The organism is Xylophilus rhododendri (assembly GCF_009906855.1).
GTDB lineage: Bacteria > Pseudomonadota > Gammaproteobacteria > Burkholderiales > Burkholderiaceae_C > Xylophilus > Xylophilus rhododendri.
The window spans coordinates 3,821,374-3,876,649 of record NZ_CP047650.1; the positions used below are offsets into that span (position 1 = coordinate 3,821,374).

54 protein-coding genes and 1 tRNA gene (2 of these 55 running past the window's edge) are annotated in these 55,276 nt (G+C 68.9%); 26 read left to right on the plus strand and 29 right to left on the minus strand.

Going from position 1 to position 55,276, the window contains the following annotated elements; genetic code table 11:
• The 4 genes in view from GT347_RS17665 to GT347_RS17680 are tightly spaced (at most 19 nt apart) and all read left to right on the plus strand, a layout consistent with a single transcriptional unit that may run on beyond the window.
• Positions 1-367, plus strand: partial view of a transporter substrate-binding domain-containing protein gene (locus tag GT347_RS17665; protein WP_160553453.1) — the final stretch only. It extends 476 nt beyond the left edge of the window; 367 of the gene's 843 nt are visible here — the last part of the coding sequence; its start codon lies off the left edge, out of view; it ends in the stop codon at positions 365-367.
• A gap of 19 nt (positions 368-386) precedes the next feature.
• Positions 387-1,067 (plus strand): amino acid ABC transporter permease, encoded by a 681-nt coding sequence (locus GT347_RS17670; RefSeq protein WP_160553454.1) that lies wholly within the window; start codon positions 387-389, stop codon positions 1,065-1,067.
• A gap of 2 nt (positions 1,068-1,069) precedes the next feature.
• Positions 1,070-1,735 carry an amino acid ABC transporter permease gene (locus GT347_RS17675; protein ID WP_160553455.1) on the plus strand — a complete coding sequence of 222 codons (666 nt, stop codon included), beginning with the start codon at positions 1,070-1,072 and terminating at the stop codon, positions 1,733-1,735.
• Between the two features lie 14 nt (positions 1,736-1,749).
• Positions 1,750-2,457, plus strand: a complete 708-nt coding sequence (locus GT347_RS17680; RefSeq protein WP_160553456.1) for a GntR family transcriptional regulator — start codon at positions 1,750-1,752, stop codon at positions 2,455-2,457.
• Here GT347_RS17680 and GT347_RS17685 read toward each other — a convergent pair.
• A complete protein-coding gene (locus tag GT347_RS17685) occupies positions 2,454-4,631 on the minus strand; it encodes a TonB-dependent receptor (protein WP_160553457.1) in 2,178 nt (725 codons plus the stop codon). The two genes, GT347_RS17680 and GT347_RS17685, sit on opposite strands and share 4 nt — an antisense overlap.
• Before the next feature lie 199 nt (positions 4,632-4,830).
• Here GT347_RS17685 and GT347_RS17690 point away from each other — a divergent pair, with 199 nt between their 5' ends.
• From GT347_RS17690 to GT347_RS17715, 6 genes are all read left to right on the plus strand, one after another.
• Entirely contained in the window at positions 4,831-6,627 is a 1,797-nt protein-coding gene (locus GT347_RS17690) for a peptidoglycan D,D-transpeptidase FtsI family protein (RefSeq protein WP_160553458.1), read from the plus strand.
• 92 nt (positions 6,628-6,719) lie between these two features.
• Entirely contained in the window at positions 6,720-7,544 is an 825-nt protein-coding gene (locus GT347_RS17695) for a GntR family transcriptional regulator (RefSeq protein WP_160553459.1), read from the plus strand.
• Between the two features lie 23 nt (positions 7,545-7,567).
• Positions 7,568-8,437: an isocitrate lyase/PEP mutase family protein gene (locus tag GT347_RS17700; RefSeq protein WP_160553460.1), complete on the plus strand. Its 870-nt coding sequence runs from the start codon at positions 7,568-7,570 to the stop codon at positions 8,435-8,437.
• Positions 8,434-8,931 carry a LeuD/DmdB family oxidoreductase small subunit gene (locus GT347_RS17705; RefSeq protein ID WP_160553461.1) on the plus strand — a complete coding sequence of 166 codons (498 nt, stop codon included), beginning with the start codon at positions 8,434-8,436 and terminating at the stop codon, positions 8,929-8,931. The genes GT347_RS17700 and GT347_RS17705 overlap by 4 nt, the downstream gene beginning before the upstream one ends.
• Positions 8,928-10,202, plus strand: coding sequence for an aconitase/3-isopropylmalate dehydratase large subunit family protein (locus tag GT347_RS17710; RefSeq protein WP_160553462.1), 1,275 nt, complete (start codon positions 8,928-8,930; stop codon positions 10,200-10,202). Before GT347_RS17705 ends, GT347_RS17710 begins: the two co-directional genes overlap by 4 nt.
• Before the next feature lie 29 nt (positions 10,203-10,231).
• Positions 10,232-11,713: a M81 family metallopeptidase gene (locus GT347_RS17715; protein ID WP_160553463.1), complete on the plus strand. Its 1,482-nt coding sequence runs from the start codon at positions 10,232-10,234 to the stop codon at positions 11,711-11,713.
• A 17-nt stretch (positions 11,714-11,730) separates the two neighbouring features.
• Here GT347_RS17715 and GT347_RS17720 read toward each other — a convergent pair whose 3' ends face one another.
• The 8 genes from GT347_RS17720 to GT347_RS17755 form a co-directional block, all read right to left on the minus strand.
• A complete protein-coding gene (locus GT347_RS17720; RefSeq protein ID WP_160553464.1) occupies positions 11,731-12,279 on the minus strand; it encodes a hypothetical protein in 549 nt (182 codons plus the stop codon).
• Between the two features lie 4 nt (positions 12,280-12,283).
• Positions 12,284-13,354, minus strand: coding sequence for an AAA family ATPase (locus GT347_RS17725; protein WP_160553465.1), 1,071 nt, complete (start codon positions 13,352-13,354; stop codon positions 12,284-12,286).
• Between the two features lie 92 nt (positions 13,355-13,446).
• Positions 13,447-14,424, minus strand: a complete 978-nt coding sequence (locus GT347_RS17730) for an ABC transporter ATP-binding protein (protein ID WP_160553466.1) — start codon at positions 14,422-14,424, stop codon at positions 13,447-13,449.
• The gene (locus GT347_RS17735; protein ID WP_160553467.1) at positions 14,421-15,416 is read right to left on the minus strand and encodes an ABC transporter ATP-binding protein; all 996 of its coding nucleotides are present in this window, start codon (positions 15,414-15,416) and stop codon (positions 14,421-14,423) included. The genes GT347_RS17730 and GT347_RS17735 overlap by 4 nt, the downstream gene beginning before the upstream one ends.
• Positions 15,417-15,423: 7 nt before the next feature.
• Positions 15,424-16,326, minus strand: coding sequence for an ABC transporter permease (locus tag GT347_RS17740; protein ID WP_160553468.1), 903 nt, complete (start codon positions 16,324-16,326; stop codon positions 15,424-15,426).
• A 1-nt stretch (position 16,327) separates the two neighbouring features.
• Positions 16,328-17,269: an ABC transporter permease gene (locus GT347_RS17745; RefSeq protein ID WP_160553469.1), complete on the minus strand. Its 942-nt coding sequence runs from the start codon at positions 17,267-17,269 to the stop codon at positions 16,328-16,330.
• A gap of 13 nt (positions 17,270-17,282) precedes the next feature.
• The gene (locus GT347_RS17750; RefSeq protein ID WP_229722360.1) at positions 17,283-18,875 is read right to left on the minus strand and encodes an ABC transporter substrate-binding protein; all 1,593 of its coding nucleotides are present in this window, start codon (positions 18,873-18,875) and stop codon (positions 17,283-17,285) included.
• 155 nt (positions 18,876-19,030) lie between these two features.
• A complete protein-coding gene (locus GT347_RS17755) occupies positions 19,031-19,879 on the minus strand; it encodes a PA4780 family RIO1-like protein kinase (RefSeq protein ID WP_160553470.1) in 849 nt (282 codons plus the stop codon).
• A gap of 143 nt (positions 19,880-20,022) precedes the next feature.
• On the opposite strand from GT347_RS17755, the gene GT347_RS17760 reads away from it, so the two are divergent.
• The 3 genes from GT347_RS17760 to GT347_RS17770 all read left to right on the plus strand — a co-directional run bounded on the left by GT347_RS17760 (position 20,023) and on the right by GT347_RS17770 (position 22,259).
• Positions 20,023-21,024: an SLAC1 anion channel family protein gene (locus tag GT347_RS17760; protein WP_160553471.1), complete on the plus strand. Its 1,002-nt coding sequence runs from the start codon at positions 20,023-20,025 to the stop codon at positions 21,022-21,024.
• A gap of 19 nt (positions 21,025-21,043) precedes the next feature.
• A complete protein-coding gene (locus GT347_RS17765) occupies positions 21,044-21,388 on the plus strand; it encodes a DUF1622 domain-containing protein (RefSeq protein ID WP_160553472.1) in 345 nt (114 codons plus the stop codon).
• A 283-nt stretch (positions 21,389-21,671) separates the two neighbouring features.
• Entirely contained in the window at positions 21,672-22,259 is a 588-nt protein-coding gene (locus tag GT347_RS17770; RefSeq protein WP_160555416.1) for a nitroreductase family protein, read from the plus strand.
• Positions 22,260-22,269: 10 nt separating this feature from the next.
• Here the strand turns inward: GT347_RS17770 and GT347_RS17775 are convergent, their stop codons facing one another.
• The gene (locus tag GT347_RS17775; protein ID WP_160553473.1) at positions 22,270-22,872 is read right to left on the minus strand and encodes a CHAP domain-containing protein; all 603 of its coding nucleotides are present in this window, start codon (positions 22,870-22,872) and stop codon (positions 22,270-22,272) included.
• 129 nt (positions 22,873-23,001) lie between these two features.
• Here GT347_RS17775 and GT347_RS17780 point away from each other — a divergent pair, with 129 nt between their 5' ends.
• From GT347_RS17780 to GT347_RS17790, 3 genes are all read left to right on the plus strand, one after another.
• The gene (locus tag GT347_RS17780) at positions 23,002-23,676 is read left to right on the plus strand and encodes a response regulator (protein ID WP_160553474.1); all 675 of its coding nucleotides are present in this window, start codon (positions 23,002-23,004) and stop codon (positions 23,674-23,676) included.
• A 38-nt stretch (positions 23,677-23,714) separates the two neighbouring features.
• Positions 23,715-25,643: a sensor histidine kinase gene (locus tag GT347_RS17785; protein ID WP_160553475.1), complete on the plus strand. Its 1,929-nt coding sequence runs from the start codon at positions 23,715-23,717 to the stop codon at positions 25,641-25,643.
• 166 nt (positions 25,644-25,809) lie between these two features.
• The gene (locus tag GT347_RS17790; protein WP_160553476.1) at positions 25,810-26,163 is read left to right on the plus strand and encodes a hypothetical protein; all 354 of its coding nucleotides are present in this window, start codon (positions 25,810-25,812) and stop codon (positions 26,161-26,163) included.
• 57 nt (positions 26,164-26,220) lie between these two features.
• Here GT347_RS17790 and GT347_RS17795 read toward each other — a convergent pair.
• From GT347_RS17795 to GT347_RS17820, 6 genes are all read right to left on the minus strand, one after another.
• Positions 26,221-26,326 (minus strand) — tRNA-OTHER (locus tag GT347_RS17795).
• A gap of 8 nt (positions 26,327-26,334) precedes the next feature.
• On the minus strand, positions 26,335-26,625 hold the full coding sequence (locus GT347_RS17800) for a hypothetical protein (RefSeq protein WP_160553477.1): 291 nt from the start codon (positions 26,623-26,625) through the stop codon (positions 26,335-26,337).
• Between the two features lie 55 nt (positions 26,626-26,680).
• Complete coding sequence (locus GT347_RS17805) at positions 26,681-28,021, minus strand: type II toxin-antitoxin system HipA family toxin (protein ID WP_160553478.1); 1,341 nt, start codon at positions 28,019-28,021, stop codon at positions 26,681-26,683.
• A gap of 4 nt (positions 28,022-28,025) precedes the next feature.
• Positions 28,026-28,295 carry a helix-turn-helix transcriptional regulator gene (locus GT347_RS17810; protein WP_160553479.1) on the minus strand — a complete coding sequence of 90 codons (270 nt, stop codon included), beginning with the start codon at positions 28,293-28,295 and terminating at the stop codon, positions 28,026-28,028.
• 118 nt (positions 28,296-28,413) lie between these two features.
• Entirely contained in the window at positions 28,414-29,334 is a 921-nt protein-coding gene (locus GT347_RS17815) for a hydroxyacid dehydrogenase (RefSeq protein WP_160553480.1), read from the minus strand.
• A 10-nt stretch (positions 29,335-29,344) separates the two neighbouring features.
• Positions 29,345-30,331: a tripartite tricarboxylate transporter substrate binding protein gene (locus GT347_RS17820; RefSeq protein ID WP_229722361.1), complete on the minus strand. Its 987-nt coding sequence runs from the start codon at positions 30,329-30,331 to the stop codon at positions 29,345-29,347.
• A 101-nt stretch (positions 30,332-30,432) separates the two neighbouring features.
• On the opposite strand from GT347_RS17820, the gene GT347_RS17825 reads away from it, so the two are divergent.
• The gene (locus GT347_RS17825) at positions 30,433-31,224 is read left to right on the plus strand and encodes an IclR family transcriptional regulator (RefSeq protein ID WP_160553481.1); all 792 of its coding nucleotides are present in this window, start codon (positions 30,433-30,435) and stop codon (positions 31,222-31,224) included.
• Between the two features lie 4 nt (positions 31,225-31,228).
• On the opposite strand, the gene GT347_RS17830 is transcribed toward GT347_RS17825, so the two are convergent.
• Positions 31,229-32,152, minus strand: a complete 924-nt coding sequence (locus GT347_RS17830) for a LysR substrate-binding domain-containing protein (protein WP_160553482.1) — start codon at positions 32,150-32,152, stop codon at positions 31,229-31,231.
• 120 nt (positions 32,153-32,272) lie between these two features.
• Here GT347_RS17830 and GT347_RS17835 point away from each other — a divergent pair, with 120 nt between their 5' ends.
• The 5 genes from GT347_RS17835 to GT347_RS17855 all read left to right on the plus strand — a co-directional run bounded on the left by GT347_RS17835 (position 32,273) and on the right by GT347_RS17855 (position 37,690).
• On the plus strand, positions 32,273-32,665 hold the full coding sequence (locus GT347_RS17835; protein ID WP_160553483.1) for a carboxymuconolactone decarboxylase family protein: 393 nt from the start codon (positions 32,273-32,275) through the stop codon (positions 32,663-32,665).
• 9 nt (positions 32,666-32,674) lie between these two features.
• Positions 32,675-34,162 (plus strand): aldehyde dehydrogenase family protein, encoded by a 1,488-nt coding sequence (locus GT347_RS17840; protein WP_160553484.1) that lies wholly within the window; start codon positions 32,675-32,677, stop codon positions 34,160-34,162.
• 22 nt (positions 34,163-34,184) lie between these two features.
• On the plus strand, positions 34,185-35,075 hold the full coding sequence (locus tag GT347_RS17845; RefSeq protein ID WP_160553485.1) for an NAD(P)-dependent oxidoreductase: 891 nt from the start codon (positions 34,185-34,187) through the stop codon (positions 35,073-35,075).
• Between the two features lie 214 nt (positions 35,076-35,289).
• Entirely contained in the window at positions 35,290-36,273 is a 984-nt protein-coding gene (locus GT347_RS17850; protein ID WP_160553486.1) for a Bug family tripartite tricarboxylate transporter substrate binding protein, read from the plus strand.
• Positions 36,274-36,289: 16 nt separating this feature from the next.
• On the plus strand, positions 36,290-37,690 hold the full coding sequence (locus GT347_RS17855) for a M20 family metallopeptidase (RefSeq protein WP_160553487.1): 1,401 nt from the start codon (positions 36,290-36,292) through the stop codon (positions 37,688-37,690).
• A gap of 10 nt (positions 37,691-37,700) precedes the next feature.
• Here GT347_RS17855 and GT347_RS17860 read toward each other — a convergent pair whose 3' ends face one another.
• From GT347_RS17860 to GT347_RS17870, 3 genes are read right to left on the minus strand one after another with little or no spacing between them, the layout of a single operon-like run.
• Positions 37,701-38,213 carry a GAF domain-containing protein gene (locus GT347_RS17860; protein ID WP_229722362.1) on the minus strand — a complete coding sequence of 171 codons (513 nt, stop codon included), beginning with the start codon at positions 38,211-38,213 and terminating at the stop codon, positions 37,701-37,703.
• Positions 38,188-39,162: a Bug family tripartite tricarboxylate transporter substrate binding protein gene (locus GT347_RS17865; protein ID WP_160553488.1), complete on the minus strand. Its 975-nt coding sequence runs from the start codon at positions 39,160-39,162 to the stop codon at positions 38,188-38,190. Before GT347_RS17865 ends, GT347_RS17860 begins: the two co-directional genes overlap by 26 nt.
• A gap of 41 nt (positions 39,163-39,203) precedes the next feature.
• Entirely contained in the window at positions 39,204-41,042 is a 1,839-nt protein-coding gene (locus GT347_RS17870) for a gamma-glutamyltransferase family protein (RefSeq protein WP_160553489.1), read from the minus strand.
• A 108-nt stretch (positions 41,043-41,150) separates the two neighbouring features.
• Between GT347_RS17870 and GT347_RS17875 the strand changes: the two genes are divergently transcribed.
• Entirely contained in the window at positions 41,151-42,101 is a 951-nt protein-coding gene (locus GT347_RS17875; protein ID WP_160553490.1) for a LysR family transcriptional regulator, read from the plus strand.
• Positions 42,102-42,113: 12 nt separating this feature from the next.
• On the opposite strand, the gene GT347_RS17880 is transcribed toward GT347_RS17875, so the two are convergent.
• The 9 genes from GT347_RS17880 to GT347_RS17920 all read right to left on the minus strand — a co-directional run bounded on the left by GT347_RS17880 (position 42,114) and on the right by GT347_RS17920 (position 52,384).
• Positions 42,114-42,875, minus strand: coding sequence for an ABC transporter permease (locus tag GT347_RS17880; protein ID WP_160553491.1), 762 nt, complete (start codon positions 42,873-42,875; stop codon positions 42,114-42,116).
• A complete protein-coding gene (locus GT347_RS17885) occupies positions 42,872-43,678 on the minus strand; it encodes an ABC transporter ATP-binding protein (protein WP_160553492.1) in 807 nt (268 codons plus the stop codon). Before GT347_RS17885 ends, GT347_RS17880 begins: the two co-directional genes overlap by 4 nt.
• The gene (locus GT347_RS17890; RefSeq protein WP_160553493.1) at positions 43,675-44,679 is read right to left on the minus strand and encodes an ABC transporter substrate-binding protein; all 1,005 of its coding nucleotides are present in this window, start codon (positions 44,677-44,679) and stop codon (positions 43,675-43,677) included. Before GT347_RS17890 ends, GT347_RS17885 begins: the two co-directional genes overlap by 4 nt.
• Positions 44,680-44,714: 35 nt before the next feature.
• Positions 44,715-45,908, minus strand: a complete 1,194-nt coding sequence (locus GT347_RS17895; RefSeq protein WP_160553494.1) for a xanthine dehydrogenase family Fe-S subunit — start codon at positions 45,906-45,908, stop codon at positions 44,715-44,717.
• Positions 45,905-46,747, minus strand: coding sequence for an FAD binding domain-containing protein (locus tag GT347_RS17900; RefSeq protein ID WP_160553495.1), 843 nt, complete (start codon positions 46,745-46,747; stop codon positions 45,905-45,907). The genes GT347_RS17895 and GT347_RS17900 overlap by 4 nt, the downstream gene beginning before the upstream one ends.
• Positions 46,748-46,757: 10 nt before the next feature.
• Positions 46,758-49,148, minus strand: a complete 2,391-nt coding sequence (locus GT347_RS17905; protein ID WP_160553496.1) for a xanthine dehydrogenase family protein molybdopterin-binding subunit — start codon at positions 49,146-49,148, stop codon at positions 46,758-46,760.
• Between the two features lie 14 nt (positions 49,149-49,162).
• The gene (locus GT347_RS17910) at positions 49,163-50,671 is read right to left on the minus strand and encodes a TRAP transporter large permease (RefSeq protein WP_160553497.1); all 1,509 of its coding nucleotides are present in this window, start codon (positions 50,669-50,671) and stop codon (positions 49,163-49,165) included.
• Complete coding sequence (locus GT347_RS17915; protein WP_160553498.1) at positions 50,668-51,228, minus strand: TRAP transporter small permease subunit; 561 nt, start codon at positions 51,226-51,228, stop codon at positions 50,668-50,670. Before GT347_RS17915 ends, GT347_RS17910 begins: the two co-directional genes overlap by 4 nt.
• A 64-nt stretch (positions 51,229-51,292) precedes the next feature.
• Complete coding sequence (locus GT347_RS17920) at positions 51,293-52,384, minus strand: TRAP transporter substrate-binding protein (protein WP_160553499.1); 1,092 nt, start codon at positions 52,382-52,384, stop codon at positions 51,293-51,295.
• Between the two features lie 301 nt (positions 52,385-52,685).
• On the opposite strand from GT347_RS17920, the gene GT347_RS17925 reads away from it, so the two are divergent.
• The 3 genes in view from GT347_RS17925 to GT347_RS17935 are tightly spaced (at most 15 nt apart) and all read left to right on the plus strand, a layout consistent with a single transcriptional unit that may run on beyond the window.
• Positions 52,686-52,991: a non-heme iron oxygenase ferredoxin subunit gene (locus GT347_RS17925; protein WP_160553500.1), complete on the plus strand. Its 306-nt coding sequence runs from the start codon at positions 52,686-52,688 to the stop codon at positions 52,989-52,991.
• Entirely contained in the window at positions 52,991-54,283 is a 1,293-nt protein-coding gene (locus GT347_RS17930) for an NAD(P)/FAD-dependent oxidoreductase (protein WP_160553501.1), read from the plus strand. Before GT347_RS17925 ends, GT347_RS17930 begins: the two co-directional genes overlap by 1 nt.
• A gap of 15 nt (positions 54,284-54,298) precedes the next feature.
• Positions 54,299-55,276 carry the 5' portion of an aromatic ring-hydroxylating dioxygenase subunit alpha gene (locus tag GT347_RS17935; protein WP_160553502.1) on the plus strand. The gene runs 312 nt beyond the window's last position, so only the first 978 of its 1,290 coding nucleotides appear in the window; its start codon is at positions 54,299-54,301; the stop codon falls past the right edge of the window.

Consider the following 55,276-nt stretch of genomic DNA (forward strand, 5'->3'; position numbering starts at 1 on the left):
CGACCGCGACCTGACCAAACGCCTGCCGCAGGCGAAGATCGAGCGCTTCACCAATACCGACGAGACCATCGCCGCCTTCATGTCCGGCCGCGTGGACGGCATCGCCTTCTACCACCCGGCCCTGGTCATCGCGTATTCCAAGATCCACAAGGGCAAGGTGCAGATCCCGCAGCCGGTGGTGGCCCTGCCGACCAGCGCTGGCATCCGCCGCGAATCCGATCCGGCCTTCCGCACCTTCCTGGATGGCGAGTTCGACAGGCTCTACAAGTCCGGCAAGACGCAGGAGCTGTACGCGCAGTACCTGAAGACCAAGGGCCTGGACGCCGCGCAACTGCCCGGCGTGACCAAAGAACTGCTCGAACGCTAAGCCAAGGGGCGCCGGCACGATGAACTACGAATGGGACTTCGGCGCGGTGTGGGAGCACCGCGACATGCTGCTGGCCGGTGTGCTCGGCACCCTGAAGATCGCCGCCGTGGCCATCGTGCTGGGCGTGCTGATCGGCGCGTTGCTGGCGGCCAAGCGTTTGTCGGGCCGCGCGTGGCTGGCCCGTCCTGCCCTGTGGTTCACCGAGTTCTATCGCAACACGCCGCCGCTGGTGCATTTCTTCTGGGCCTTCTACGGGCTGCCGGTGCTGCTGGGCATCAGCCTGGATCCCTATGCGGCGGCGATCATCGCCCTGTCCACGCAATCGGGCGCCTTCTATGCGGAGGTGATACGCGGCGGCGTGGTCTCCATCGACCGGGGCCAGTGGGAGGGCGCACGCGCCATCGGCATGACGCCCTGGCAGGTGGTGCGGCGGGTGGTCCTGCCGCAGGCCACGGTGCGTATGCTGCCTCCCTTCCTGGAGCGTTCCTTCGAGCTGATCAAGACCACGGCGCTGGCCTCCACCCTGGCCTATTCCGACCTGATGTACCAGGCCATGCAGGTCAACTCCATCACCTTCCGGCCGCTGGAGGTCTATACCTCGGTGGCCCTCATCTTCTTCCTGACCCTCCTGACGCTGAGCCTGCTGGCCCATCTGCTGGAGGCCCGGCTCTCGCGCTCCATCCTCCAGGCGGCGGGCTGACCATGGAATTCACCTGGGACTTCACGCCGGTGCTGCAGAACTGGCCGGCGCTCCTCAAGGGCGTGGGCATGACGGCGCTGCTGTGGGCCATCGCCTTTCCCTGCTCCATGGCCTGGGGCTTCGTGCTGTCGCTGGGCTCGCGTTCGCGGCATGCAGCGGTGAAGGCCATCACCCGCTGCTACGTGGAGGTGTTCCGCAACACGCCGGTCATCATCCAGCTGATCTGGTTCTTCTACGCCTTCCCCATCCTCACCGGCTGGCAGCTGAGCCCGATGACCGCCGCGCTGGCCGGCCTGATCCTGAACGCCTCGGCCTACTGCTCGGAGATCTTCCGCGGCGGGCTGGCATCCATCCACCAGGGCCAGTGGGAAGGCGCCCGGGCCATCGGCATGCTGCCCGCGCAGATCCTGCGCCGGGTGGTGGTGCCCCAGGTGCTGGCGCGTATGCTGCCGGCCTTCACCAACCGGGCGATCGAGCTGGCCAAGAACACTTCGATCGCCTCGGTGATCACGGTGCAGGAGCTGATGTACCAGGGCCGCGCCATCAGTTCCACCTCCTACCGGCCGCTGGAAGTGCTGACGGCGGTGGCGGTGATCTACTTCGTGCTGATCTGGCCGGGCGCCTATCTTGCATCCCGGCTGGAGAAACGCTTCTCCCTGCGCAGCTGAACCCGACTGGAGCCATGTCCGGACTTCCCACCTTCGAACCGGTGCCCGCCGTCACGCGGCGCGACCATGTCGTCCTGGCGCTCAGGCGCTCCATCCTGGCCGGGCAGATTCCGCCGGGCACGCAGCTGGTGGAGAGCGGCCTGGCCTCGCAGTTCGGCGTCAGCCGCGGGCTGCTGCGCGAGGCCATCCGCGAGCTGATCGAATCCGGCCTGGTGGTGAACCGGCCCTACGCCGGCGCCTTCGTCACCGAGATGAACGAGGCCCTGATCCGCGACGTCTACCAGGTGCGCCGGGTGCTGGAGCGCGAGGCCTACACCCGCATCTGGGACCGGCGCGACGCCGCCTTCCGCGCCGAGATGCAGTCGCGCTTCGACCTGATGATGGAGGCGGTGCACCGCGACGACCTGCCGGCCGAGATCCGCGCCGAGGCCCATTTCCACGGCCTGGTCTACGAGCGCTGCGGCAACCACATGATGCCGGCCATCTGGCAGCAGATGACGCAGAAGATCCAGCTGGGCTTCGCCGTCTGCCAGATCTCGCACGGGCCGAAGGTGGACTTCGAGGAGAACCACGCGAGGTTCCTGCAGCTCGCCCTGGGCGATGACCTCGAAGCGATGCTGGCCGAACTCGACATCCACCTGCGGCGCGGCCTGGACACCATCCAGCGCGCCGCCGAGACCGAGCCCGAGGCCCTGTCCTCGGCCGCCCTGCTGGCCTCCTAGAAGGTATAGCGCGCCGACACCTCGATGGTGCGCGGCGCCGCCGGCAGGATGCCCACGTCGTTGTTGGCCGACAGGTAGTAGTGCTTGTCGAAGGCGTTCTTCAGGTTGACCGAGGCGCTCCAGCCCTTGGGCGTGGGACGCCAGTAGGCGGCCAGGTCCACCGTGGCGAAGCCGGGCATGACGACGGCGTTGTCCACGTTGGCATAGCTGGAGCTGCGGGTGATCAGGCCCGCGCCCACCTGCACGCCGTGCACCCAGGAGTCGACCGACTTCAGCGTCCACAGGCTGAAGGTCTGCTTGGGCGCCAGGGCCAGCACCTTGCCCTGCAGCGGCGTGGGCACGGCCGAGCTGAAGGGCGCGGTGATGGTGCCCACGCCCTTGGTCACTTCGGCATCCAGGTAGGAGTAGCCGGCGATGACCTGCCAGCCCGGACGCACCTGGCCCGACAGCGTCAGCTCCACGCCGCGCGAGCGCTGCTCGCCCACGTTGACCAGCTTGTTCAGGATGGGGTCGGTGTACTTCACGTCGCTGCGCGTCAATTGGTAGAGCGCGGCGGTGAAGGAGGCGGCGCCGTCGAACAGGTCGGTCTTGGAGCCGATCTCCAGGTTCACCGTCTGCTCGGGTTTCAGGTCGGCGTTGTTGGTGGCCAGCGGGCCGGCCTCGCCCGAGGGCTGGTAGGACTTGGTGACCGAGGCGTAGTAGCTCTGCACCGCGTTCGGCTGCCACACGATGCCCACGCGCGGCGAGAAGTTGCGGTCGGTGCGCGACAGGTCGGCATTGGCCGGCAGACGGTCGTCGTACTTCTGGCCGAAGCTGTCGTAGCGCAGGCCGACCATGGTCTTGATCGTCGGGCTCCAGGTAGTGAGCGACTGGGCGTAGAGGCTGCGGGTGGGGTTGCTGGTCATGCCGGCCGTGGGGCCGCTGGCGTTGGCCAGCGGCACGGCGTTGGGCAAATCGCGCGGCACCGGGGCGAACAGCGGCGTGCTGAAGGCATAACCGGCGTTGATGGCGGCGGTGTTGGTGGCGGCGTTGTTGATCTCCTGGTAGCGCTTCTGCTCGCCGACCTCGATACCGACCAGCAGCTTGTTCTCCAGGCCGCCGATGGTGACGTCCTTGGTGATCTCGCTCTGGTTGAACCAGCCGTGCTCGAAGCGCTGCACCGAGCCGCGCGAGACCAGCGCCATCGGCACCGCGCCGCTGTCGTTGACCGAGCCGACGCGGGTGTGGCGGCGGTCCAGCGTGTATTCGTAGTAGCGCAGGGTGTCGGTGAAGGCCCAGCCGTCGCCGAAGCGGTTCTTGTACTGGGCGGTGCTGCTCTCGACGCGCGAGTTGGCATGGTCCAGCGGGAAGGCGTGCAGCGAGCCGTAGTAGGCGTTGGAGGAGACATCCGCCGGCCGGCCCTTGTAGCCGGGCACGCCGAAGTCGATCGAGCGTTCCTGGTTCTGGTAGTTGTACTGCAGCAGCAGGCTCTGGCTGCCGTCCTTCCACAGCAGGCTGGGCGAGAAGGACTGGCTCTTGATGTAGGCGTTGGGGCGGTAGCTGCCGGAGTCTTCCACGGCGCCATCGAGGCGCAGGGCCAGGGTGTCGGAGACGGCGCGGTTGAGGTTGAAGTCGGCGCGCTTGAGGCCATAGCTGCCGGTGGTGTAGCCGATCTCGCCGCTGTTGGTGAAGCCGGGCTTCTTGGTGATCAGGTTGACCAGGCCGCCCGAGGAGCCGCGGCCGTAGAGCGCGGCGGCCGGGCCCTTGATCACTTCCACCCGCTCGATGTTGTAGAGGTCGCGGAAGTACTGGGCGTCGTCGCGCACGCCGTCGAGCAGGATGTCGTAGAGGGCGGTGAAGCCGCGGATCACCAGCGCGTCGCGCTGGCCGTCGCCGGTGGCCAGGCCCACCGAGGGGATGGTCTTCATCACGTCGGTGACGCTGCGCGCGCCCTGGTCGCGCATGACTTCCTGGGTGACGATCTGCACCGACTGCGGGATGTCGCGCAGCGGCGCGTCGATCTTGGCGGCGGTGGTGCTGGACGCGGGCGCGTAGTTGGCTCCGTGCTCCTGGTCCGACTGGACATTGACGGCGGGCAGGGTTTGAGCTTGCGCGTTCGCGCCCAGGGCCGTCAGCACGGCGATGGACAGAGCGCTCAGGCCAAAACGTTTGTTGTAGTGGTTTTCGTTTCGCATGGCGGCGGTGATGCAAAGGTTGGTAGGCGGTCGGTATCCGGCCAGCGCGGGAGCATATACAAACATCTTCAATAGGAATCATTTGTATTTGATCGAGGGCATACAAACAACGGCCCAGCAAAAGTCCGTCGCCGCATCGAACTTCCGGCATCACACGCACTCAAGCGCTCACATCCCCATCGGCATTGAAGTTTTCACCATGCACATCCGCGGACAAAGCAGCGGCCTCAATTTCTCCACCAGCCCGCTCCTGGCCAGCCGCACGCCGGTCTGGCGCAGCAAATTCCTGCTGGCCGTCATGGCCGCCGGCTTCGCGGTGCTGGCGGGCCGGGCCTTCTATGTGCAGGTGTTCAACAACCGCTTCTTCATCCACCAGGGGGAGATCCGCTTCTCCCGCACCCTGCTGCTGCCGGCCAGCCGCGGCCGCATCCTGGACCGCAACGGCCTGGTGCTGGCCTCCAGCGTGCCGGCGCCCGACATCTGGGCGATTCCGCAGGACGTGGAGACCGACGACCCGGCCGTGCTCGCCAAGCTGGAGCAGGTGGCCCGGCTGCTGTCCATGCCCAAGGCCGAGCTGGTGAAGAAGCTGGGCGACCCCGATCGCAGCTTCGTCTGGGTGCAGCGCCAGGTCGACAAGGACATCGCCGACCGCATCGCCGCCCTGCACGTACCCGGCCTCTACGAGCGCACCGACTACAAGCGCGAATACCCCTCCGGCGAGGGCGATGCCCATGTGGTGGGTTTCGCCAACGTGGAGAACATCGGCCAGGAGGGCATGGAGCTGAGCCTCAACCAGCGCCTGGCAGGCACCTCCGGATCGCGCCGAGTCATCAAGGACCGCATCGGCCGCATCGTGGACGACATCGGCGAGGAAGTTCCGCCGGTCGACGGCCAGGACGTGGCCCTGAGCATCGACGACCGCATCCAGTTCATCGCCTACCAGAAGCTGCGCGACGCGGTGGTCGCCAACAAGGCGCATGCCGGCAGCGTGGTGGTGGTCGATGCCCATACCGGCGAGCTGCTGGCCATGGCCAACTACCCCAGCTTCGATCCCAACGACCGCGGCCACCTCACCGGCGAGCAGCTGCGCAACCGGGCGATGACCGATGTGTTCGAGCCCGGCTCCACGATGAAGCCGTTGACCGTGGCCACGGCGCTGCAGCTCGGCCGGGTGCAGCCGAACACCATCATCGACACCAACCCGGGCTCGGTGGTGGTGACCGGCGCCACCATCCACGACGACGCCAACTTCGGCGTGCTGACGGTGCAGGGCGTGATCCAGAAATCGAGCAACGTGGGCGCCACCAAGATCTCGCAGCGCATGTCGGCGCACGAGATGTGGGACTCGTTCTCCGCCGTCGGCCTGGGCCGCAAGCCCGACACCGTCTTCCCCGGCGCCGTCAGCGGAAGGCTGCGGCCCTGGAAGACCTGGCGGCCGGTGGAGCAGGCCACCATGTCCTATGGCTACGGCCTCTCGGCTTCGCTGTTCCAGATCGCCCATGCCTACACGGCGTTTTCCAACGACGGCAGCGTGATACCGGTGAGTGTGCTGAAGCTCGATGCGCCGCCGCAGGGCGTGCAGGTGTTCTCGCCGCTGGTCGCCAGCGAGGTGCGCGAGATGATGCACCTGGCCGCCTCGCCCGAAGGCACGGCGCCGCTGGCGCGCACCGACGGCTATTCGGTCGGCGGCAAGACCGGCACCGCGCACAAGCAGGTCGGCAAGGGCTACGCCAGCAACAAATACCGCGCCTGGTACACCGGCATGTCGCCGATTGACAAGCCGCGCATCATCGTCTCGGTGATGGTGGACGAGCCCAGCGCCGGCAAGTACTTCGGCGGCCAGGTGGCCGCGCCGGTGTTCAGCCAGGTGGTGCAGCAGACGCTGCGCATCCTGGGCGTGAGGCCGGACCTGGCCGTCACCTCGGGCGTGGCGATGGCCAAGGACAAGGCCCCGGCGGTGGCCGCGGTATCGGCCTCCAGCGCCGGCCATCTCTGAGCCGGCTGCGCGGCGGCGCCGCGTTGACTGAGTTGTTATAACAAGGATAAGATCGCCTCCATTCCCCGCAGGCCGGGAGCCATGGAGACCCGATGGTTTTGAAGACGAAAGCGCCTCGTGTGCCCGAGCCCGCCGCGAAGGTGGCGCGGGTGCCCCTGTACGAGAAGGTGCTGACCACGCTGCGCGAGGAGATCACCGCGCGCCGCTACGACCAGGCCGGCATCCTGCCCAGCGAGAGCGCGCTCATCGAGCGCTTCGGCGTGTCGCGCATCACCGTGCGCCGCGCCCTCGACGAACTCGCCCGCGCCGGACTGGTCGAGCGCAACCGCGGCCGCATCACCCGCGTGGTCCCCAGCCTGCCGCCCACCGTCATCGACCTCAGCACCGAACTCGAGACCACCCTGGCCCGCTCGGCCGGCCTGGTCATCCGGGTGCTCGGTTTCAAATGGATCAAGCCTGCGGCAGAGATCGCTGAAACGCTGGGCGTGGGTCCGGCCGAGAAGGTGCTCTGGATCACCCGCCTGCGTTCGCGCGGCGACCAGCCCATCGTGCACACCTCGGTGCACCTGCCGCGCCCGCTCGGCCAGCTGGTCGATGCCGAGTCGCTGGGCCACCGGCAGCTGGTGGACCTGCTGCGCGCCCAGGGCAAGGTGGCGGCCAGCGCCGAGCAGGTGCTGAGCGCCGCGCCCTGTCCGCCCGAGCTGGCCGAATGCCTGGCGCTGGCGCCGGGCGAGCCGGTGTTCCGGCTGGAGCGCGTGCTCTTCGATGCACGCCGGAAGCCGATGCTGCGGCTGGTCTCCTCCTTCCGCTGGGACTGCATGGGCTACCGCATGTCGCTGCGCCAGGACTCGCTGCAGACGGCCACCCATGTCGATCCGCACGACGACACCATGCTCCAGGCCGAGCACGCCGACTGAAAACCCCATCACCTGAATCCAACATGACACAGGCTTCCAAGCTCCGGGCCCTGATGCAGGGCGATGCCATCGTGCCGCTCGCAGGCACCTACGACGCGCTTTCGGCCAGGCTCGCCCAGCGGGCCGGTCTGCCGGTGGCCTATGTCAGCGGCTATTGCGTCTCGGCGGCGCTGCTCGGCCAGCCGGACGTGGGTTATCTCACCCTGCCGGAGATCGTCGGCGTGGCGCGCTCCATCACCGCGCAGGTCGACATCCCCATCATCTGCGACGGCGACGATGGCTACGGCAACCACCTCAACACCGGCCGCCTGGTGCGTGAACTCGAACGCGTGGGCGTGGCCGGCGTGCAGATGGAAGACCAGGTCTCGCCCAAGCGCTGCGGCCACATGCGCGGCAAACGGGTGGTGCCGGCGCGCGACATGGTGGCCAAGATCCGCGCGGCGGTGGATACCCGGCGCGATGCGGACTTCGTGGTCATCGCCCGCACCGATGCGATCGCGGTGGAGGGCTTCGAGGCCGCCATGGAGCGCGCCCATGCCTACAGCGAGGCCGGCGCCGACGTGATCTTCCTGGAGGCGCCCGAGACCCTGGAGCAGGCCCGCGCCGTGCCGGCAGCCTTTGCCCAACCGACCGTCTTCAACTGGGCCTACGGCGGCCGCTCGCCACTGCCGACGACCGAGGAAGTCAAGGCCATGGGCTACAAGTTCCTGCTGTGCCCGGACACCATCTTCGCCGTCACCCGCACCCTGCTCGAGGTGTACGGCGAGGTGGCGCGCACCGGCACCTATGCCGCCGTCACCGACCGCATGAGCAGCTTCGACGAGTTCAACGACCTGATCGGCCTGGCCGGCGTGGCCGAGCTCGATCGCCGGTACGGCCCGCCGCAGCCATGACCCTCGCCCTGCAGCTCGCCGGCCGGGTGATGACGGTGGGCGACGACATCAGCACCGACCTGATCTATCCCGCCCGCTACATGCCGCTGCGAGCGCCGCAGGAGCAGGCCGCCCATGTGCTCGAAGGCCTGGGCGAGGCCGCCAACGCGCAGGCCCGCTCCAGCGCGGTGCTGGCCGCCGGCTGGAACTTCGGCTGCGGCAGCTCGCGCGAGCAGGCGGCCACGGCCCTGCGCCATGCAGGCGTGCGGCTGGTGGTGGCCCGTTCCTTCGCGCGGCTCTTCTTTCGCAACTGCATCAACACCGGCCTGCCGGTGATCGAGAGCGAGGCCCTGGCCGATCGCCTGCTGGCCGGCGAGGAGGTGGCCGTGGACCTCGAAGCGGGCATCGCCCGCATGGCTTCCGGCGAGCTGCGCTTCGCGCCCCTGCCCGAACCCCTGCTCGACATCCTGCGCCACGGCGGCCTGCTCGGCCACCTGCGGGGGCAGGCCGCATGAACCACGCGCCCATGACCCTGGCCGAGAAGGCCCTTTCGCGCGCCGCCGGCCAGCCGCTGAAGGCCGGCGACTTCGCGGTGGTGCAGCCCGACTGGTGCTTCACGCCCGACGACGCCATCGGCCCCATCATCGATTACCTCCAGGAGGCCGGCGTGCGGCGCCCGGCGCATCCGGCGCGGCTCGGCCTGGTATACGACCACTACGCCCCGGCCGGCGAGATCGGCATGGCGGGCGTGCATGCACGCGGCCGGCGTTTCGTGGCGGAGCACGGCATCGCCCACTTCTTCGACATCGGCAGCGGCATCTCGCACCAGCTGCTGATGGAGCGCGGCATCGTGCGGCCGGGCCAGCTGGTCTTCAATGCCGATTCGCACACCACCATGCTGGGCGCGGCGGCCGCCTTCGGCACCGGCATAGGCGCCAGCGAGACGGCCTATGTATGGGCCACCGGCCGCATCTGGCTGCGCGTGCCGGCCACGCTGCGGATCGTGCTGCACGGCCGGCTCGGCGCGGGCGCCACCGCCAAGGACGTCTGCCTGCAGCTGTTGCGCCGGCATGGCGCCCGCCTGGCCACCTACCGCGCCATCGAGTTCCACGGCGAAGGCGCCGCCGGGCTCGACATGCCGCAGCGCATGACGCTCTGCAACATGGGCGTGGAGCTGGGCGCCAAGGCAGCGATGTTCCCCTTCGACGCGGTCACGCAACGCTTCTTCGATGCCCTGGGCATCGCGGTGGACGCGCAGGCCGGCCGGCCCGACGAGGGCGCCGTCTACGAGAGCACCGTCGAACTCGACTTGGCCGCCGTCTCGCCCATGGTGGCCTGCCCGCCCACGGTGGACAACGTGCGTCCCCTGTCCGAACTCTCGGGCATCCGCATCGACCAGGCCTTCCTCGGCTCCTGCACCAACGGCCGCATTGACGACCTGCGCGCCGCCGCCGAGGTGCTGCGCGGCCGGCGGGTGGCGGCCGGCGTGCGCATGATCGTCACGCCGGCCTCGTCGGCCACCTACGGCGAGGCGCTGCGCGACGGCACCATCGAAGTGCTGCATGCCGCCGGCTGCGTGGTCACGCCGCCCGGCTGCGGTGCCTGCGCCGGCCTGCACCTGGGCGTGCTGGGGGCGGGGGAGACCTGCGTGTCCTCCTCCAACCGCAACTTCACCGGCCGCATGGGCGCGCAGGACTCCGAGATCTATCTCGCCAGCCCCGCCGTCGTGGCCGCCAGCGCGGTGGCCGGCCACCTGGCCGACCCGCGCTCGCTCGCTCCGCTCTGAACAGAACCACCCTCGCCAGAAAGTCCGCCATGCGCATGTTCACCGCCTCCCTGGGCACCGAGTCGAACACCTTCTCGCCGATGTTCACCAGCCTGGACGACTACCGCGAGGCGGTCTACGTGGCGCCCGGCGAGCATCCGGCCGACATCCCCATGCAGTGCACCGCCCAGCTGGTGGTGGCCCGCGAGTTCGCCGCGCGCGAGGGCTTCGAGCTGGTGGAGGGCAGCTGCTTCTTCGCCAGCCCGGGCGGCATCACCAACCGGCAGGACTACGAGTTCATGCGCGACACCATCCTGCGCGAGATCGCCGCCGCGATGCCGCTGGACACCCTGGTGCTCGGCCTGCACGGCGCCATGGTGGCCGACGGCTATGACGACACCGAGGGCGACCTGATCGATGCCGCCCGCGCCATCGTGGGCGATGGCTGCGTGCTCGGCGTGGAACTCGATCCCCACTGCCACCTCACCCTGCGCCGGGTGCGGCAGGCCGACGCCATCGTCATGTACAAGGAATATCCGCACACCGACACCATGGAGGCGGCGCGCGAGCTGATCGAGATCGTGCTGAAGATCGTGCGCGGCGCCGCGCGGCCGGTGATGTCGGTGTACGACTGCAAGCAGCTCGGCAGCTTCCCCACCACCCACCCGGAGATGCGCGCCTTCGTCGACTACGTGAAGACGCTGGAGAACCAGGGCCCCATCCTGTCGATCTCCATCGGCCACAGCTATCCCTACGGCGACGTGCCCGAGCTGGGTGCCCGCATCCTGGTGATCGCCGATGACGACAAGGCAGCGGGCGATGCCATGGCCGAACGCGTAGGACGGCAGTTCATGCAGCTGCGCGGCCGCACCACGCCGGCCTTCCTCGGCATCGACGCCGGCCTCGACGCCGCCCTGGCCCGCGCCGCCACCGCCAGCGCGCCCATCGTGGTGACCGATGCGGCCGACAACGCCGGCGGCGGCGCACCGGCGGACAACACCAGCATCCTGCACCGGCTGATCGAGCGCGGCATCACCGACGCCGCCCTGGCCCCGCTGTGGGATCCGATGGCCGTGCGCCACTGCTTCTCGGCCGGCGTCGGCGCCCGCTTCAGGCTGCGTTTCGGCGGCAAGACCGGCACCATCTCCGGCGCGCCGGTCGATGCCGATGTGGAAGTGCTGGCCCTGGTGCGCGACGCCTGGCAGACCTACGGCCCGGCCCGCACCACGCTGGGCGACGCGGCGGCGGTGCGCATCGGCGGCGTGGAGGTGGTGATCAACAGCAGCCGCACCCAGGCGCTGGGGCCGGAGCTGTTCAGCCAGTTCGGCATCGACATCGCTGGCAAGCGCCTGCTGGTGCTGAAGTCGAGCAACCATTTCATGGCCGGTTTCGGCCAGCTGATCGGCGGCGTGGTGCATGTGCACACCGACGGCCTGCTGGTGCGCGACGACTACCGCCGCATCGCGTACAGCCGGGTGCAGCGGCCGATCTGGCCGCTGGACGAGGCCTTGCAGGGGGAGCTGCTGTACTGAGATCGCGCCGTGCGCAATCAAGGGTGGGCGGTCGCCATGCCCTTGAACGCCGGCTCCCTGATCAGCCTGCCGTAATCGATCAGGGCCACGGATTTCACATCCGCCAACGCAACCCGTCCCTTGAGGCGCGCATTCAAGGCGTCGCGCAGGCCTTGAAGATGCACGGTCAACGTGGCCGGAAGTTCAATCGCGACCACCAGCTTCAGCGGCATCGTGGCCTGTGCCGCGGCGGGCAGTTCGGCCTTCAACTGCCGGCCCCAGGTGGTATCGGCCCACGCGGCCAGCAACATCAGGACCGAATCTGTGATCTTGTCGATCAAAGCGTCGAAGCGAAAGGGCGCGGGCCGTCCTTTGGCCGGTACCAGATCGGCATCCGTCAGAGTGCCAGCGATCTGCACAAAGCTGCGCACTTCCAGCAGGAACAACTTGCCGGTGTCGATCCAGGCAAAGTCCATCTCCTTGAGCTTGCGGCCGCTCAGCAAGCGGTAAGCCGGTAGATCCGAAAACCGGAAATGCCGGCCTGCCGGCAAATCCAAGCGCAGGCCGGATTCGAAGTACTCCGCCACGTCTTCAGCCCGCCAGGTCCAGTTGCACGTCGAGATCGAACAGGCGCAGCGACTCCGCAACAATGGGGTTGTCCGGCAAGCCTTCGGCCAGCATGGTCACCATGCCGACAACGCCTGCCCCCTCCTGCTTTCGCAAGTCCAGCAGGGAGTAGTCCGCCTGGTTTTCGCGCGCCAACTGCTCCAGGCGCTTGAGCAGGAAGTAGCTGTGCGTCGTCAGGTACACCTGGATCCCGGACTGTGCGAATTCGTGCAGCATCTCCGCGAACAGCACGATGGCCTTGGGATGCAGGTTGACCTCGGGCTCATCCACGAACAGCATGCAGCCGCCCGCCGGTGTCAGGCGGCGGTTGCGCATCAGCCGCGACAGGATGCCGATCTTCTTGATGCCCTCGGCCGTCTGGTGCATGTTGAACGTCTCCTTGCCGCGGCGAAAGACGATGTTGCCGTCCTTTTCCATCTCGACCTCGCCGCCGCCGGTCACGTCCTCCAGGTGGGCCAGGGCCCTCTTGATGTTGGCCTGCAGCGAGCCCGAGGTCGTAGGCTGCCGGAAATCCTGCACCAGGTCGTAATAGGTGTCGTCGAAAGCGGCGATCTCGACCGTCTCGCGTGTCGCCACGATCGCATCGAAGATCGACAGGATTTCCTTGGGTGGCAGGAAGGTCGCCTTGCTGCCATGGAGTGCAGGCAAGCCATGGGTCTGCAGTTCGACGATCCTGCTCACCGTGTCCTTACCGAAGGCGAATTTCAAGCGTCCAGCGGCGTTCCAGCTCAAGTCCACGCTCAGGCGATTGCCCGAACCACGCGTCACCAGTCGTCCCAGTTCCATTTTCTGTGGCAGGAAAGTCCAGCGCAGTTTCTGTGCGAGCAATTCGGGCAGGTCTTTGGGCTCGGGACCAGCCTGTTTCCTGGAGTAGTCCTCGATGGCCCGGCTCATCGAGTACAGCAGCTTCAGCAGATGCGTCTTGCCCGTATCGTTTTCGCCAATGATCACATTGAGCGAAGCGTGTTGCCGCCACTCCAGCGGCTGCTGGAATGCGACGAAGTTTTCGATGACGAGTGATTTCAATGCGGGCATGACGCGTAGGGCCGGTCGGCACGAAACTTTGCGGATGTGCAGGATAGCAAAGGCGTGCAGGAGGCGGTCTCAGGCCGCAAAGCCCGAAAGGGTCAGCTCGCCAGGTGGCAGGCCACCCGATGCCCCGCCCGCGGCTCGCGCAGCAGCGGCTCCTCCACCCGGCAGCGGTCCATCGCATAGGGGCAGCGGGTGTGGAAGTGGCAACCGCTCGGCCGGTGGATGGGGCTGGGCACGTCGCCGTCGAGGATGATGCGTTCGACCTTGCGGGTCGGGTCCGGCACCGGCGCGGCCGACAGCAGCGCCTGGGTGTAGGGATGCAGGGGGCGGGCGAAGAGCGAGCGCTTGTCGGTGATCTCGACGATGCGGCCGAGGTACATCACCGCCACCCGGTGGCACAGGTGCTCGATCACCGCCAGGTCGTGCGAAATGAAGAGATAGGACACACCCATCTGCTTCTGCACGTCGCCCAGCAGGTTGATGACCTGGGCCTGCACCGAGACGTCCAGCGCGGAGACCGCCTCGTCGCAGATGATCAGTCCCGGCTCCAGCGCCATCGCGCGGGCGATCACCAGGCGCTGGCGCTGGCCGCCGGAGAACTCGTGGGCGAAGCGCTCCATCTGGTCCGGCCGCAGGCCGACCTGCTCGAACAGGGTGGCCACGCGCTGGCGGATTGCGGCCTCGTCGCCGCCGCCGAAATTGCGCAGCGGCTCGGCCACCAGCTCGCGTGCCCGCATGCGCGGGTTGAGCGAGGAATACGGGTCCTGGAAGATCGCCTGCATGTTGCGCCGGTAGGGCCGCATGGCCGAGGCCCGCATGCCGTCGATGCGCACGCCGGCCACATGCAGCTTGCCGGCCGTGGGGTCGACCAGGCGCAGGATCAGCTTGCCCACGGTGGACTTGCCGCAGCCCGATTCGCCGACCAGGCCCAGCGTCTCGCCGCGGGCGATGTCGAAGCTGATGCCGTCCACCGCATGCACCGGCGGCGAGCGGCGCGACCACAGGCCGGTATCGACGCGGTAATGCTTCTTCAGGTCGCGCACCTGGAGCACGGGAGCGATGGTGGTGTTCATGCGATGGCCTCGGCGGTGCGGCGGATTTCCCAGCAGGCCACGGCATGGCCGTCCTCGGCCAGCAGGGGCGGGCATTCGCGGCTGCAGCGTTCCACGGCGAAGGCGCAGCGCGGGGCGAAGACGCAGCCGGGGATCTCGTCGACCAGCGCCGGCACCACGCCCGGGATCTCGGTCAGCCGGGCCTGTTCGCTTTCGGCGCCGCCCTCGCTGGACAGGCGCGGCATCGACTTGAGCAGCGCCTGGGTATAGGGATGCAGCGGCCGGGCGAACAGCTCTGCCACGCTGGCCTCCTCGACCTTGCGGCCGGCATACATCACCACCACCCGCTGGGCCATCTCGGCCACCACGCCCAGGTCGTGGGTGATCAGGATGATGGCCGAGCCCATGGTGCTGCGCAGCTGGCGCAGCAGGTCGAGGATCTGCGCCTGCACCGTCACGTCGAGCGCGGTGGTGGGTTCGTCGGCGATCAACAGCTGGGGTTCGCAGGCCAGCGCCATGGCGATCATCACCCGCTGGCGCATGCCGCCCGAGAGTTCGTGCGGATACTGGCCGATGCGCCGCTCCGGCTCGGCGATGCGCACCAGCTTCAGCATGGCCAGCGCCCGTTCGCGCGCGGCGGGCTTCGAAAGCTTCTGGTGCAGCCGCAGCGTCTCGGTGAGCTGCCAGCCGATGGTCAGCACCGGGTTCAGGCTGGTCATCGGCTCCTGGAAGATCATCGAGATCTCGTTGCCGCGGATGGCGCGCATCTCGCGCTCGGACAGGCTCAACAGGTCGCGGCCGCGGAAGCGGATCGCGCCGTCGCTGGCGCTCTGGCCCTTGTCGAACAGCCGCATGATGGACATCGCGGTGACCGACTTGCCGCAGCCGCTCTCGCCGACGATGGCGAGCGTCTCGCCTTCGTCGACCTCGAAGGACAGTCCGTCCACCGAGCGGTTGACCTTGCCGCGGCTGCGGAAGTGGGTGCGCAGGTTCTCGACTTCGAGCAGTGCCATGGTCTTCTCAGCGCCGGTTGTTCATGCGGGGGTCGAAGGCGTCGCGCAGGCCGTCGCCCAGCATGTTCACCGCCAGCACCGTGGCCGACAGGAACACGGCGGGGATGAACACCACGAAGGGCTTGACCTGCCAGAGCGAGCGCCCGTCGGACATGATGTTGCCCCACGAGGGCGTGATCGGCGGCGTGCCCACGCCGATGAAGGACAGCGAGGCCTCGATCAGCATCGCGCTGGCGCAGACATAACTCGCCTGCACCGCCAGCGGCGCCAGGGTGTTGGGCAGGATGTGTTTCCAGATCAGCCGCGGCAGGGGCGTGCCGGCGGTGATGGCGGCGTCCACATAGGGCTGCTCGCGGGCGCCCAGCACCACGCCGCGCACCAGGCGGGCGGCACGCGGCAGCTCGGCCACGGTGACGGCAATCACCACGTTGGACATGCTGGCGCGGGTCAGCGCCATCAGCGAGATCGCCAGCAGGATGGAGGGGATGGCCATCAGCCCGTCGTTGATGCGCATGATCAGGTTGTCGGCCCAGCGCGAATAGCCCGAGAGCACGCCGATGAAGAGCCCCAGCACGGTGGACAGCGCCGCCACCGAGAAACCCACGGTGAGCGACACCCGCGCCCCGTAGAGCACCCGCGAGTAGATGTCGCGGCCCAGCATGTCGGTGCCGAACCAGTGTGCGGCCGAGGGCGCGCGTATGCGCTGGCTGGGCGCGATGGCGGTGGGATCGACCGTGCCCAGCCAGGGCGCGAACACCGCCAGCAGCACGATCAGCAGCAGCAGCGTGGCGCCCAGCAGCAGGCTGGGATGGCGCTGGGCGATGCCCGCCAGGCCGCGCCGCTGGCGCACCGGCAGCAGCAGGGGAGGTCGCGCCGGCTGCGGGGTGAGGGAGATGGGCAGGGCGGACATGTCAGAGCCGGATGCGCGGATCGAAGACCACGTAGGTGAGGTCGACCAGCAGATTGACGATCACGTAGGAGAAGCTGAACACCAGCACCAGGCCCTGGATGATGGGATAGTCGCGCCGCATGATGGCGTCGATGGTGAGCCGGCCCAGGCCGGGGATGGCGAACACGCTCTCGGCGATCACCGTGCCGCTGATGAGCGCGCCCACGCCGATGCCGATGATGGTGACGATGGGAATGCCGGCGTTCTTCAGCGCATGCAAAAACAGGATGGCGCGGTGGTCCAGGCCCTTGGCTCGGGCGGTGCGGATGTAGTCCTGCTGCTGCACTTCCACCACCGCCGAGCGGGTGATGCGGGCGATCAGCGCCACGTACACGCTGCCCAGCGTGGCGGCCGGCAGCAGCAGGCGCGACAGCCAGGGCCACAGCCCCTGGTCCAGCGAGACATAACCCTGCACCGGCAGCCAGTGCAGCTGCAGCGAGAACACATAGGCCAGCACATAACCCACCACGAAGAGCGGCACCGAGAAGCCCAGCACCGCCAGGCCCATCACCGTGCGGTCCACCCAGGTCGAGACCTTGGCCGCCGCCAGCACGCCCAGCGGCACGGCGACCAGGATGGCCATCACCAGCGTGACCAGGGCCAGCGAGAGCGTGGGCCCGATGCGCTGGGCGATCAGCTCGGTGACCGGCTTGCCGGTGAAGATGGAGGTGCCCAGGTCGCCGCGCAGGATGTGGCCGGACCAGTCGGCGAACTGCACCAGGAAGGGCCGGTCCAGGCCCAGGTTCTCGCGGATGCGGGCGATGTCCTCGGGCAGGGCCTGGTCGCCCGCGATCACCGCCGCCGGATCGCCCGGCGCCAGGTAGAGCAGGCTGAAGACGAAGATGCCCACGATGGCCATCACCGGCAGGGTGGCGAGGACGCGCTTGACGATGTAGGTCCACATGGCCGTGCGCTCCTCAGCCCGCCATCTTCACGTTGTAGAACTGCGGGAAGCCCTGCGGCACGCTGGCGATGCGCGGGCCGTAGGCCACCGGCTGGAAGAACTGGCCGAGCGGTATGTAGGGCACGTCCTCGAAGACCTGCTTCTGGATGTTGTCGCAGGCGGCCTTCTGCGCGGCCAGCGTGGGCGCGGCCAGCCAGTCGGCGCGGTACTGCTCCAGCTTGGGGCTGTCGGGCCAGCCGTACTGGCCGTTGAGGCCCTGGCCGCGGCTGTTCTGGTGGCTGGAAGGATCGAGCGCCTCGATGCCGGCGATGCTGGTGCACAGGCAGCTCCAGCCGCCTTCCTTGATGGAGGCACGGCTGGTGCGGCGCTTCTGCACCATGCCCCAGTCGAGCGACTGGTAGTCCACGTTCATGCCCAGGCGCTTCATGGTGTCGGCCGCCACGTCGGACATGGAGCGCATATTGGCCGCGTCCGATGCCGCCAGGATCACCACCGGCTCGCCGTTGTAGCCCGCGGCCTTCAGCGCCGCCTTGGCCTTGGCCATGTCGCCCGGGCCGGTCAGCACCGACATGCCGGCGGTGCTGGCCATGGGCGTACCGGGCGTGAACACACCCACGCCGGTGCGGCTCATGCCGGGGTTGTTGCCGACCACCGCGGACATGAAGTCCGCCTGGTTGATCACGCCGAGCAGGATGCGGCGGATGGCCGGGTTGTTGAAGGGCGCCGTCAGGTGGTTCAGGCGCAGCGAGCCGATGCTGCCGCTGGGGTCGTTCAGGTCAATCTTGATGCCCTTCTGCTCCTTGAGCAGGGGCAGCAGGTCGGCCAGCGGCTGCTCCACCCAGTCCACCTCGCCGGCCTGCAGCGCGGCAGCGGCGGTGGCGGGGTCGGGCATGGTGTGCCACTCGATGCGGTCCAGCGTGGCGATCTTGGGGCCGCCGGTGCGGCCCACGGCCGGGCCGGTGGAGGGCTTGTAGCCGGCGAACTTCTCGTAGACCACGAGCGAGCCCTCGATTCGCTCCTTGGCGAGCAGGCGGTAGGGGCCGCTGCCGACGATCTCGGTGACCTGGGTCGAAGGGTCGGTCCTGGCCAGGCGCTCCGGCATGATGCAGGGCATGGTCGAGGTGAGCTTGCCCAGCGCCGCCGGCAGCTGCGGAAAGGGCTTCTTCAGGCGGAACTGGACCACGCTGTCGCTAGGCGCCGAAAGCTCGTCGGTCTGCGCCAGCAGCTCCTTGCCGAAGGCGTCGCGCTTGCCCCAGCGCTTGATGCTGGCCACCACGTCCACCGCGCGCACCGGGGTGTTGTCGTGGAACACCAGTCCGGGGCGCAGGGTGAGTTTCCAGACCAGCCCGTCCTTCTCCACCACATGGCCCTGCACCATCTGCGGCACCACCCGGTACTGGTCGTCCAGCCCGTAGAGCGTGTCGTAGACCAGGTAGCCGTGGTTGCGGGTGATGTAGGCAGTGGTCCAGATCGGATCGAGCACTCCCAGATCGGCCTGCGGCACGAATTTCAGCACCTGCGCCTTGGTCGCGGCGGTGACGATGGAGGGGCTCAGGGCGGCGGCCAGCGCGGCGGCCGAAGCCTGGTTGAACATGCGTCGTTTCACTTGCGCTCGCTCCAGTCTGAAGGGTGGATCAACCCGTTCGATTCTGGACTTGTTATAACAAGTATGTCAAACGGATTCTTGGCTTGTTATGACAACTGCTATCAAGAAACGCGCCACCCTCTTTTGGTGCCGGCCTGGCGCCGGTGCCGGTGCGCTCAGCCGGCCTGCTGCATGCGCAGGATGCGCGCGGCCTCTTCCATGCGGGCGTCCTCCACCTCGCGCATCACCGCTTCGAGATCGACCGCGCCCTGCTGCGGCGCATAGCGGCCGGTCAGCGGCGTCTCCACCGTCAGCGCGCCGTGCTGGTAGAGCTGCCAGATCTCCTCGCCGTAGCGGGTGGTCTTCAGGGCCGGCGCGAACTGGCCGAAGAAGGCGCGCAGATTGGCCACGTCGCGCAGCAGCATGCGGGCGGCGTGGTTGTTGCCGGCGGCATCCACCGCCTGCGGCAGGTCGATGATGACCGGGCCGTCGGCGGCCAGCAGGATGTTGAATTCCGACAGGTCGCCGTGCACCACGCCCGCGCACAGCATGCGCACCACCTCGCGCAGCAGGGTGGCGTGGTGGGCGAGGGCATCGGCTTCGCTGAAGGCCACGTCGTTCAGGCGCGGCGCGGCGTCGCCCTCGGCATCGGTCACCAGCTCCATCAGCAGCACGCCTTCGGCGAAGTTGTAGGGCGTGGGCACCCGCACGCCGGCATCCGCCAGGCGGTAGAGCGCATCGACCTCGGCGCTCTGCCAGGCGGCCTCCATGGCCTGCTTGCCGAACTTGGTGCCCTTGGCCATGGCGCGCGCCTGGCGCGAGTTCTTCACCTTGCGGTTCTCGGTGTAGTCCACCGCCTGGCGGAAGCTGCGGTGGGTGGCTTCCTTGTAGACCTTGGCGCAGAGGGTGTCCTCGCCCAGGCGGACCACGAAGACCATGGCTTCCTTGCCGCTCATGAGCTGGCGCACCACGGTGTCTATGAGGCCTTCTTCGATCAGGGGCTGGAGTCTGGGGGGTGTACGCATCGTGCATTGTCGCGGCACCGCTGCTCTCTCCATCGGCAGGCACATTCCCCTCCCTCCGGCGGAAGCGGGTTCGACGGGGTTCTCCTAGAGTCGGCCGCACGGCAATCCGCGCATGGGCGTGCGTGCCGGCCAGGGAGTCCGTGATGAATGAAGGGGTTGTGGCCGCGAGGCCCGGCGTGCCGTCGCCGACCGTCGAGAAGCCGCTGCTGGCGCGCCTGTCGGTGGCCATGTTCGGCATGGTGATGGGCGTGGGCGGGCTGGCCAACGCCTGGGCCGCGGCGCATCGGGTTTTGGGCGCGCCGCTCCTGGTCAGCCAGCTGCTGCTGGCGCTGGCGGTGCTGGGTTTCGTGGTGCTGGGCGTGGCGCACCTGGCCAAGCTCGCCCTCTGCTTCGAGGCGGTGGCCGAGGAGTTCGCCCATCCGGTGCGCTCCAGCTTCTTTCCGGCCATCTCGGTGGCGGCCGTGGTGCTGTCCATCGGCCTGCGCCCTTATTCGCATGCGGCGGCCGAGTTGCTGTGGTGCGCCGGCGCGGGGATGCACCTGGTCTTCGCGCTGACACTGATCCGGCGCTGGGTGCTGCATCCGCAGGACGAGGGTGTGCTGACGCCCGCCTGGTTCATCCCGGTGGTGGGCAACATCCTGGTGCCGGTGGGCGGCGTGCCGCTGGGCCATGTCGACATCAGCTGGTTCTTCTTCTCGGTCGGCCTGATGCTGTGGCTGTCCTTCTTCACCATCGTGCTGCACCGGGTGCTGTTCGTGCCGGCGATGAGCCAGCGCAGCATGCCCACGCTGTTCATCCTGCTGGCGCCGCCTTCCATCGGCCTGTCGGCGTACATGGCCTTCACCGGCGGCCATGCGGGCGCGATGGGCGACATCCTCTACTGCCTGGCGCTGTTCATCGCCATCCTGCTGGCCAGCCTGGGCCGCCACATGGCGCACGGGCCCTTCTTCATGAGCTGGTGGGCGATGACCTTTCCGGTGGATGGCTGGGCCGGCGCCAGCCTGGGCTACTACGCGGCGCGGCCCGATCCGATGACGGCGGCGGTGGCCGTCGTGGCGCTGGGCGCGGCGACGGCGATGCTGCTCTGGGTGGGCGCCCGCACGGCGGTGCACATCGCCACCGGCGCGGCCTTCCGCGAAGATTGAAACGCAGGCACCGCGCGCCATGTTCGAGCACTCCGAGCACCTGGTCCGCCTGGGCGTCGAATGGCTGCGGCTGTTCGTCGAGGCCCTGGGCGCGGCGACCATCTGCGTGGGCCTGCTGGCCACGCTGCGGGTGCTGCTGTCGCGGCTGTCCGCCGGCGGCGGCCGGCCGCACGGCCAGGCACGCGTCACCTTCGCCCGCTACCTGACCTTCGCGCTGGAGCTGCAGCTGGCGGCCGATGTGCTGTCCACCTCGGTCTCGCCGAGCTGGGACCAGATCGGCAAGCTCGCGGCGATCGCGGTGATCCGCACCGCGCTCAATTTCTTCCTGCGCCAGGAAATGCAGGAGCAGGGCCGGCCCGGCTGAGCCCGCGCCGGACCGCATCTCATCGCGCGACCGGGCCGCATTGGCGGACCTGCACCCCACCGTCGGCGGGGCTGGCCCCTGGGTCGGTGCGCGGGCGATTGTTGCCGGTGCCGAAATTCTCTGGTGCGCGGCGCCGTCGCGAGCCGGCCCGTCGCTGCTTCCATAATTTCCGGCTTCATCGATCACGGGAAATATCTTGTCCGACACCACCGACACCCCCTCTTCCGCAACCGACGCGTCCGGCCTGCTGCAGCGCCTGAACTGGCGCTACGCCACCAAGAAGATGGACCCCGCCCGCAAGGTGCCGCAGGAGAAGGTCGACCGCATCGTGGAGGCCGCGCGTCTGGCGCCCACCTCCAGCGGCCTGCAGCCTTTCGAGATCGTCGTCGTGACCGATCCCGAGGTGCGCGAGCGCATCAAGGCCATCGCCTGGAACCAGGGCCAGGTCACCGACAGCTCGCACCTGCTGGTCTTCGCCGCCTGGGACGACTACACCGCCGAGCGCATCAACGCCATGTTCGACCTGACCAACGAGGTGCGGGGCATCCGCAACGAAGGCTGGGAGAACTACCGGGCGATGCTGCTGGGCAGCTATCCGCAGCGCGGCAGCGAGGTCAATTTCGCCCATGCGGCGCGCCAGGCCTATATCGGCCTGGGCGCGGCGCTGATCGCGGCCGCCTACGAGGAAGTCGACAGCGTGCCGATGGAGGGCTTCGACCCGGCGGCCCTGGACGAGATCCTCGGCCTGCGCGCCCGCGGCCTGCGCAGCGCGGCCATCCTGCCGCTGGGCTACCGCGATGCGGGCGGCGACTGGCTGGTCAACCTGGAGAAGGTGCGCCGCCCGCGCGGGCAGTTCGTCTCCGAGGTCTGAGCCAGCGCCCTCAACGCGGCATGGCGAGAAACCAGGCGTAGATCGATTTCGGCTGCCGCTGGAAGGCCTCTGCCGCGTTCACCTTGATCGCATCGTGCGGCGCCTCCATGAAGTTGGAGGCCGAGCAGTGCGCGATCCTGGTGGCATGGCCGTCGGCGCCCACTTCGGTGACCAGGCCGACATGGCCGTAGGTCTCGCCGCTGCCTTGTTTCGGATAGACCACCAGGCCGCCCACCTCGGCCAGCGCGGTCTTGCGGAATTGCCGGGCCGGGCCGCAGGCGTCCTGCCAGATGTTGTCGGTGTTGAGCCAGACATCTCCGGCGGGCGAGCTGAAGTGCCGCGCGATGCCCAGCGCCCAGCAGACATAACCCGAGCAGTCGCAGGCGGGCGCGACCAGGTTGGGGTCCTTCAGGTCTAGCCCGGCCGCCTCGGCCAGGGGCTTGAGGGCCGCCTGCTGCGCGGCCGGCAAGCCGGGCCACTCGCGGCCGATGGCGAGCGCTTGCGTCGGCGAGGCGGCCCGCGGATCCTGCCCGCCGGCGCCAGCCCAGTACACCGTGCCCTGCCCGGTGGCGGACAGCGCCCGCGCCAAAACCTGCTTGACCGTCATCACCATGCCGACTCCTTCTGGGGAAGGCTGCAGACCATACGCCCATGGCGCATGCACGGCCAGTAGCGTCTTGACGCGATGGGCACGGCGGCCCGGGCGGTGCCAGAATCGCGCGTCGCCCCCGCCGGAGAAAAGATGCCGACCCGTGTCCTCATCGTCGAAGACGAGCCGGAGTTCATGCGCCGCTTCTCCAGCGCGGTGCTCAACGACGGCTCGCTCAGCCTGGTCGCCGCCGTCAACACGGGGCAGGCAGGGCTGGCGATGCTCGACCTGCAGGTGCCCGACGTGCTGCTGGTGGACCTGGGCCTGCCGGACATGAACGGCGTGGCCCTCATCGCCCATGCGGCGCGCCACCATCCGGCCTGCGACATCCTGGTGGTGACCATGTTCGCCGACGACGACCATGTGGTGTCCTCGATCGAGGCCGGCGCCAGCGGCTATCTGCTGAAGGACGCCTCGGCCGAACGCATCGTGGCCAGCATCCACGAGCTGCGCGCCGGCGGCGCGCCGATCAGCCCGGGCATCGCGCGCCGGGTGCTGGCGCGCTTTCGGGCCAAGGCCGAGGCCACGGTCAGCGTTCCGGTCACCATGCCTTCGGTGGATGCGCAGGCCGACGTGTCGCCGCTGACCCCGCGCGAGAGCGAGCTGCTGCGCATGATCGCCAAGGGTTTCACCTTCGAGACCATCGGCACGCTGCTCGACATCTCGCCGCATACGGTGGTGGCCCACGTCAAGAAGATCTACCGCAAGCTCTCGGTCCACTCGCGCAGCGAAGCGGTCTACGAAGCCGGCCAGCTGGGCCTGCTGTGAAGCGCGGCGGACAAGGCGCCCATTGGCTGCACTGGCCCGTGGCGTTGCTGGTTCTGCTGGTGCTGGGCCTGTGGGCCGGCGCGGCCAGGGCGGAGCCCGATCAGTTCATGCACATGCAGCGCACCGCGTCTTCGGCGCTGCAGCCGCCGGCTTCGGGCGCGGCCTCGAACTGGGTCGAGGTGCGGCTGCCGGATGCGCTGGGCCAGGTCGAGGGCAGCCCGGGCAATCTCTGGTATCGCGGCGAATTCGAAGGGCCGGCGGACGTTTCGCCGGGCGTGCAGTGGGCTGTGTGCCTGCCCTATCTCTACGAGGGCGGGCAGATCTGGGTCAACGGCGCGCTGGCAGGCAGCGTGCCCGAGAACACAGCCGAGCTGAGGGTGCGCTGGGAACGTCCGCACCTGATCACCCTGCCGGCCGGCCTGCTGCGGCCCGGGCGCAACGAGGTGGCGATACGCACCGGTGTCGTGCTGCCGGGCGGCATCCACCATTTCCCGCGGGTGCTGGTGGGGCCGGAGGCCGAACTGCGGCCGCGGGCCGACCGGCGCACCTTCTGGATCCGCAGCATGCCGCAGGTCACGGTGGTGGTCTGCCTGCTGCTGTCGGCCTTCGTGCTGTTCATCTACTGGCGCCGGCCGAGCGAGCAGCTGTACGGCCTGTTCGGCCTGGCCAGCGCGCTCTGGGGCATCCGCACGCTCACCTTCGTGATCGAACGCATGCCGGCCGCGAACTGGCACTGGTGGCGCATCACCTACCTGGGGGCGACCGGCGGCTTCGTGGTGGTGCTGGCGCTGTTCGCCATGCGTTTTGCCGGCATCCGCTGGCCGCGGGTTGAGAAGGTTCTGGTGGCCTACTGGCTGATCGGGCCGCTGTGGCTGATCTGGGCCGGGCCCGACGGCGAGCCGCCAGTCAACCGCATCTGGTCGGCCGGGCTGGTGCCGGTGGGGCTGGCCATCCTCTGTTTCTCGGGCTGGGCGATGTGGCGCCAGCGCACGGTGGCGGCGGTGGTGATGCCGCTGACCCTGGCGGTGGCGGTGCTGACCGGCGTGCACGACTACCTGCTGGCCTGGAAGGACGATGTGCTCGCGCAGATCCTGCCGGCCTGGTGGGTGGGCCAGCGGGTCTTTCTGCTGCACTACGGCGCCAACCTGCTGCTGGTGGGCATGGGCGGGCTGCTGACGGCGCGTTTCCTCGATGCCCTGTCCGGCCTGGAAGTGGCCAACAGCAGCCTGGCCGAACTCAACGACACGCTGGAAGACCGCGTGGCCCAGCGCGAACGCTTCCTGGCCGAGAACTTCGAACGCATGGCCGACCTGCAGCGCAGCCATGCCGCTGCGCAGGAGCGCGACCTGATCATGCGGGAGATCCACGACGGCCTGGGCTCGCGCCTCTTCACCTCGCTGCTGCGGGTGGAGCGCGGCGACATGAGCCGCGAGCAGGTCGCCGACATGCTGCGCGACTGCATCGCCGACATGCGCCTGGCGCTGGAAGTGCTGGCGCCGGACGACGACTTCCAGTCGGCTCTCGGCAATTTCCTGTTCCGCTGGCAGACGCTGATGCGCGATGCCCAGGTGGCGCCGGGCTGGTCGGTGGACGTGCCGGAGCCGGCCCTGCGCCTGTCGCGCCAGGCCGCGCTGCAGCTGCTGCGCATCGCCCAGGAGGCGCTGACCAATGTGCTCAAGCATGCGGGCGCGCGCAATGTGCGCATCGACCTGCGCCAGACCGGCGAGGACCTGGAGCTGGAGGTGGCCGACGACGGCCGTGGCAAGGGCGCGCATGCTGCTTCGGAACACCAGAGCGGCCGCGGCATCCGCAACATGCATGCCCGAGCCCGGCAGCTCGGCGGCGAGCTGTATGTGCGCTCCGGCCCGGGCGGCACCCGGGTCGTGCTGCGCCTGCCGCTGTCGCGCATACCTTCGGCCGGCGGCGCCAAGGCGGTCGAGCGCACCGAGATGACGTCCATACCGTGATCGCGTGAGGTCCTGACGCCATCGCGGCATTTGCAGGAAAAGAGGTCCTTCCTACAGTGCTGCCAGCCCTTCGCCGAAGGGTCGGCGACCAGCGAGGGACCCATGACGCAGCGCAGCTTTAGACGCATCCCGGCCCATGGCGGCGGCATCCGGACAGGAGCCTGAAATGCCCACGCCCCCACTCGGCGCAGACGCCTCCCTGCTCAGCCTGATCGCCTGGCTCTACCTGCTGACCAACGCCACGCGGCTGGTCACCTACCTGCCGCAGATCATCGTGGTGTGGCGCTGCACCGATGGGGCGCGTTCGGTCTCGGTGCTGACCTGGGGCTCCTGGGTGCTGTCGCAAGCCACGGCCACGCTCTACGGGACCCTGGTGCTGCACGACCTGCCCTTCGTGCTCATCTCCCTCATCAACCTGGTGGGCTGCGGCTGCGTGACGGTGATCGCGATGCGGCGGCGCAATCAGTGGAAACGCACGCGGCAGGCCATCGGTTTTCCAGGACGGGGAGTGGAGTCATGATGTTGTCAGCCCACGAAAAAGCCGCCCAGGCAGTTTGCTGCAGGGGCGGCTTTCATTCGGCTGCGCCGGGATTCGAACCCGGGTAGTCCGCCGCCCTGACTCTTCACGCGTCGCGGCGGACTGTCTTGCGTGTTCGCCCTTCAACCAGCTCGGGCACGCAGCCAGGCGATTCTAGGCAGCCGGCGTGTCGGTTGCGTGAAGGTCGGCGGGGCCCTTGGCGTGCACCGCCTTGGAGGCGTCGAGCAGCCTGGCCTTCTTGGCGAAGTAGCGGTCGATGCGCCACTCCTGCAGGATGGCCATGGCGAGTTCGAAATTCTTCAGGTCGAGTTCGTACAGCGAGGACAGTTGGAAATGGGAGTCAGATTCGGACTCCAGCGCCAGCACCAGGCTGGCCAGGGTCTTGGACGAGTCGGAGCCCGGATCGGCCTGGAGGAGTTTGCGTACGGTCTTGATGGCATTCATGGGGGCATACCCTAGCCATGATCGCGGTCCATTTGATGACGGTTTGATGACGGCCTCAGCTGCCGAGCCGGTCGGCCGCGGCCTGCAGGCCCGAGAGGATGCTGTCGGCCAGCGCTTCGGGAAAGTCGGCGGGCAGCTGCGCCCTCACCTGGCGCACGACCTCGGGCGTGCGCGCCAGGAGTTCGGCCATCACCTGCTCGGTTCCGCCGCCTTCCGGCGTGACCACGCCGTGGCGTTCGCCCAGGGCCTGCCAGTGGCGGCGCAGGATCTCGCGCATCTTCCAGTGCGCATTGCGGCAGCGCACCGCCATCGCCATGCGGGCCTTGTGGGACGAGAGCCTGCCCGGCCCTTCGCCCAGGATCGGATAGGCCGACAGCACGTCGTACAGCGGCGTCAGGCCGTAGCTGCCGCCGGCGCGCAGGAAGAGGCTGAAGTTCTTGGCATGGCCGTCGGTGGCGCAAAGCATCCAGAAAACCAGCTGCGCCTGGAAGAAGACACGGCGGTCTTCCAGGGGCGAGCGCGCATTGCCGAGCAGGCCCAGGAGCGCGTCCATGCCCGGGCCGCCATCGGCCTCGTACTTGAGCCAGGGTGGCATGCCGGTGGCCTGGCACATGTCTTCCTGCGGCAGCCGCAGGAGAAGCGGGCTGCCGTCCGGGTTCTGCGCCCAGCTGCGGTCGAAGCGCTCCACCGCCAGCACCGTCAGGCCCTCGAACCGCAGCGGCTCGCAGCGGGCCACGGGCAAGCCGTAGGCCCGCAGGATGAGCGAGCACAGCCATTCGTTTTCCACCGAGTCGCGCATGTCGTATTGCATGCCGCCGATCAGGCCCATGGGCAGCTTGAAGATGTGGCTGGTGGGCGTGCTGCCATGCGGCAGGCACCAGCGGCCGTCTTGCTGCAGCAGGGCGGTCTTCTCCTGGGCGCCGGCGATGGAGATGCGCAGCTCGTCGCCATCGTCCGCGGCGCCGGGGGACAGCGGCGCTAGCGTGCCGCGCAGCAGCCGCGCCACATCGGCTTCGTCGAGCGGACTGGCCTCCACCGTCTGCACGCCTTGCGGCGCCGCGCCGTCCGGCAGGATCTGCAGTGCGCCGACGCAGTCGCGGCCGATCTGCGCCAGCAGATCGAAGGCCTCGCTGGTGTCGGCACGGTAGCGCCTGGCGATGCGCTCGCGGATGGCCTTGCTGTCGGGCAGCAGGTTCTCGAACCAGGACTGCACCTTGCCGCCGCGCAGCGGTGCATTGCCGGGCGTGAACGGCAGCGACAGGGACAGGGGACGGCCCTGGCGCGAGGCTACCCAGGCCGGGTCGTACTGCAGGCTGTCGCCTTCCGGCGTCAGGGACCAGGTGCCGACAAAAGCGCCATTCATCCACAGGCCGAGCGAGCGCGAACGCCGGCTCATGGCGTCACCACTTCAGGTCGGGAGCCGCCTCGGCAACCATGTGCTGGTTCTCCGGCTCGGGCCGGCGCAGCACCAGCTCCACACCCAGGATGCCGAGCAGGCGCAGCAGCCGGCCTGTGCCGACCTTCTCGGCATTGCGCTCCAGGGCCGACAGGGTCTGCTGGGTCACGCCCAGGCGCAGCGCGGCCTCGGCCTGGGTCATGCCGGATTGCTTGCGGAAGGCCTGAAGCAGCATTGGCAGTTGCTGCGCGGTGCGAACGGTGAAGTCGTTCATACAGATCAAAACCTGTTTTTCGGAATTACAGTTTATGAACTGTTGTAGGGCATGGCAAGGCAGTTCAACAGTCCATGATATGTAAATCCAAAAAACAAATCATGATATGTAAAACGGGTCAGGACTTCAAATGCCGAACGATGTTCTGCGCCGCCCCCACCGCCATGCCGCGCAGGCCCCCATTGGTCGTGCCGCCCACATGCGGCGTCAGCACCGCGTTGGGGGTATCCACCCAGGGCGAGGCCGCGGTCATGGGTTCGTCCACGAAGCAGTCCAGGCCCAGCTGCAGTTCGTTGGCATGCAGCCGCGCCTGCATGGCCGCCTCGTCGAACAGGCCGGCGCGGGCGGTGTTGATGACGATGGCGCCCTTCTTCAGCAGCGCCAGCCGGCGGGCGTCGAGCATGCCGCGGGTGGAGTCGTCCAGCGGGCAGTGCAGGGAGACGGCGTCGCATTGGGTCAGGAGTTCGTCCAACTCCACCTTGGTGGTGCCGGGCGGCAACTGGTCCTGCGCCAGGTAGGGGTCGCACACGATCACCCGCATGCCGATGGCCTGCGCGAAGCGCACCACCCGCGCGCCGATGGAGCCGCAGCCCACGATGCCCAGCGTGGCGCGCTCCAGCTCGAAGCCCATGTAGCCCACCTTGTCCCAGTGGCCTTCGTGCATGCGTTTGTCCAGCCAGGCCAGCCTGCGTGCGCAGGCCAGCAGCAGGCCCAGCGCATGCTCGGCCACGGCCTGGCTGTTGGAGCCCAGGGCGGGCACGGCGACGATGCCCAGTCTCTTGGCCGCCGCCTGGTCGATCGCATCCATGCCCACGCCGTGGCGGCCCACCACCCGCAGGCGCGGCGAGGCGCGCAGCACCTCTTCGGTGAACTTGCCGTAGCGGGCCAGGATGGCGACCGGCTGCTCCTTGCGGCACAGCTCGATCAACTCCTCCTGCGTGAACTTGGTGCCGGCGTAGACCAGGCGGTAGCCCTGGAGCAGCTCGACGGCGTCGGGGTGGATGCGGGCTTCGGTGATGAGGACGGTGTCGGTGGTCATGGGAGTGGGTTCAGTCGATCTTGATGCCGGCGGTGCGGATGACGGTGGCCCAGCGCGCGGTCTCGCTGGCGATGAAGCGGGCGAAGTCCGCGCGGCTGGAGCCGACCACGTCCACGCCGGTCTCGCGCAGCTTCTGCTGCACGGCGGGGTCGGCCAGGGTGGCGCGCGCATCGCGCTCGATGCGCTCCAGCACCGCGGGCGGCGTGGCGGCGGGGGCGAACAGGCCGTTCCATTCGCTGGCCTTGAAGCCGGGCACGCCGGATTCGGCCATGGTCGGCACCTGGGGCAGGGCGGCGAAGCGCTGTTCGGCGGTGACGGCCAGGGCGCGCAGCTTGCCGCTCTTGACGAAGCCGGCACAGGCGGTGACCGCGCTGAACATCATCTGCACCTGGCCGCCGATCAGGTCGGTCAGGGCCGGCGCGCCGCCGCGGTAGGGGATGTGGGTGATGAAGATCTTCTCCGACTGCTTGAACAGCTCGCCCGCCAGATGCTGCGCGCCGCCGTTGCCGGCCGACGCATAGGACAGGGTGCCCGGCGCGGCCTTGGCGGCCCGCACGATGTCGGCCACCGAGTGGTAGGGCGAGTTGGCCGGCACCACCAGCAGCAGCGGCACCTGCACCAGCAGCGACAGCGGCACGAAATCGCGTGCCGCGTCGTAGGGCAGCTGCGGCTGCAGGGTCGGGTTGACGGTGAAGGCGGTGGCGTCGAACAGCAGCGTGTAGCCGTCGGCCTGCGCCTTGGCCACCGCCGTGGCGCCGACCACGCCGCCGCCGCCGGGACGGTTGTCGACCAGGATCTGCTGGCCCAGGCGTTCCGAGAGGGCCGGCGAGATCAGCCGGGCCACCGCGTCGGCATTGCCGCCGGCCGGGTAGGGCACGACCACGCGGATCGGCCGGGCCGGCCATGCCGCCTGCGCCCGGGCGGCGCCCGTGCCGGCTGCGGCCAACGCCGCGATGGCTTGAAGAACGGCCCGCCGGCCCATGGCTGAGGTATGCATCTGTCTGGTCTCCGTTTGATTTGGCGCGGACTTTAGGCCGCCGCACCGCTGCCTACAATCGAGTTTCGCTTGACGAAACCGCCCCCGGGCCCCACGCACCCATGCCAGCCAAGACCGCACACGGCCCCTCCCGCCAGTTCGCCGGCGCACCGCCCGAGACCGCCGAGCCCAGCACCGGCTCCGTCGCCGCCGTGGTGCGCGCCATGGACCTGCTGAGCGCCTTCGCCCTGGACGAGCCCGAACTCACCCTGGTCGAACTCAGCCGCCGCGTCGGCCTGCACAAGACCACCGTGCTGCGCCTGGCCCGCACCCTGGCCATGTGCGGCTACATGGTGCAGTGCGACAGCGGCGGCTGGCGCCTGGGCCCGGCCGCCGGCTGGCTGGGCGTGCGCTACCAGTCGGCCTTCGACATCCTCAACGTGGTGGAACCGCTGCTGCGCGAGCTGGTGCGCGAGACCGGCGAGAGCGCCGCCTTTTATGTGCGCGAGGGCTCGGTGCGCTGCTGCGTGGCGCGGGTCGACGGGCCGCATCCCTATGCCGAACACGCCCGCATGGGCGAGGCATTACCGCTGGACCGGGGCTCGCCCGGCCGGGTCATCCTGGCCTTCTGCGGCGAGCCGGGCGAGCCCTACGAAACGATCCGCAAGCTGGGCTACCACGCCACCAAGGGCGAGCGGGTGAAGGACGTGGCGACGGTCTCCGCGCCCATCTTCGGGCTGCACTGGAAGCTGCTCGGCTCGGTCTGCATCTCCGGCCCGGTGACACGGGTGACGGACCGCCGCCTGAAGTCCTTCGCGACGCTGGTGATCTCGGCCGCCAATCGGCTCTCCTACCGCCTGGCCGGCGGCCGCACCGGCGACACGCCGCCCAGCGTCTCGCGCTGGCACCCCTGAGCGCTCAGGCGGCTGTGCGTGTGCGCCTCTGCATGTTGGCGTAGGAGGCCAGCATGGCGGCCAGCTCCTTGGCGGCCGGCGACAGCGGCGTGTGCTTGGGCTGCACCAGGCACATGTCGGCGCCGGGCAGCGCCTCCTGCACCGGCACCTCGGCCAGCAGGTCCTGGAAGCCGCCGATGCCCAGGGCCACCCGCGGGCCGAGGAACAGGTAGTCGGTCAGCGAGACCAGGTGCAGCGTCTCGAACAATGAATCCAGCGTGGCGACGACGTGGGGCGGCGCCATCGCATGCATGGCGAACCAGTCGGCCAGCCGGTTCGACGGCGTGCCCACCGCACCCAGCGGCCGGGTATTCACCCACAGCGCCTGGCCCAGCGCCTTCACGCTGTGGATGGCTTCGGCCGGATGGCCCTTGCGGCAGAGGATGCAGGGCTCCGACCGGTCGAGCACCTTCCACGAGAAGTCGTTCATGTCGGTGCCGCGCGAGACCAGCGTCACGGCGAAGTCCAGCCGCGCCTCGCGGATGCTGGTCAGCAGCGTGGAGGCCGGCCCGCTGGCGATGTGCACGGTGACCTGCGGATGGCGCTCGCGCAGTTGCTCGATCACCGCCGGCATCAGCTTGGCGAAGGCCTCCACCGAGGCGCCGATGCGCACCTGCCCGCTCAGCTCGCCGCGCAGGTGGCGGAAGTCTTCCTCGGCATGGGCGCATTCGGCCAGCACCACCCGCGCGCGGGCCAGCAGGGAGGCACCGTAGGGCGTCATCGCGATGCCGCCCGGCGAGCGGGTGAAGAGGGTGGCGCCCACCGCGGCTTCGAGCCGCTGCACCTGCTGGGTCAGCCCGCTCTGGGCCATGCCGAGCGAGCGCGCACCGGCGCGGATGCTGCCGTGCTCCACCACCGCGACGAAGGCACGCAGCTGTTCCAGGGTCATGGGGGATATGACGATGTTCTCATGATCACAATCATCACATCTTCGCGGCGCTGCCGCGCCTTTCTAGACTGCGGCCACGGGGAATCACTTCCCCTTATCTCCAATCTCAAAAAGGTGCGTATGTCGGACGAGTTGTATGAACGCGGCGAGAAGATCCGTGGCGAGGTGCTGGGCCAGGCCTATGTGAGTTCCTCCATCGCCAACACCGACGCCTTCAGCGAGCCGATGCGCACTTTCGCCGTGCGCAATCTGTGGGGCGACATCTGGGCGCGCCCGGGCCTGGACCGCCGCGCCCGCAGCATCGTCAACCTGGCGCTGCTGTCCTCGGCCAACCGGCCGGCCGAACTCAAGATCCACATCCGCGCCGCGTTGAACAACGACGTCAAGCGCGAGGAGATCGGCGAGATCTTCCTGCAGGTCGCCCTCTACTGCGGCGTGCCCACCGGCAGCGACGCGACCCGACTGGCCAAGCAGACCTTCGCCGAGATCGACGCCGAAGCCAAGGCCGGCTGAGCCCGCGCGATGTCCGACACCTTCCTGCTCCTGCGCTCGCTGGTCGAGCGCCACGTCGGTCCGGTGGACCGCATCGGCTCCTATGTCGACGGCGACATGGTGCCGGGCGAGGGCGCACCCATCGCCCTGGTCGACCCCGCCACCGCGCAGGACTGGCTGAGCTTCGCCGACACCACGCCCGAAACCGTCGGCGCCGCGCTCGCCTCCTGCCAGGCCGGCCAGCGCCGCTGGGCGGCCCTGCCCGCGCAGAAACGCGGCATCCTGCTGCAGGCCCTGAGCAGCCTGGTGGCGGCCCATGCCGAGCCGCTGGCGCAGCTGGAGGCACTGACCAGCGGCAAGGGCATCACCGCCAGCCGGGCGCAGCTGCAGGCGGTGGTCGAGATCTTCCGCTACTACGCCGGCTGGACCGACAAGTTCGGCGGCAACGTGATCCCCGTGCCCGGCGGCCAGCTCAACTACACGCTGCGCGAGCCGCTCGGCGTGGTGCTGGCCATCACGCCCTGGAACTCGCCGATCTACCTGGCTGCGTGGAACATCGCACCCGCGCTGGCCATGGGCAACGCGGTGCTGCTCAAGCCGTCCGAGCTGACGCCGCTGACGTCCATCGCGCTCGCAAGGCTCGCCATCGAGGCCGGCTTTCCGCCCGGCGTGCTCAACGTCATCAACGGCCTGGGCCAGACCATCGGCGACTGCGCCATCGCCAACCCGATCACCAAGAAAGTCGTCTTCGTCGGCTCGGTGCAGACCGGCCGGCGGGTGAACGCGGCCGCGGCCAAACGCCCGATCGGCTGCCTGCTGGAACTCGGCGGCAAGTCGGCCAACATCGTCTTCGAGGATGCCGATTTCGATGCGGCGGTGAAGGCCGCTGTCGTCGCCGGCTTCGCCAACACCGGGCAGAACTGCGCCGCCGGTTCGCGGCTGCTGGTGCAGCGTTCGATCTACGAGCGCTTCGTCGCCGCCGTGGCCGAAGCCGCCTCCCGCTACCGCATCGGCCTGCCGCTGGACGAAAGCACCGAAGGCGGCCCGATCAACAACCGCGCCCAGTTCGACCGCATCGGCCAGATGGTGGCGATGGCGCTGGACGAGGGCGCGGCCCTGGCCTACGGCGGCAAGCCCGAGCAGGCATCCGGCTACTTCGTGCGGCCCACCGTGCTGCGCGACGTGCACAACGGCATGCGTATCGCCCGCGAGGAAGTCTTCGGTCCGGTGCTGGTGGCGATTCCCTTCGACACCGAAGCCGAGGCCGTCGCCATCGCCAACGACAGCGAATTCGGCCTGGCCGGCGCCGTCTGGACGCGCGACGTGGCCCGTGCCCACCGGGTGGCGGCCGAGGTCCGCGCCGGCATCTTCTGGATCAATATGTACCGCGACATGCATGTCTCCACGCCCTTCGGCGGCTACGACAGCAGCGGCTACGGACGCTCCAGCGGCATCGAATCCCTCTACGAATACACGCAGACCAAAAGCGTGTGGCTGCCGACCCAGGTCGGCGCCTGAACCCCCCTCCAGAAAGTCAGTCATGAGCGAATTCAAGAAGATCGGTGTCGTCGGCCTCGGCAACATGGGCCGGGGCATGGCGCTCTCGCTGGCGCGTGCCGGCTTCGAGGTGCTGGGCTACGACGCCTCGGCGCAGGCGAGCGACGCCGCCGCCGCCGAAGGCATCGCGGTGGACAGGAGCCTCGCGGCGCTGGCCGCCTGCGATGCGGTGGTGCTGTCGCTGCCGACCACGGCCATCGTCTCGGCCGTGCTTGAAGGCGCCAGCGGCTTGCTGGCCACCGCCAGGGCCGGCCTGCTGGTGGTGGACACCACCTCGGGCGACCCCCAGGCCACCCGCGAACTCGCCGCCCGCCTGGCCAAGGGCGGCGTGCGTTTCATCGACGCGCCCGTCAGCGGCGGCGCCGCCGGTGCCCGCAAGGGCACGCTGACCATGTTCATCGGCGGCTCCCAGGCCGACGTGGGCGCGGCCGAGGCGGTGCTGGCCGCCATGGGCGACAAGCGTTTCCACATCGGCGACGTCGGCGCGGGCGACATCGCCAAGATCGTCAACAACCTGCTGGTGGCCTCGCACCTGCTCACCGCCAGCGAAGCCTTCCGCATGGCCGAGGCGGCCGGCGTGCGCACCGAGCAGCTGATTGAGGCGGTCAACGCCGGCTCGGGCCGCAGCGGCGTGACGCTCTACAACTACCCCAGCCGCATCCTCAATCAGGGTTTCGACTCGGGCTTCACCGTGGCCCTGATGCGCAAGGACGTGAACCTGGCGATGGCGCTGCAGCAGTCGCTGGGCCTGAATTTCCCGGTGACCGAAGAAGTCGGCGATATCTGGAATGCGAGTGCCGCGGTATTGAAGGATCAGGATGACTTCAATCGCATCGTGACCTTCGATAAAACCGCCCGGGCCACGCAGGAATAATCCCCGATATTCTCCTGGAAAGGCGGTCTGCATAATCATGCGGACTGCCTTTTCGCGTCTGTGGATAATGTCTCCGTTGATATTGGTGCATGATTTTAAGAATGCATGCATATGGGGCGATGTGCACTGTATTCGAACGCCAGAAACCGGGTTTGCGCGATTTTCGGCAGGCACGCTTACTGCAATAGTGAAAACGTTTTGGCTAGGAGTTCAGATGAACCGACTTTCGCTTTTCAAATTCGCCTCGCTGGTTGCCGCCGCCGCCGTTTCCCTCGCCGCCCACGCCCAGGGCGATTTTCCCGCCCGGCCCGTCACCCTGGTCGTGCCCTTCGCCCCCGGCGGTTCGGTCGACATGGTGGCCCGCGTGGTCGCGGAAAAATGGGGCCAGAATCTCGGCCAGCCCATCGTCATCGATAACCGCGCGGGCGCCGCCACCATCATCGCCGCCGATTATGTGCAGAAGGCCCCGGCCGACGGTTACACCCTGCTGATCGGCACTTCCACCACTTTCGTGGTGAACCCAATCATCTATCCCAAGATTCCCTACGACTCGCTCAAGAGTTTCGATCCGGTGGGTGTCATCGGCAGTGCCGGGCTGGCGCTGCTGGTCAATGCCAACGTCAAGGCCAATACGGTGCAGGAACTCATCGCCGATATGCGCGCCAAGCCGGGTACTTATTCCTTCGGCTCGCACGGCAATGGCTCCACCGTGCATTTCGCCGCGGAAATGCTGTGGTCCGCCGCCAAGCTCAAGGACGTGGTGCATATCCCCTACAAGGGCAGCGCGCCGGCCATCACCGACCTGTCGGGCGGCCAGATCCCGGTGGCCTTCGATGCGATTCCCGCCGCTTCGTCCGCCGCCAAGGGCGGCCGGGTGCGCATCCTGGCGGTGACCAGCGAGCAGCGCTCGCCCCTGCTGCCGAATGTGCCGACCATCGCGGAGTCGGGCTATCCCGGCTTCAAGATGGCGTCCTGGTTCGGCATCGTCGGCCCGAAGAACATGCCTGCCGCCGTGCGCGACAAGCTGGAAAAAGCCCTGCAGGCCGCGATTTCCGATCCCGCGCTGGCCAAGCGCCTGCAGGATGCCGGCTTCGATCCGCAATGGTCCGGCTCGGCCAAGTACGCCGGCCTGGTCAAGGCCGACACGGCCGACCTGGCGCCCATCGCCAAGGCCAACAACATCACCGCGTCGAACTGACCTACGAAAGCCCCGCTTGACCCGACAGGCCGCCCTCCAGGAAGCCGCCCGCTGCTACGACAGCGGCGAATTCATCCAACAGCTGAGCCGCCAGGTGGCCTGGCGCACCGCCAGCGAGGCCGAGGACAGTGCCGGGGTGCTGGCGGGTTTCCTGGAGCAGGAGATCCGGCCGGCGCTCGACGCCCTGGGCTTCGCCTGCCGCCTGGTGCCCAACCCGGTGGCCGGCTGCGGCCCCTACCTGCTGGCCGAACGCATCGAGGATGCGGCCGGGCCCACCGTGCTGATGTACGGGCACGGCGACGTGATCCAGGGGCAGGACGCCGCCTGGCAAGCGGGCCTGTCGCCCTGGGTGCTGCAGGTGGTGGGCGACCGCATCTACGGGCGCGGCACGGCGGACAACAAGGGCCAGCTGGCGGTCAACCTGCAGGCCCTGCGCGCCGCCATCGGCGCACGCGGAGGCCGGCTGGGTTTCAACCTGCGTTTCATCGTGGAGACGGCCGAGGAGCGCGGCTCGCCCGGCCTCAACGACTTCTGCCGCGACCATGCGGATGCGCTGAAGGCCGATCTTTTCATCGCCTCCGACGGCCCGCGCCTCAATGCCCGCACGCCCACGCTGTTCCTGGGCTCGCGCGGCATCCAGAACTTCGAACTGGCGCTGGACCTGCGCCAGGGCGCGCACCACTCCGGCAACTGGGGCGGGCTGCTGCGCAATCCGGGCACGGTGCTGGCCGCGGCCATCGGCCGGCTGGTGGACGGGCAGGGCGTGATCCGCACGCCGCTGCTGCGCCCCGACGGCATTCCGGAGTCGGTGCGCGAGAGCGTGGCCCGGCTGGTCGTGGGCGGCAGCCCCGGCGACCCGGACATCGACGAGGCCTGGGGCGAGCCCGGCCTGTCCCCGGCCGAACGGGTGTTCGCCTGGAACACGCTGGAAGTGCTGGCCCTGGAATGCGGCAACGTGAAGAAGCCGATCGGCGCCATCCCGCCCACGGCCCGGGCGGTGCTGCAGCTGCGCTACGTGGTCGGCACCGATCTGGCGGGCATCGAGGCCCGGCTGCAGCAGTACCTGGCCGACGAAGGTTTCCCCTGGGTGCGGGTGAAGGCCACCATGCACATGGCGGCCACGCGGCTCGATCCGGACGATCCCGCCGTCGCCCTGGCCGCGGCCTCGGTGGCGCGCAGCACCGGCCGGCGGCCGGCCATCCTGCCCAACCTCGGCGGCACCATTCCCAACGATGCCTTCTCCGAGGTGCTGGGCCTGCCGACGGTGTGGGTGCCGCATTCCTATCCGGCCTGTTCCCAGCATGCGCCCAACGAGCACCTGCTGGGTTCGGTGGCCCGCGAGGGGCTGCAGATCATGGCGGGCCTGTTCTGGGACCTGGGCGAGGCCGATGCGGCGGTGTTCGCCGCAAGGGCCTGAAAGCCCCCGCTCAGCGCGGCGCGGCCAGGATCCAGGGCCGCGCCACGGCGGCCAGCAGCTCGATCTGCACCCGCTCCTGCCCGGTCCAGGTCTCGCGGGTGCCCAGCAGGTTGAAGGTCGCGGCGCAGCGGCCGGTGCTGTCGAGCAGCGGCACGTTGACCACGGCGCGCAGGCCCATCGAGAGGATCAGGCGGTTGTCGTCGAAGGCCTGGGCCAGGGCGTCCTCGCCTTCGCCCGCGAAGACCTCGCCGCGCAGCAGCAGCTGGCGGGTCCAGTCGGTCAGGGTCTTGCGTTTGCGGCCGGACACCGGGTAGTGCTCGGGGCGCGATGACCACACGCGCTGCAGGTCGATCACCTCGGCCGATGCGGCATCGGCCGGCCATTCGACCCGGTTCACCGTCAGCAGGCCGTCGCCCAGCAGCTGCTGGCGCAGCTGCTCGACGATGGCCATGGCTTCGTCCAGGCCCTGCGCCCCGGGCAGGGCGCGGCCCAGCAGCTCACTCGCCCTTGATGCCCAGCTCACGGATGATCTTGCCGTAGCGGTCGGCGTCGTTCTTCAGGATGGTGGCGAACTGCGCCGGCGTGGTCTTGGTGATTTCCACCCCGATGTTGTCCATACGCGCCTTGATCTGCGGATCGGCCATGGCGGCGTTGGCGGCGGCGTTGAGCTTGTCCACCAGGTCCTTGGGCATGTGGGCCGGGCCGAACAGGCCGTACCAGACGCTCATTTCATAGCCCGGCAGGGTCTCGCCCACGGTGGGCACGTCGGGCAGCAGGGCCGAGCGCTTGGCCTCGGTCACGGCCAGCAGGCGCAGCTTGCCGGCCTTGATGTGCGGCAGGGTCTGGGTGCCGGCGGAGAACAGCACCTGGGTCTGGTCGGCCACGGTGTCGAGCACCGCGGGCGCGCCGCCCTTGTAGGGCACGTGCACCATCTTGATGCCGGCGGCCTTTTCGAAGAGCACGGCACTCAGGTGGTTGGTGGAGCCGGCACCGGCGCTGGCGTAGTTCAGCGCGCCGGGGTTGGCCTTGGCGTAGGCGATCAGTTCCTTCACGTTCTTGGCCGGCACCGAATTGCTCACCACCATGGTGTTGATCACGTTGGCCAGCTGGGCGATGGGAGTGAAATCCTCCACGCCCTTGAAGGGCATGCTGTCCATCAGCGCCGGGTTCATCGCGTGGGTGCTCATGGAGCCGACCAGCAGGGTGTAGCCGTCGGGCTTGGCCTTGGCCACGAAGTTCGAGCCGATGTTGCCGGAGGCGCCGGCGCGGTTGTCCACGATCACCGGCTGGCCCAGCGACTTGGTGATCTGCTCGGCCAGGGCGCGGGCCAGGATGTCGGTGGAGCCGCCGGGGGCCCAGGGCACGATCAGGGTGATGGGGCGCTCGGGATAGGCCGGTGCGGCGGCGGAGGCGGCGCCGGCGGCGGCCAGCAGGGCCGTGGCGAGGATGTGGCGGCGGTTGGGATTGAACATGAGGGACTCCGGTTGAAGGTTCAAAAAATGGGGGGAATGGATCAGCGGCCGACCGCGTAGCCCTGCATGCCGCGCGGGTTCGCGGCGGCGCGCAGCAGCAGCCGGCCCTGGCCATCGCGCTCGCGGCTGCAGGCGGCCATGCGGCTTTCGGACCAGGCAGCGCCGACCTTGACCTCGTGGCCGGCGGCGCGCAGGGCCTCGATCTCTTCGGCACCGAAGCGCGACTCCACCGTCAGCTGGTTGAGCCGGGTCTGGCGCGGCCAGAAGGAGGCGGGGAAATGGTCCACATGCCAGGCCGGCGCGTCGATGGCTTCCTGCAGGTTCATGCCGTGCACCGCGTGGCGCAGGAAGAAGGCGGGCGACCACTGGTCCTGCTGGTCGCCGCCGGGCGTGCCGAAGGCCATGTAGGGCTCGCCGTCGCGCAGCGCCATCGAGGGCGAGAGGGTGGTGCAGGGCAGCACCCGCGGCGTGACGGTGTTGGGCAGGCCCTCGTCCATCCAGGTCATCTGCAGCCGGGTGTTGACGGCGAAGCCCAGCGCCGGCACCACCGGGCTGGAGGACAGCCAGCCGCCCGAGGGCGTGGCCGCGGCCATGTTGCCGTCCTGGTCGATGACGTCGATGTGGCAGGTGTCGCCGACGAAGATCTCGCGCTCGGCCCATTCGGCCACCGGCGGCAGGGCGGCGAAGGTGGGCTCGCCGATGCCGAAGCGGGTGTCGGCGGTGAGCAGGGTGCGGCGCGCCGCGTCCAGGTCGGGCAGGCGCGGGGCGCGGCCTAGCGGGCTGCCGGGCAGGATCTCGGTGCTGGCGCGGTCGTTGACCTGGGCCCAGCGGGCACGCAGGTACTCGTCGGACAGCAGCGCCATCTGCGCTTCGCGGTCCGCGCCCGGCGCCGCGCCGTACCAGGCCATGCGGTCGGCCATGGCCAGCTTGGCGGCCTCGGCGATGCGGTGCACGAAGCCGGCGGTGTGCGGTGCATGAGAGCCCAGGTCCGCATGGCGCAGCATGCCGATCTGCTGCAGGAAGGAGGGGCCCTGGCTCCAGAAGCCGCACTTGGCCAGGGTGTAGCGGCCGAAGTCCACTGTGAGCGGGGCTTCCACCGTGGCGCGCCAGGCGGCCATGTCCTCGTAGCGCAGCAGGCCGCCGGTCTTCTCGCCGCTGGTGTCCTGCACTTGCTCGGTGCGGTAGTAGCGGTCGATCTCGCGGGCGACGAAGCCGCGGTAGAAGATGTCGACGGCCGCGTCGATCTCGGCGATGCGGCCCGGGCCGCGGGCCTCGGCCTCTTCCAGCAGGCGCTGGTAGGTGGCGGCCAGCCGGGGCTGGCGGAACAGGGCGCCCGGCCGGGGCACCTTGCCGTCCGGCAGCCAGACATCGGCGGACGATGTCCATTGCTCGCGGAACAGGTCCTGCACCGCATAGATCGCCTGCACCGCGCGCGGCACCAGCGGATAGCCGTCGCGGGCGTAGCCGATGGCTGGCGCCATCACATCGGCCAGCGACCAGGTGCCGTGCTCGCGCAGCACCGTCATCCAGGCACCGAAGGCGCCCGGCACCGTGGCCGGCAAGAGGCCGATGCCCGGCACCTGCTCGAAGCCCATGCGGCGGAAGTTCTCCACGCTGGCTTCGGCCGGCGCCACGCCCTGGCCGTTGACGGCCAGCATGCGTTTCTCGCGCTCGCTCCACAGCAGCAGCGGCACCTCGCCGCCCGCGCCGTTGAGGTGCGGCTCCACCACCTGCAGCACCAGGCCGCCGGCCACGGCTGCGTCGAAGGCATTGCCGCCGCGCTCGAGCACGCCCATGGCCGTCTGGGAGGCCAGCCAGTGGGTGGAGGAGACGACGCCGAAGGTGCCGGAAATCTCGGGACGGGTGGTGAATGCGCTCATCTGGTGCTTTTAGAGGTCTGCGAAACGAGACCTGAACTGTAGGAGCATGGAATAGACCAATGTGAATGGATCTGCATGGGTCCATGCACCGAAGGCTATATTCGAATCATGGCAAACCCGCAGTCCACCCTCGTCGGCGCCGTCGAATCGCGCATCAAGCTCCGCCACTACCGCCTGTTGCTGGCCCTGGACCGGCACCGCTCCATCACCCGCGTCGCCGAGGCGCTGGACATCAGCCAGCCCAGCGTGACCCGTGCCCTGGCCGAGATCGAGAGCACCTTCCGCACCGTGCTCTTCGCCCGCACCGGCCGCGGCCTGGAACCGACCGCCGCGGGCGAGGTGTTGATCGCCCGCGCCGCCTACGCCATCGCCGAGAACCAGGCCCTGCTGAGCGAACTCGACAGCGTGCAGGCCGGCCGCCAGGGGCGGCTGCGGGTCGGCGTGATTCCCTATGCCTCGACACGTGTGCTGGAAAGCACCTGGTCCCACCTCTACGCCCTGCGGCCGCGTGTGGCGGTGATGTCGGTGGAGGACCTGAGCGGCAACCTCACCGCCGCCCTGCGCCGGCGCGAGCTGGACTGCGCCATCTGCCGCTTCGCCGAACGCGGCACCGGCGCCGAGGACGACGGGCTGGAGCAGGTGCTGCTCTACCAGCAGCAGCCGCGCCTGGTGGTGGCCCGCCCGAGCGCCGCGCTGCTGACGCGTTTCCCGGAGGTGGACATCGCCAAGCTCGCCGACATGGACTGGATCTTCCCGCCGGCCGACGCGCCGATCCGCGCCATGCTCGACACCCTCTTCTCGGCGGCCGGCCGCCGCCCGCCGGTGCCCGCCCTCGAAGCCTATGCCGTGCGCACCGTGGCCACGGCCCTGCGCACCCTGCCGCGCGGCATCACCGTGCTGCCCGACGACATCGCACAGGCCGTGTGTGTGGGCGGCGGTGCGGAGGTGCTGCCGCAAGCCTTGCCCTGGAGCCTGCCGCCGGTAGGGCTAGCCTGGATGCGCGGCTCGCCGAAGACGGCCTTGATCCAGGGCTTGCAGCAGGCCTTGCAGGGCCTGTAAGCCCCGCCCGCCTCACCGCCAGGGCATCAGCTTCTTCTCCGCCAGCGCCACCGCCCCATAGAGCAGCAGCCCCATCGCCGCCAGCATCAGTACCGCGGCGAACACCCGGGTGGTGTCGAAGGTGCCCTGCGCGCTCAGGATCACATAGCCCAGGCCCTTCTGCGAGGCCACGAACTCGCCCACGATGGCGCCGACCAGCGACAGCGAGATGGCCACCTTGAAGCCCGCCAGGATGGAGGGCAGGGCGCCGGGCAGCCGCACCTTGAAGAAGAACTGCAGCGGCGAGCCCTTGAGCACCCGGCCCAGGTCCATCACGTCGGTCGAGACCGAACGCAGGCCGTGCATGGTGTCCACGATCACCGCGAAGACGGCGACCAGAAAGGCGATGGCGATCTTGGGCTGCGAGCCGGTGCCCATCCAGATCACGAAGATCGGCGCCACCGCCACCTTGGGCACGCTGTTCAGGCCCACGATCAGCGGATAGACCGTGTGCTCGAACCAGGCCGAGGACACCAGCAGCGTGGCCAGCAACACCCCCAGCACGGCGGCGAGCACGAAGCCGGCCAGGGTGGTCATCAGGGTGTACGCGGCATGGTCGAGGTACCAAGCCCATTCGCCTGCCAACTCGGCGATGACGGCGGTGGGCGGCGGCAGCAGGATGGGCTTGACGTGCAAGGCCCGCACCAGGACCTCCCACAGGGCCAGGAAGACGATCAACGAGGCGGTGCCCAGCACCCAGCGGCGCCCTGCGGATGCGGTGGATGCGCTGCTCATGCGGCGATGCTTTCGTCGATGGGGCCGGGGTCTTCGTTGAGCAGGCCCATCTCGCCGAAGAGCCGGCGGATGCGGCCGGTGTAGCGGCCGAACTCGGGCGTCTCGCGCACCGCGAGGCGGCGTGGGCGCGGCAGGTCGATCTCGATGATCTCGGCGATGCGGCCCGGGCGCGGCGAGAACACGACGACCCGGTCCGCCAGGAACACCGCCTCGGCGATGCCGTGGGTGACGAAGACGACGGTGTTGCGGGTCTTCATCCAGATGCGCTGCAGCTCGGCGTTCATCTGGTCGCGGGTGAGTGCATCGAGCGCGCCGAAAGGCTCGTCCATCAGCAGCAGGCTGGGCTGGTCGATCAGCGCCCGGCAGATGGCCGCGCGCTGGCGCATGCCGCCGGAGAGCTGCTTGGGATAACGATCGGCGAAGTCGCTCAGACCGGTCAGCGCCAGCAGTTCCCGCAGCGCCTGCCGGTACTGCGCCACCGGCTTGCCGGCGAACTCCACCGGCAGCAGGATGTTGCGGGCGATGCTGCGCCATTCCAGCAGGGCGTCGCGCTGGAACACCATGCCCACATGGTCGGGCGGGCCGGAGATCGGCCGGCCGTCGGCTTGCAGGCTGCCGGAGCTGATCGGCTCCAGCCCGGCGATGCAGCGCAGGAAGGTGCTCTTGCCGCAGCCGCTCGGGCCCAGGATGCTGACGAACTCGCCCGGCTTCACATCGAGCGAGATGCCGTCGAGCGCCAGCAGCGGCGGCTCGCCCGGATAACGCTTGCGGACCTCGGCGGCGTGGAGCGTGGCCGCGCTCATTTCACGGCCGGGGCGGGGCGCACCAGGCCGGGCTCGAAAAAGTCCTTGCCGTCCTTCGAGTTCTTCATCAAGCCGGCGTCGGTCAGGGTCTTCACGGCGACGGTGAAGTCCTCGGCCACCGGCGTGCCCAGCGGGCTGCCGGCGGGCGCGGGCAGCTTGAAGAAGCCCTTCAGGGCATCGATCTGGCCACGCAGCACCTTCTTGTCCAGCTTGGCCTGCGGGCGCTGGGCGACGATGGCCTCGACCGCCTCGTCCTCGTGGCCTTCGTAGATGTACTGCCAGGCGGCCGACACCACGCTGGAAAAACGCGCGATGGCCTCGCGTTTGGCGGCGATCTTCGACTCGGTGGCGAACAGGCCGAAGCTCGGCATGTTGAGTTTGTAGTCGGCGAAACGGATGCCCTCCGAAGGCCGGCTCTGCGACACCACCGGCAGGAAGAAGGGAATGGTCGAGAAGGCCGCATCGGCCCGGCCCGCCATATAGGTGCCGGCCTTGCTGGCGGCATCCACGCTGACCAGCTCCAGGTCGCCGCGCTTGAGGCCGCCCGCGGCCAGGAAGGAGTCGATGAAGGGCGCCTCCAGCGAGCCGGCGGTGTAGACCACCTTCTTGCCCTTCAGGTCCGCCGGCCCCTTGATGCCGGCACCGGTGGGCACCAGCAGGCCGACGTCGCTCAGGCGCGCGAACACCGCCACCGCCTTCACCGGCAGGCCCTTGTCGCGGGCGATCATCATCGAGGCGAGCGCGGCATGGCCGATGTCGAACTGGTCGCCCGAACCCACCAGCTGCACCGTGGTGACCGAGCCGTTGCCGTCCTCCATCTCCACGTCGAGCTTCGCCGCCGCGAACCAGCCCTTCTGCTGCGCCAGGTGCATGGCGCCCTGCACGCCCCAGGGCGTCCAGTCGAGCCGGACCTTGAGTTTGTCCATGCCCTGGGCAAGAGCGCCCGTGGCCAGGGACAGTCCCAGCAGGCAGGCCGCGAGGCGGGAGACGAAACGGTTCATGCGGGACCTCCGGAAAAATGGCCAAGAAGACGAAATCAGCCGTCGCGGCCGAACAGGCGTTTGATGCGCGACCAGATCACACTCATCGCCAGCCCGAAGGCATTGATGTGGGCGCTGGGCAGCGGCGCATCGGCGGCGCGTTCCGGGTCCAGCCGCAAGGCCACGTTGCGGCCGAAGTCCTGGATCATCCGGGCGACGAAATCCTTGACCAGCCCCGATCGCGAGAACTGTGCCAGCGGGCCCTGCAGCGAATAGAGCAGGTCGACCTCCACCCGGGTGCCGCCGTCGTCCAGCGCCACCATGCGGTAGGACACGTCGCCGTTGGCCCTGGACTTGCTGATCGAGTCCTGCCCCGCCCCCTTGAGCACGGCCGAGCGCCGTGCGTCGTCGCGCTCCAGCCGGGCGGCGCCGGCGAAGCTGGCCGACATGGGGCCGAACTTGATGGCGATGCGGCCCTTGACCCGGTCCTCGGCATGTTCGCTCAGCTCGGCGCCAGGCAGGCAGCCGGCCACGGCGGGCAGGTCGGTCATGAAGGCCCAGACCGTCCCGGGCGGATAGGGCACGGTGAAGCTGCCCTGGATGTTGGTGCCGCCCCTGGTGCCGGAAACAGGCGCGGCGGCCTCCTCGCGCGGGGCTTCTGCCGCGGCGGCGAGGGTGCCGCTGTCGGTGGCGGTGAAGGTGCGGAAGGGCTTGCGTTGCGGGGCTGGTCCGCCGTCGGGCCGGGGCAGGGCGGCGCGCAGCGCGGACACGGCGGGCACACCCTCGCCCCGGCACTGTTCCAGCACATCCAGGATCGCGTTCACGATGCCCATGTAGCCGGTGCAGCGGCACAGGTTGCCGGCCAGTTCCAGCCGCACCCGGGCCTCGTCGGCATCGGGCAGGCGCAGCACGATGTCGCGCGAAGTGGCCAGCATGCCCGGCGTGCAGAAGCCGCATTGCAGGGCGTGGTGGCGGCTGAAGGCCGGCCGCAGCAGGGCCATGACGGGGTCGCCGTCGTAGCCCTCCACGGTGGTCACGCTTTGCCGGTCGCAGGCGCTGGTGAAGGTGATGCAGCTGCGCACCGGCCGGCCTTCCACCAGCACGGTGCAGGCGCCGCAGACGCCGTGTTCGCAGCCGAGGTGGGTGCCGGTCTGGCGGCCTTCCTCGCGCACGAAATCGCCCAGGTGCATGCGGGCCGGCACGTCCTTGCGGAGACTGCGGCGGTTGACTTCGATGACGACGGCGTTCATGCGCTTTCCTTCTCGTGGCCCAGCACTTCTTCCAGGCAGCGGCGCAGCGTGGCCGCGATCAGCTTGCGGTCCACCGCGTCCTTGCCCGGCGCGGCGGCGGCGATGGCCGCCTGCACCTCATCGCGCGAGGGCAAGGCGCCGCTGGCGGCGAAGGCGGCGGCCAGGCCCGGCAGGGCGCGGGGGGCGCCGTCCAGCGCGCCGATGACGATGCGGGCGAAGCCGCTGTCCGCATCGAACACCGCGCAGCAGCTGGCCTCGGCGAACTCGCCCGGCTTGCGGCAGAACTTGGTGTAGCCCCAGCGGGCATCGGCGCCCAGGCGCGGGATGTGCACGGCGGCGATCAGCTCGCCGGCCTCGAGGGCCGTGGTGTAGGCGCCGAGCATGAAACGCTCCATCGGCAGCAGGCGTTTGCCGCTGGCCGAGACGATCTCCAGCCGCGCCGCCAGCGCCGTCATGGCCAGCACCCAGTCGGCCGCCGGATCGGCATGCGCCAGGCTGCCGGCCACCGTGCCGCGGTTGCGCACCGCGCGGTAGGCGATGCCGGCGGCCACCGTCTGCAGCAGGGTGCCGCGCAGCTCGGGGAAGACGCCGTCCTCGATCTCCGCATGGGTCACCGAACCGCCGATGCGCAGCGCGCCGGCTTCCACGGTCACCTCGCGCATGCCGGGCAGGCGGCTCACGTCCACCACCGCGCGCGGCCGGGCCAGGCGCAGGTTGAGCATGGGGCCCAGCGACTGGCTGCCGCCCATCGGCTTGGTGTCTCCCGCGCCCTCGGCCAAGAGCTGCAGGCCCTGCTGCAGGTCGGCGGGGCGGGTGTAGTCGAACAATGCCGCTTTCATGGCTGTCTCCTCAGGCGGCCCGGCGGGCCTGGCTGGCGGCGGCTTCTTCGGCGCGGGCCAGGGCTTCGAGCAGCCGGCGCGGCGACAGCGGCGTCTGCGCCACCTCGGCGCCCAGGCCGCGGATGGCGTCGTTCACCGCATTGAAGATGGCCGCCGGCGGCGCGATCGCACCGCCTTCGCCCATGCCCTTGGCGCCGAACTCGGTGTGCGGCGAGGGCGTCTCGAAATGGTGGATGCGCATGCGCGGCACCTCGGTGGCGCCGGGCAGCATGTAGTCGGCGAGCGTCGAGGCCAGGGGCTGGCCGTTGGTGTCGTAGGGCGTCTCCTCGTAGAGCGCGGTGCCTATGCCCTGGGCGATGCCGCCGTAGGTCTGGCCTTCCACGATCAGCGGGTTCACCATGGTGCCGCAGTCCTCCACGATCACGTAGTCGAGGATCTCCACATGGCCGGTCTCGGTGTCCACCGCCACCGTCACCGCATGGCTGGCATAGGTGAAGGAGCCGGTGTCCACCTTGGGCTTGAAGCCGGCGGTGGTCTCGAGGCCCGCGGCGTCCACGTCGGCCGGCAGCAGCTGGGGCTTGAGGTACCAGGCCTCGGCCACCTCGGCGATGGAGACGCTGCCGCCGGGGCCGAAGACACGGCCGTTCATCAGGTCGGTGTCCTCGGGCTTGCAGCCCAGCATGTGGGCGGCGATGTGGCGGATGCGCGGCGCGATCACCTTGCAGGCGCGCGAGACGGCGCCGCCCGACATCACCAGCGAACGCGATGCATAGGTGCCGGTGGAGTAGGGCGTCTGCGCCGTGTCGCCATGCACCACGCGGATGCGCATGATGTCCACGCCCAGCACCTCGTGGGCGATCTGGGCGAAGCTGGTTTCCATGCCCTGGCCGTGCGAGTGCACACCCACCCGCACCTCCAGGCCGCCGTCGGGCGTGACCCGCACCGTGGCCGAGTCGTGGCCCGGGATCACCGGCGTGCCCCAGGCGGCGAACACCGAGGTGCCGTGGGCCGACTGCTCGGTGTAGCTGGCGAAGCCCAGGCCGATCAGCCGGCCGTCGGGCTCGCCCTGGCGCTGGCGTTCGCGCACGGCCTCGAAGCCGATCATCTCGTGGGCCTTGCGCAGGCTGGCCGGATAGTCGCCGCTGTCGAAATGCTTGTTCGTCACGTTGACGTAGGGCATCAGCTCGACGGGCACCAGGTTGTCCAGCCGCACCTCCCAGGGCTCGCGGCCGACGGCGCGGGCCACCGCATCGATCGTCAGTTCGATCGCGAAACACACGCCGGTGCGCGCCACGCCGCGGTAGGGCACGAAGCCGGGTTTGTTGGTCGCCACGCATTCGGTGGTGCAGCGGTAGCCGCGAAAGGCGTAGGGGCCGGGCAGGTTGCCCACCGCTTGCCCCGGCTCCAGGCCGATGGTGAAGGGCCAGACCGAGTAGGCGCCGCCGTCGATGACGATGTGCGCATCCAGCGCCAGGATCCTGCCGCGCTCGTCGGCATAGGCCGTCATCTCGTAGTGGTGCTCGCGGGTGTTGGCGCCGGCGATCAGATGCTCGCGCCGGTCCTCCAGGAAACGGAAGGGCTTGCGATAGGTCTTGGCCAGCCAGGCCACGCAGAGTTCTTCCTGCTGCAGCACGCACTTGTAGCCGAAGGCGCCGCCCACGTCGGGTGCGACCACCCGCACCTGGCCCTGGTCCATGCCGAGGCATTTGGCCAGGATGGTGCGGATCATGTGCGGCACCTGCGTGGCGGTGTAGACCACCAGCATGTCGGCCTGGTGGTCCCAGTAGGCGAGCACGGCCTTGCCTTCCATGGGCACCATGCAGTGGCGGGCCAGGTCCATCCTGCGTGTGACCACCAGCTTGGCCTGGGCGGCGAGTTCGTCGAATTTCGTGTCGGCCTTGAGGGTGAGGAAGTTGTGGTGCTGCCAGCCCTCGTGGATGAACTCTTCCGTGGCGGCCTGGGATGTCGCCACGTCCGCATAGACCGGCAGGTCCTCGAAATCGATGGCGATGGTCTCGGCGATGTCCTCGGCCTCGGCCCGTGTGGGCGCCCAGGCCATGGCCACCGGCTCTCCCACGAAACGCACCTTGCCGGCGGCCAGCGGCGGCTGGGCCGAGGCCTGGTAGGTGGGCAGCATCGATTCGGCCACGATGTCCAGCACGTCGGCCATGTCGGCGCGGAAGGCGACCTGTTCGCCGCCGGCCTCCGGCCGCTGGCTGGCGGTGATGCGGGCATGGGCGAAGGGGCTGCGCAGAAAGGCCACTTCGCTCAGTTCCGGCATGTGCATGTCGGCCACGAACTGGCCGCGGCCGTGCAGGTGGCGGGCGTCTTCCTTGCGTTCGACGCGGGCGCCCACGCCCTGGCTGGCCTGGGCCTTCAAGTCGGTCTGGGTGTGATGCATCTTGTCTCTCCTGGCTACTTGGCTTCCCTGGAGTCCTTGGCGTCGGAGCCGCCGAAGAGCTTCGAGGGATCGTCGCGCTCCGCCGCTTCCTCGTCGGGGCGTTCGGGCGCGCTCTGGAAGTTGAGCTGCACCTTGTCGGTGTCCACCACCGCTTCCTTGTCGAGGAAGGCGGTCACGGTCTGCGGCACGAAGATCACCACCGCCACCAGGATCAGCTGCATCACCACCCAGGGAATGGCGCCCAGGTAGATGTCGCGCGAAAGCACCTTGCGCGGCAGCTTGCCCTCCTTGTAGAGCGTGTCCGAGATGCCGCGCAGGTAGAACAGGGAGAAGCCGAAGGGCGGGTGCATGAAGCTGGTCTGCATGTTCACGCAGATCAGCACCCCGAACCACACCAGGTCGATGCCCAGCTTGTGCGCCACCGGGCCCAGCAGCGGCAGGATGATGAAGGCGATCTCGAAGAAGTCGAGGAAGAAGGCCAGGAAGAAGATGAAGATGTTGACCGCGATCAGGAAGCCGATCTGGCCGCCGGGCAGGTCCGACAGCAGGTGCTCGATCCACACCCCGCCGCTCACCCCCTGGAACACCAGGGAGAAGGCGCGGGAGCCGATCAGGATGAAGACCACCATGGCCGTCATGCGCATGGTGGAGGTCATGGCGCCCTGCAGCAGCGGCCAGGTCAGGCGCCGGTGCACGGCGGCCAGCACGAAGGCGCCGAGCGCGCCCATGGCACCGGCCTCGGTGGGCGTGGCGATGGCGTGGTCGATGCCCGGCAGGCCGCCCATCGAGCCCAGCACCGCGAAGATCAGCACGGCCGAAGGGATGATGCCGCGCAGGCACTTGCCCCACAGCGCCCAGCCGTGCAGGGTGCGGGCCTCCTTGGGGATGCCGGGCACGTCCTGCGGGCGAAAGCGCCCCAGCAGGAAGGTGTAGAGCGCGAACAGCAGCACCTGCAGGATCGAAGGCCCCCAGGCGCCCTTGTACATATCGCCCACCGAGCGACCGAGCTGGTCGGCCAGCACGATCAGGCACAGCGATGGCGGCACGATCTGCGTGATGGTGCCGGAGGCCGACAGCACGCCGGTGGCGTAACGCATGCTGTAGCCGTAGCGCATCATCACCGGCAGCGAGATCATGGCCATGGCGATCACCTGGCCGGCCACGGTGCCGGTGATGGCGCCGAGGATGAAGCCCACGATGATCACCGAATAGCCCAGGCCGCCGCGCACAGGGCCGAAGAGCTGGCCCATCGAATCCAGCATGTCCTCGGCCAGGCCGCAGCGCTCCAGCACGCAGCCCATCAGGGTGAAGAAGGGGATGGCCAGCAGCAGGTCGTTCGACAGGATGCCGAAGACGTTCAGCGGCAGCGCCGCGATGAAGCCGGCCGGGAACCAGCCCATGGCGATGGCCACGCCGCCCGAGGCCACGCCCAGCGCGGCCAGCGAGAAGGCCACCGGAAAGCCCAGCAGCAGCACCGCCACCAGCGCCGCGAACATCAGCGGCGGAAAGTGTTCCAGGCTCATTGCAGCGGCTTCTCGTAGTGGGTGTTCATCTCGATGCGGCCCTGCAGCCACAGCACGCGTTTGCCGATCTCGCTGAAGGCCTGCAGCACCAGCAGGCCGAAGCCCGCCGGCAGCAGCGCCATGGCGGGCCAGCGGATCAGGCCGCCGGCGTTGGGCGAGGTCTCGCCGCTCTGCACCATGTCCACCAGCAGCGGCCAGGACAGCCAGGCCAGCAGGCCCATCACCGGCAGCAGGAAGACGACGAGGCCGAACAGGTCCATGAAGACCTGGCGCCGCGCGGGCCAGCGGCCGTAGAAGAGGTCGACCCGCACATGCTCGTTCAGCCGCAGCACCTGCGCGGCACCCAGCATCACGCCGGCGCCGAAGAGGTACCACTGGATCTCCAGCCAGCCGTTGGAGCTGGTGCCCACGCCGTAGCGGATCAGCGCATTGCCGCCGCTGATCACGCAGGCCAGCAGCAGCGCCCATTTGGCGAGCGCGGCGGCGGCGTCGGTGAGGCGGTCTATGCCGCGTACCCAGCCGGGCAGGGTGCCCGGCGTCGGGGATGAACTGTTCATGTGGGTTCTTCTCTTCTACGTTGGGGCGCGCTTGGCCGCCGCGCCCCCGGGCGGCCCGTCGGCTTTACTTCGTGACGTTGGCGAAGGTGAAGTTGTCCAGCTCGGCCTCGGCCACGCGGAACCAGCTGGCCTGGTCGCGGCGGTACTTGAGCCAGCCCGGAAGCATGGCCTTGAAGTCCTCGTTCGAGGCGGCCAGTTCGTTCATCAGCTCGTTGGAGGCCTTGAAGGCGGCTTCCATCACCGGCTTGGGGAAGTAGCTCAGCTTGGCGCCGCTGCCCACCAGCTTCTTGATCGCCTCGGGGTTGCGGTTGTCGTAGTCGGCGATCATCTTCATGGTCTGCTCGTTGCAGGCGCATTCGAAGGCGGCCTTGTACTGCGCGGGCAGGGCGTCCCAGGCCTTGCTGTTGACCTGGGCGGTGATGGAGGCGCTGCCTTCCCACCAGCCGGGCGAGTAGTAGAAGGGCGCGACCTTGTTCAGGCCGAGCTTGGCGTCGTCGTAGGGGCCGATCCATTCGGCCGCGTCGATGGTGCCCTTTTCCAGCGAGGGATAGATGTCGGCCGCCGGGATCTGCTGCGGCACCGCGCCCAGCTTGCTCATCACCATGCCGCCGATGCCGCCGATGCGCATCTTCAGGCCCGCCAGGTCGGCCACGCTCTTGATCTGCTTGCGGTACCAGCCGCCCATCTGCACACCCACGTTGCCGCAGACGAAGTTGGTGATGCCCATCTTCTTGTACATCTCGCGGGTGGCTTCCATGCCGCCGCCGTACTGCATCCAGGCGTTGTGCTGGCGGGCGTTGAGGCCGAAGGGCAGGCCGGTGTCGAAGGCCAGGGCCGGGTTCTTGCCGACGAAGGCCGAAGCCAGCACATGGTTGACCTCGATGGTGCCGTTGCTGACGGCTTCCATGTTCTGCGGCGGCGGCACGATCTCGCCACCGGCGAAGCACTGGATGGTGAACTTGCCGTCGGTCAGTTCCGCCACGCGTTTGCACAGGTGTTCGGCCGAGCCGTACATGGTGTCCAGGCTCTTGGGCCAGCTGGTGGACATGCGCCACTTCACGGCGGGCGTGCCCGCCTGCGCCATGGCCGCGGGAGCGGCGAGCGCCCCCAGAACACCGGCCATGGCCGTCTTGTCGATGAAGCTGCGTCGCTGCATGGGAACTCCAGATAGTGGGGGAGGAAGCGGGGAACCGGGCTTGTTTATAGTCAGCATACTGAGCGGTTTTCGGACTGTCAACGAAGTTTTCGCCCAGCAAATCAGACGTCATTTCGCCGCACCAGAAAAGGGCGGGAAAAACCTGATGGCGCACCACGTCAGTGTGTGGATCGAAGTTTTCGTAGGATTTTGGTGCGTGTGCATGGCGCCTCCCCAACGCATCCGAGCGCATCGAAATTTCGTTGACGTCCGTCAGTGTGCTGATAATAATTGACGTAAAACCAAACCCAAGGTGAATCGCATGACATGGACCCGGATCGCCTCCGTCGAGCAGCTCGGCGAGGACGAAGCACTCGCGGTTTCGCTCGGTGAAAGAAAGCTCGCCGTCTTCCACAGCGGCGGCAGTTTTCATGTGACGGACAACATCTGCACCCACGCCTACGCCCTGCTGTCGGAGGGTTATGTGGAAGACGGCTGCGTGGAATGCCCGCTGCACCAGGCCCGCTTCGACCTGAGCACGGGTGCGGCGATGTGCGCACCCGCCACGCAGCCGATCCGGGTCTATCCGGTGCGCATCGAAGGCAGCGACATTCTGGTGGAAGCCTGATGGCCGCGGCCGAACGCACCGGCGTGCTGATCGTGGGCGCGGGCCAGGCCGGCGCCATGGCGGCGGCGGCCTTGCGCGGCTTCGCTTATGCGGGGCGCATCGTGATGGTGGGTTCCGAACCGGACCTGCCCTACGAGCGGCCGCCGCTGTCCAAGGCCATGCTGGCGGGGGAGGGCGCGGTGGAGCAGATCCAGCTGCACCCCACCGGCTTCCATCAGGAAAAGGACATCGAGACCTGGCTAAGCGCTGCGGTGCAGTCGCTGGACACTTCCGCGCAGACGGCGACCCTGGCCGACGGCCGCGCCATCGCCTACGAACACTGCCTGCTGGCCACCGGCGGCACGGCCCGTGTGGTGCCCGGCCTGCCGGAACATGCGCCGCGTGTGCACTATCTGCGTTCGGTGGCCGACGCCCTGCGCCTGCGCGAGGCCCTGCGCCGCCATGCCAGCCTGCTGGTGATCGGCGGCGGTTTCCTTGGGCTGGAGGTGGCCTCCACCGCGCAATCCATGGGCCTGGACACTACGGTGCTGGAACGCGGCGGCCGTCTGCTGGAGCGCGTGCTGCCGCCGGTGGCGGGCGACTGGCTGCGCCAGCGGGTGGAACTCTCCGGCGTGCGGCTGCGGCTGGATGCGGCCTGCGAATCCTTCGAGCTGGGCGAGCAGGCCGTGACCGCCACCCTGGCATCGGGCGAGCGCGTCAGCGCCGACATCGTGGTCGTCGCCGTCGGCCAGGTACCGGATGTCGCGCTGGCGCGCGAGGCCGGCATCGACCTGCACCCCGCCAACCAGGGCATCCGCATCGACGCCCGCTGCGCCACCAGCGCGCCGAACCTGTATGCGGCCGGCGACTGCACCAGCCAGCACCATCCCTTCCTGGGCAGCGAACAGCGCCTCGAATCCTGGCAGAGCGCCAACGAACAGGCCCGCATCGCCGCGGCCGCCATCGCCGGTGCCGAGACCCACCCGCTGGCCGCCCCCTGGTTCTGGAGCGACCAGTTCGGCTGCAACCTGCAGATGCAGGGCCTGCCCGCGCCCGGCCTCAGCTACCACTGCCGCGGCGGACTCTCTTCCACCCCGCCCGAGCTGCCCAAATTCCTGCTGCTGGGCACCGACCCGCAGCAGCGCATCGTGCATGCCATCGCCGTCAATGCCGGCGGCGACCTGCGCCAGTTGAAACCCCTGATCGACGGCCGCGTGCCCTGCGACATCGTGTCGCTCTGCAACCCCGCCGCCGCCCTCAAGGCCCAGGTGCGCAGCGCCCTGGCCCAGCACACCACCCCCGCGATTTCCTGAAACGGAGCCCAGCCCATGCACAGCACCCACGCCGTTCTCAACCGCACCGTCCGCGCCAAGGATGCCGGCCTCGCCGGCTGCACCTGGCCGGCGGACGCGCTGCACTTCATCCCCGACTGGGTCTACACCAGCGAGGAGGTCTATGCCCGCGAGATGGAGCTGATCTTCCGCGGCGACACCTGGAACTACGTCGCCCTCGAAGCCGAGATCCCCCACGCCGGCGATTACAAGCGCTCCTACGTGGGCGACACCCCGGTGGTGGTCTCGCGCGCCGAGGACGGCTCGATCAACGTCTTCGAGAACCGCTGCGCCCACCGCGGCGCCGAGTTCTGCCGCCACGGCCAGGGCAATACCAAGGAGTTCGTCTGCCCGTACCACCAGTGGTCCTACGACCTCAAGGGCAACCTGCAGGGCGTGCCCTTCAAGCGCGGCGTGAACAAGACCGGCGGCATGCCCAAGGACTTCAAGAACGAGGAACACGGGCTGAAGAAGCTGCAGGTGACGACCCGCAACGGCGTGGTCTTCGCCTCGTATTCGGTGCTGGTCGAGCCGCTGGAGGAGTACCTGCAGCCGGAGATCCTCAAGGACTTCGACGTGGTCTTCAGCGGCAGGAAACTCAAGGTGCTCGGCTACTACAAGAACGAGCTGCCCTGCAACTGGAAGATGTACCACGAGAACCTGAAGGACCCCTACCACGCCACGTTGCTGCACAGCTTCCTGGTGGTCTTCGGCCTGCTGGTGGCGGGCAACAAGTCGGCCATGATCGCCGACGCCAAACACGGCCGCCACGGCACCATGGCCTCGGCCAAGTCCGATGCCCAGGTCAGCAGCGAGAACAAGGCCGAGATGCGCTCCTTCCACGAGGGCATGGCGCTGCGCGACGACCGCTTCCTGGACTTCGTCAAGGAGTTCGACTCCGAATGGTCGGTGACCATGCAGACCGTCTGGCCCAACCTGGTGGTGCAGCGCGAGATGAACACGCTCGGCGTGCGC

Bases quoted from the DNA above. Each gene is read 5' to 3' on its own strand.
- GT347_RS17670 (WP_160553454.1), top strand. From the start codon at position 387: ATGAACTACGAATGGGACTTCGGCGCGGTGTGGGAGCACCGCGACATG.
- GT347_RS17675 (WP_160553455.1), top strand. From the start codon at position 1,070: ATGGAATTCACCTGGGACTTCACGCCGGTGCTGCAGAACTGGCCGGCG.
- GT347_RS17680 (WP_160553456.1), top strand. From the start codon at position 1,750: ATGTCCGGACTTCCCACCTTCGAACCGGTGCCCGCCGTCACGCGGCGC.
- GT347_RS17685 (WP_160553457.1), bottom strand. From the start codon at position 4,631: ATGCGAAACGAAAACCACTACAACAAACGTTTTGGCCTGAGCGCTCTG.
- GT347_RS17690 (WP_160553458.1), top strand. From the start codon at position 4,831: ATGCACATCCGCGGACAAAGCAGCGGCCTCAATTTCTCCACCAGCCCG.
- GT347_RS17695 (WP_160553459.1), top strand. From the start codon at position 6,720: ATGGTTTTGAAGACGAAAGCGCCTCGTGTGCCCGAGCCCGCCGCGAAG.
- GT347_RS17700 (WP_160553460.1), top strand. From the start codon at position 7,568: ATGACACAGGCTTCCAAGCTCCGGGCCCTGATGCAGGGCGATGCCATC.
- GT347_RS17705 (WP_160553461.1), top strand. From the start codon at position 8,434: ATGACCCTCGCCCTGCAGCTCGCCGGCCGGGTGATGACGGTGGGCGAC.
- GT347_RS17710 (WP_160553462.1), top strand. From the start codon at position 8,928: ATGAACCACGCGCCCATGACCCTGGCCGAGAAGGCCCTTTCGCGCGCC.
- GT347_RS17715 (WP_160553463.1), top strand. From the start codon at position 10,232: ATGCGCATGTTCACCGCCTCCCTGGGCACCGAGTCGAACACCTTCTCG.
- GT347_RS17725 (WP_160553465.1), bottom strand. From the start codon at position 13,354: ATGCCCGCATTGAAATCACTCGTCATCGAAAACTTCGTCGCATTCCAG.
- GT347_RS17730 (WP_160553466.1), bottom strand. From the start codon at position 14,424: ATGAACACCACCATCGCTCCCGTGCTCCAGGTGCGCGACCTGAAGAAG.
- GT347_RS17735 (WP_160553467.1), bottom strand. From the start codon at position 15,416: ATGGCACTGCTCGAAGTCGAGAACCTGCGCACCCACTTCCGCAGCCGC.
- GT347_RS17740 (WP_160553468.1), bottom strand. From the start codon at position 16,326: ATGTCCGCCCTGCCCATCTCCCTCACCCCGCAGCCGGCGCGACCTCCC.
- GT347_RS17745 (WP_160553469.1), bottom strand. From the start codon at position 17,269: ATGTGGACCTACATCGTCAAGCGCGTCCTCGCCACCCTGCCGGTGATG.
- GT347_RS17755 (WP_160553470.1), bottom strand. From the start codon at position 19,879: ATGCGTACACCCCCCAGACTCCAGCCCCTGATCGAAGAAGGCCTCATA.
- GT347_RS17760 (WP_160553471.1), top strand. From the start codon at position 20,023: ATGAATGAAGGGGTTGTGGCCGCGAGGCCCGGCGTGCCGTCGCCGACC.
- GT347_RS17765 (WP_160553472.1), top strand. From the start codon at position 21,044: ATGTTCGAGCACTCCGAGCACCTGGTCCGCCTGGGCGTCGAATGGCTG.
- GT347_RS17770 (WP_160555416.1), top strand. From the start codon at position 21,672: ATGGACCCCGCCCGCAAGGTGCCGCAGGAGAAGGTCGACCGCATCGTG.
- GT347_RS17775 (WP_160553473.1), bottom strand. From the start codon at position 22,872: ATGGTGATGACGGTCAAGCAGGTTTTGGCGCGGGCGCTGTCCGCCACC.
- GT347_RS17780 (WP_160553474.1), top strand. From the start codon at position 23,002: ATGCCGACCCGTGTCCTCATCGTCGAAGACGAGCCGGAGTTCATGCGC.
- GT347_RS17790 (WP_160553476.1), top strand. From the start codon at position 25,810: ATGCCCACGCCCCCACTCGGCGCAGACGCCTCCCTGCTCAGCCTGATC.
- GT347_RS17800 (WP_160553477.1), bottom strand. From the start codon at position 26,625: ATGAATGCCATCAAGACCGTACGCAAACTCCTCCAGGCCGATCCGGGC.
- GT347_RS17805 (WP_160553478.1), bottom strand. From the start codon at position 28,021: ATGAGCCGGCGTTCGCGCTCGCTCGGCCTGTGGATGAATGGCGCTTTT.
- GT347_RS17810 (WP_160553479.1), bottom strand. From the start codon at position 28,295: ATGAACGACTTCACCGTTCGCACCGCGCAGCAACTGCCAATGCTGCTT.
- GT347_RS17815 (WP_160553480.1), bottom strand. From the start codon at position 29,334: ATGACCACCGACACCGTCCTCATCACCGAAGCCCGCATCCACCCCGAC.
- GT347_RS17820 (WP_229722361.1), bottom strand. From the start codon at position 30,331: ATGCATACCTCAGCCATGGGCCGGCGGGCCGTTCTTCAAGCCATCGCG.
- GT347_RS17825 (WP_160553481.1), top strand. From the start codon at position 30,433: ATGCCAGCCAAGACCGCACACGGCCCCTCCCGCCAGTTCGCCGGCGCA.
- GT347_RS17830 (WP_160553482.1), bottom strand. From the start codon at position 32,152: ATGACCCTGGAACAGCTGCGTGCCTTCGTCGCGGTGGTGGAGCACGGC.
- GT347_RS17835 (WP_160553483.1), top strand. From the start codon at position 32,273: ATGTCGGACGAGTTGTATGAACGCGGCGAGAAGATCCGTGGCGAGGTG.
- GT347_RS17840 (WP_160553484.1), top strand. From the start codon at position 32,675: ATGTCCGACACCTTCCTGCTCCTGCGCTCGCTGGTCGAGCGCCACGTC.
- GT347_RS17845 (WP_160553485.1), top strand. From the start codon at position 34,185: ATGAGCGAATTCAAGAAGATCGGTGTCGTCGGCCTCGGCAACATGGGC.
- GT347_RS17850 (WP_160553486.1), top strand. From the start codon at position 35,290: ATGAACCGACTTTCGCTTTTCAAATTCGCCTCGCTGGTTGCCGCCGCC.
- GT347_RS17865 (WP_160553488.1), bottom strand. From the start codon at position 39,162: ATGTTCAATCCCAACCGCCGCCACATCCTCGCCACGGCCCTGCTGGCC.
- GT347_RS17870 (WP_160553489.1), bottom strand. From the start codon at position 41,042: ATGAGCGCATTCACCACCCGTCCCGAGATTTCCGGCACCTTCGGCGTC.
- GT347_RS17875 (WP_160553490.1), top strand. From the start codon at position 41,151: ATGGCAAACCCGCAGTCCACCCTCGTCGGCGCCGTCGAATCGCGCATC.
- GT347_RS17880 (WP_160553491.1), bottom strand. From the start codon at position 42,875: ATGAGCAGCGCATCCACCGCATCCGCAGGGCGCCGCTGGGTGCTGGGC.
- GT347_RS17885 (WP_160553492.1), bottom strand. From the start codon at position 43,678: ATGAGCGCGGCCACGCTCCACGCCGCCGAGGTCCGCAAGCGTTATCCG.
- GT347_RS17890 (WP_160553493.1), bottom strand. From the start codon at position 44,679: ATGAACCGTTTCGTCTCCCGCCTCGCGGCCTGCCTGCTGGGACTGTCC.
- GT347_RS17895 (WP_160553494.1), bottom strand. From the start codon at position 45,908: ATGAACGCCGTCGTCATCGAAGTCAACCGCCGCAGTCTCCGCAAGGAC.
- GT347_RS17900 (WP_160553495.1), bottom strand. From the start codon at position 46,747: ATGAAAGCGGCATTGTTCGACTACACCCGCCCCGCCGACCTGCAGCAG.
- GT347_RS17905 (WP_160553496.1), bottom strand. From the start codon at position 49,148: ATGCATCACACCCAGACCGACTTGAAGGCCCAGGCCAGCCAGGGCGTG.
- GT347_RS17910 (WP_160553497.1), bottom strand. From the start codon at position 50,671: ATGAGCCTGGAACACTTTCCGCCGCTGATGTTCGCGGCGCTGGTGGCG.
- GT347_RS17915 (WP_160553498.1), bottom strand. From the start codon at position 51,228: ATGAACAGTTCATCCCCGACGCCGGGCACCCTGCCCGGCTGGGTACGC.
- GT347_RS17920 (WP_160553499.1), bottom strand. From the start codon at position 52,384: ATGCAGCGACGCAGCTTCATCGACAAGACGGCCATGGCCGGTGTTCTG.
- GT347_RS17925 (WP_160553500.1), top strand. From the start codon at position 52,686: ATGACATGGACCCGGATCGCCTCCGTCGAGCAGCTCGGCGAGGACGAA.
- GT347_RS17930 (WP_160553501.1), top strand. From the start codon at position 52,991: ATGGCCGCGGCCGAACGCACCGGCGTGCTGATCGTGGGCGCGGGCCAG.